The sequence below is a fragment of the Cytobacillus firmus DS1 genome (assembly GCF_000565285.1).
GTDB classification, from domain to species: domain Bacteria; phylum Bacillota; class Bacilli; order Bacillales; family Cytobacillaceae; genus Cytobacillus; species Cytobacillus firmus_A.
On record NZ_APVL01000008.1, the window covers coordinates 172,779 to 230,449 of the forward strand.

General features: G+C 41.5%; 58 protein-coding genes and 1 other RNA gene (1 of these 59 only partly in view). 51 read left to right on the forward strand and 8 right to left on the reverse strand.

Translation table 11 applies throughout. The annotated features are described in order from the left end of the window. Position 1 precedes the first annotated feature (1 nt). The 19 genes from hepT to PBF_RS12650 all read left to right on the forward strand — a co-directional run bounded on the left by hepT (position 2) and on the right by PBF_RS12650 (position 17,632). The gene (gene hepT / locus PBF_RS12560; RefSeq protein WP_035330142.1) at positions 2–964 is read left to right on the forward strand and encodes a heptaprenyl diphosphate synthase component II; all 963 of its coding nucleotides are present in this window, start codon (positions 2–4) and stop codon (positions 962–964) included. Between the two features lie 167 nt (positions 965–1,131). Next, positions 1,132–1,578 carry a nucleoside-diphosphate kinase gene (gene ndk / locus PBF_RS12565; protein WP_035330143.1) on the forward strand — a complete coding sequence of 149 codons (447 nt, stop codon included), beginning with the start codon at positions 1,132–1,134 and terminating at the stop codon, positions 1,576–1,578. 120 nt (positions 1,579–1,698) lie between these two features. Further along, entirely contained in the window at positions 1,699–2,472 is a 774-nt protein-coding gene (locus tag PBF_RS12570; protein WP_035330144.1) for a CheR family methyltransferase, read from the forward strand. A 199-nt stretch (positions 2,473–2,671) separates the two neighbouring features. Beyond that, the gene (gene aroC, locus PBF_RS12575; RefSeq protein WP_035330146.1) at positions 2,672–3,844 is read left to right on the forward strand and encodes a chorismate synthase; all 1,173 of its coding nucleotides are present in this window, start codon (positions 2,672–2,674) and stop codon (positions 3,842–3,844) included. Next, a complete protein-coding gene (aroB, locus tag PBF_RS12580) occupies positions 3,844–4,920 on the forward strand; it encodes a 3-dehydroquinate synthase (protein WP_035330147.1) in 1,077 nt (358 codons plus the stop codon). Before aroC ends, aroB begins: the two co-directional genes overlap by 1 nt. Before the next feature lie 64 nt (positions 4,921–4,984). After that, positions 4,985–5,359, forward strand: coding sequence for a chorismate mutase (aroH, locus tag PBF_RS12585; protein ID WP_035330148.1), 375 nt, complete (start codon positions 4,985–4,987; stop codon positions 5,357–5,359). An 86-nt stretch (positions 5,360–5,445) separates the two neighbouring features. Beyond that, positions 5,446–6,546, forward strand: coding sequence for a histidinol-phosphate transaminase (gene hisC / locus PBF_RS12590; protein WP_035330149.1), 1,101 nt, complete (start codon positions 5,446–5,448; stop codon positions 6,544–6,546). 96 nt (positions 6,547–6,642) lie between these two features. Continuing rightward, positions 6,643–7,749, forward strand: a complete 1,107-nt coding sequence (locus tag PBF_RS12595) for a prephenate dehydrogenase (RefSeq protein ID WP_035330150.1) — start codon at positions 6,643–6,645, stop codon at positions 7,747–7,749. 43 nt (positions 7,750–7,792) lie between these two features. Further along, positions 7,793–9,085, forward strand: a complete 1,293-nt coding sequence (aroA, locus tag PBF_RS12600) for a 3-phosphoshikimate 1-carboxyvinyltransferase (protein ID WP_035330151.1) — start codon at positions 7,793–7,795, stop codon at positions 9,083–9,085. A gap of 333 nt (positions 9,086–9,418) precedes the next feature. Further along, on the forward strand, positions 9,419–10,324 hold the full coding sequence (locus tag PBF_RS12605) for a hypothetical protein (RefSeq protein ID WP_035330152.1): 906 nt from the start codon (positions 9,419–9,421) through the stop codon (positions 10,322–10,324). A 19-nt stretch (positions 10,325–10,343) separates the two neighbouring features. Further along, on the forward strand, positions 10,344–11,606 hold the full coding sequence (locus tag PBF_RS12610; RefSeq protein ID WP_035330153.1) for a tetratricopeptide repeat protein: 1,263 nt from the start codon (positions 10,344–10,346) through the stop codon (positions 11,604–11,606). 75 nt (positions 11,607–11,681) lie between these two features. After that, on the forward strand, positions 11,682–12,227 hold the full coding sequence (locus PBF_RS12615; RefSeq protein WP_035330154.1) for a ReoY family proteolytic degradation factor: 546 nt from the start codon (positions 11,682–11,684) through the stop codon (positions 12,225–12,227). Between the two features lie 113 nt (positions 12,228–12,340). Next, positions 12,341–12,805, forward strand: coding sequence for a YpiF family protein (locus PBF_RS12620; RefSeq protein ID WP_035330155.1), 465 nt, complete (start codon positions 12,341–12,343; stop codon positions 12,803–12,805). Positions 12,806–12,954: 149 nt separating this feature from the next. Next, complete coding sequence (locus tag PBF_RS12625; protein WP_009332737.1) at positions 12,955–13,461, forward strand: ubiquinol-cytochrome c reductase iron-sulfur subunit; 507 nt, start codon at positions 12,955–12,957, stop codon at positions 13,459–13,461. A 3-nt stretch (positions 13,462–13,464) separates the two neighbouring features. Next, a complete protein-coding gene (gene qcrB / locus PBF_RS12630; protein WP_035330156.1) occupies positions 13,465–14,139 on the forward strand; it encodes a menaquinol-cytochrome c reductase cytochrome b subunit in 675 nt (224 codons plus the stop codon). Between the two features lie 43 nt (positions 14,140–14,182). After that, a complete protein-coding gene (locus tag PBF_RS12635) occupies positions 14,183–14,950 on the forward strand; it encodes a menaquinol-cytochrome c reductase cytochrome b/c subunit (protein ID WP_009332735.1) in 768 nt (255 codons plus the stop codon). 122 nt (positions 14,951–15,072) lie between these two features. Further along, positions 15,073–15,669 (forward strand): DUF1405 domain-containing protein, encoded by a 597-nt coding sequence (locus PBF_RS12640; RefSeq protein ID WP_035330158.1) that lies wholly within the window; start codon positions 15,073–15,075, stop codon positions 15,667–15,669. A gap of 149 nt (positions 15,670–15,818) precedes the next feature. After that, the gene (gene ypjB, locus PBF_RS12645; RefSeq protein WP_035330159.1) at positions 15,819–16,595 is read left to right on the forward strand and encodes a sporulation protein YpjB; all 777 of its coding nucleotides are present in this window, start codon (positions 15,819–15,821) and stop codon (positions 16,593–16,595) included. A gap of 356 nt (positions 16,596–16,951) precedes the next feature. Next, a complete protein-coding gene (locus PBF_RS12650) occupies positions 16,952–17,632 on the forward strand; it encodes a zinc metallopeptidase (protein WP_035330160.1) in 681 nt (226 codons plus the stop codon). A gap of 63 nt (positions 17,633–17,695) precedes the next feature. On the opposite strand, the gene PBF_RS12655 is transcribed toward PBF_RS12650, so the two are convergent. Further along, the gene (locus tag PBF_RS12655) at positions 17,696–18,568 is read right to left on the reverse strand and encodes a YitT family protein (protein WP_035330161.1); all 873 of its coding nucleotides are present in this window, start codon (positions 18,566–18,568) and stop codon (positions 17,696–17,698) included. A 215-nt stretch (positions 18,569–18,783) separates the two neighbouring features. Between PBF_RS12655 and PBF_RS12660 the strand changes: the two genes are divergently transcribed. The 19 genes from PBF_RS12660 (at position 18,784) to PBF_RS12745 (ending at position 36,480) form a co-directional block, all read left to right on the forward strand. Then, on the forward strand, positions 18,784–19,116 hold the full coding sequence (locus PBF_RS12660) for a nucleotide pyrophosphohydrolase (RefSeq protein ID WP_035330162.1): 333 nt from the start codon (positions 18,784–18,786) through the stop codon (positions 19,114–19,116). 14 nt (positions 19,117–19,130) lie between these two features. Continuing rightward, positions 19,131–19,934: a 4-hydroxy-tetrahydrodipicolinate reductase gene (gene dapB, locus PBF_RS12665; protein ID WP_035330163.1), complete on the forward strand. Its 804-nt coding sequence runs from the start codon at positions 19,131–19,133 to the stop codon at positions 19,932–19,934. Between the two features lie 14 nt (positions 19,935–19,948). After that, positions 19,949–20,371, forward strand: a complete 423-nt coding sequence (mgsA, locus tag PBF_RS12670) for a methylglyoxal synthase (RefSeq protein ID WP_035330164.1) — start codon at positions 19,949–19,951, stop codon at positions 20,369–20,371. Next, the gene (bshB1, locus tag PBF_RS12675; protein ID WP_035330166.1) at positions 20,358–21,074 is read left to right on the forward strand and encodes a bacillithiol biosynthesis deacetylase BshB1; all 717 of its coding nucleotides are present in this window, start codon (positions 20,358–20,360) and stop codon (positions 21,072–21,074) included. The genes mgsA and bshB1 overlap by 14 nt, the downstream gene beginning before the upstream one ends. Beyond that, positions 21,071–22,213 (forward strand): N-acetyl-alpha-D-glucosaminyl L-malate synthase BshA, encoded by a 1,143-nt coding sequence (gene bshA, locus PBF_RS12680; RefSeq protein WP_035330168.1) that lies wholly within the window; start codon positions 21,071–21,073, stop codon positions 22,211–22,213. The genes bshB1 and bshA overlap by 4 nt, the downstream gene beginning before the upstream one ends. After that, entirely contained in the window at positions 22,213–23,406 is a 1,194-nt protein-coding gene (locus tag PBF_RS12685; protein WP_035330170.1) for a CCA tRNA nucleotidyltransferase, read from the forward strand. Before bshA ends, PBF_RS12685 begins: the two co-directional genes overlap by 1 nt. Continuing rightward, on the forward strand, positions 23,394–24,377 hold the full coding sequence (locus PBF_RS12690; RefSeq protein ID WP_081757276.1) for a biotin--[acetyl-CoA-carboxylase] ligase: 984 nt from the start codon (positions 23,394–23,396) through the stop codon (positions 24,375–24,377). The genes PBF_RS12685 and PBF_RS12690 overlap by 13 nt, the downstream gene beginning before the upstream one ends. A gap of 268 nt (positions 24,378–24,645) precedes the next feature. Then, a complete protein-coding gene (gene panB, locus PBF_RS12695; RefSeq protein WP_035330172.1) occupies positions 24,646–25,482 on the forward strand; it encodes a 3-methyl-2-oxobutanoate hydroxymethyltransferase in 837 nt (278 codons plus the stop codon). Then, positions 25,479–26,336, forward strand: a complete 858-nt coding sequence (panC, locus tag PBF_RS12700; protein WP_035330174.1) for a pantoate--beta-alanine ligase — start codon at positions 25,479–25,481, stop codon at positions 26,334–26,336. The genes panB and panC overlap by 4 nt, the downstream gene beginning before the upstream one ends. A gap of 14 nt (positions 26,337–26,350) precedes the next feature. After that, on the forward strand, positions 26,351–26,734 hold the full coding sequence (gene panD / locus PBF_RS12705) for an aspartate 1-decarboxylase (protein ID WP_035330178.1): 384 nt from the start codon (positions 26,351–26,353) through the stop codon (positions 26,732–26,734). 168 nt (positions 26,735–26,902) lie between these two features. Next, positions 26,903–29,704 (forward strand): ATP-dependent DNA helicase DinG, encoded by a 2,802-nt coding sequence (dinG, locus tag PBF_RS12710; protein WP_035330180.1) that lies wholly within the window; start codon positions 26,903–26,905, stop codon positions 29,702–29,704. 149 nt (positions 29,705–29,853) lie between these two features. Continuing rightward, entirely contained in the window at positions 29,854–30,702 is an 849-nt protein-coding gene (locus tag PBF_RS12715; RefSeq protein WP_035330181.1) for an ATP-dependent DNA helicase, read from the forward strand. 303 nt (positions 30,703–31,005) lie between these two features. Further along, on the forward strand, positions 31,006–31,176 hold the full coding sequence (locus tag PBF_RS25185; protein ID WP_009332715.1) for a YpmA family protein: 171 nt from the start codon (positions 31,006–31,008) through the stop codon (positions 31,174–31,176). Positions 31,177–31,191: 15 nt separating this feature from the next. Then, the gene (locus tag PBF_RS12720) at positions 31,192–31,665 is read left to right on the forward strand and encodes a DUF5590 domain-containing protein (RefSeq protein ID WP_035330182.1); all 474 of its coding nucleotides are present in this window, start codon (positions 31,192–31,194) and stop codon (positions 31,663–31,665) included. 57 nt (positions 31,666–31,722) lie between these two features. After that, a complete protein-coding gene (locus PBF_RS12725) occupies positions 31,723–32,907 on the forward strand; it encodes a pyridoxal phosphate-dependent aminotransferase (protein ID WP_035330235.1) in 1,185 nt (394 codons plus the stop codon). A gap of 166 nt (positions 32,908–33,073) precedes the next feature. Further along, the gene (asnS, locus tag PBF_RS12730) at positions 33,074–34,366 is read left to right on the forward strand and encodes an asparagine--tRNA ligase (RefSeq protein WP_152539679.1); all 1,293 of its coding nucleotides are present in this window, start codon (positions 33,074–33,076) and stop codon (positions 34,364–34,366) included. Between the two features lie 178 nt (positions 34,367–34,544). Continuing rightward, the gene (locus PBF_RS12735) at positions 34,545–35,255 is read left to right on the forward strand and encodes a DnaD domain-containing protein (protein ID WP_035330184.1); all 711 of its coding nucleotides are present in this window, start codon (positions 34,545–34,547) and stop codon (positions 35,253–35,255) included. Positions 35,256–35,305: 50 nt separating this feature from the next. Beyond that, a complete protein-coding gene (gene nth / locus PBF_RS12740) occupies positions 35,306–35,962 on the forward strand; it encodes an endonuclease III (RefSeq protein WP_035330185.1) in 657 nt (218 codons plus the stop codon). After that, complete coding sequence (locus PBF_RS12745) at positions 35,959–36,480, forward strand: YpoC family protein (protein WP_035330187.1); 522 nt, start codon at positions 35,959–35,961, stop codon at positions 36,478–36,480. The genes nth and PBF_RS12745 overlap by 4 nt, the downstream gene beginning before the upstream one ends. Before the next feature lie 28 nt (positions 36,481–36,508). Here PBF_RS12745 and PBF_RS12750 read toward each other — a convergent pair whose 3' ends face one another. Further along, complete coding sequence (locus PBF_RS12750; RefSeq protein WP_035330189.1) at positions 36,509–39,166, reverse strand: penicillin-binding protein 1A; 2,658 nt, start codon at positions 39,164–39,166, stop codon at positions 36,509–36,511. Between the two features lie 40 nt (positions 39,167–39,206). After that, a complete protein-coding gene (gene recU, locus PBF_RS12755) occupies positions 39,207–39,818 on the reverse strand; it encodes a Holliday junction resolvase RecU (protein WP_035330190.1) in 612 nt (203 codons plus the stop codon). 178 nt (positions 39,819–39,996) lie between these two features. Between recU and PBF_RS12760 the strand changes: the two genes are divergently transcribed. From PBF_RS12760 to PBF_RS12770, 3 genes are all read left to right on the forward strand, one after another. Next, entirely contained in the window at positions 39,997–40,989 is a 993-nt protein-coding gene (locus tag PBF_RS12760) for a DUF2515 domain-containing protein (protein ID WP_035330192.1), read from the forward strand. 469 nt (positions 40,990–41,458) lie between these two features. Next, positions 41,459–41,722, forward strand: coding sequence for a hypothetical protein (locus PBF_RS12765; protein WP_035330193.1), 264 nt, complete (start codon positions 41,459–41,461; stop codon positions 41,720–41,722). Positions 41,723–41,793: 71 nt separating this feature from the next. Continuing rightward, the gene (locus PBF_RS12770; RefSeq protein ID WP_035330194.1) at positions 41,794–42,171 is read left to right on the forward strand and encodes a YppE family protein; all 378 of its coding nucleotides are present in this window, start codon (positions 41,794–41,796) and stop codon (positions 42,169–42,171) included. 554 nt (positions 42,172–42,725) lie between these two features. Here the strand turns inward: PBF_RS12770 and PBF_RS12780 are convergent. Continuing rightward, the gene (locus tag PBF_RS12780; protein ID WP_035330197.1) at positions 42,726–42,941 is read right to left on the reverse strand and encodes a YppF family protein; all 216 of its coding nucleotides are present in this window, start codon (positions 42,939–42,941) and stop codon (positions 42,726–42,728) included. A 317-nt stretch (positions 42,942–43,258) separates the two neighbouring features. On the opposite strand from PBF_RS12780, the gene PBF_RS12785 reads away from it, so the two are divergent. The 3 genes from PBF_RS12785 (at position 43,259) to PBF_RS12795 (ending at position 47,301) form a co-directional block, all read left to right on the forward strand. Continuing rightward, positions 43,259–43,828 carry a YppG family protein gene (locus tag PBF_RS12785; RefSeq protein WP_035330201.1) on the forward strand — a complete coding sequence of 190 codons (570 nt, stop codon included), beginning with the start codon at positions 43,259–43,261 and terminating at the stop codon, positions 43,826–43,828. A 208-nt stretch (positions 43,829–44,036) separates the two neighbouring features. Beyond that, positions 44,037–44,900, forward strand: a complete 864-nt coding sequence (locus PBF_RS12790; RefSeq protein ID WP_035330204.1) for an ABC transporter permease subunit — start codon at positions 44,037–44,039, stop codon at positions 44,898–44,900. Further along, the gene (locus tag PBF_RS12795; RefSeq protein ID WP_035330207.1) at positions 44,893–47,301 is read left to right on the forward strand and encodes an ABC transporter permease subunit; all 2,409 of its coding nucleotides are present in this window, start codon (positions 44,893–44,895) and stop codon (positions 47,299–47,301) included. The genes PBF_RS12790 and PBF_RS12795 overlap by 8 nt, the downstream gene beginning before the upstream one ends. Before the next feature lie 96 nt (positions 47,302–47,397). On the opposite strand, the gene PBF_RS12800 is transcribed toward PBF_RS12795, so the two are convergent. From PBF_RS12800 to PBF_RS12815, 4 genes are all read right to left on the reverse strand, one after another. Further along, on the reverse strand, positions 47,398–47,862 hold the full coding sequence (locus PBF_RS12800) for an Hsp20 family protein (RefSeq protein WP_035330209.1): 465 nt from the start codon (positions 47,860–47,862) through the stop codon (positions 47,398–47,400). Between the two features lie 109 nt (positions 47,863–47,971). Continuing rightward, positions 47,972–48,664, reverse strand: a complete 693-nt coding sequence (locus PBF_RS12805; RefSeq protein WP_035330211.1) for a Crp/Fnr family transcriptional regulator — start codon at positions 48,662–48,664, stop codon at positions 47,972–47,974. Positions 48,665–48,765: 101 nt separating this feature from the next. Continuing rightward, entirely contained in the window at positions 48,766–49,683 is a 918-nt protein-coding gene (locus tag PBF_RS12810; RefSeq protein WP_035330236.1) for a hypothetical protein, read from the reverse strand. Positions 49,684–49,688: 5 nt separating this feature from the next. Beyond that, a complete protein-coding gene (locus PBF_RS12815; RefSeq protein WP_035330213.1) occupies positions 49,689–50,582 on the reverse strand; it encodes an ABC transporter permease in 894 nt (297 codons plus the stop codon). Between the two features lie 204 nt (positions 50,583–50,786). Between PBF_RS12815 and PBF_RS12820 the strand changes: the two genes are divergently transcribed. The 7 genes from PBF_RS12820 to PBF_RS12845 all read left to right on the forward strand — a co-directional run. Beyond that, positions 50,787–53,087 carry a DEAD/DEAH box helicase gene (locus PBF_RS12820; protein WP_035330214.1) on the forward strand — a complete coding sequence of 767 codons (2,301 nt, stop codon included), beginning with the start codon at positions 50,787–50,789 and terminating at the stop codon, positions 53,085–53,087. Then, positions 53,077–54,342, forward strand: a complete 1,266-nt coding sequence (locus tag PBF_RS12825) for a ribonuclease H-like domain-containing protein (RefSeq protein ID WP_035330215.1) — start codon at positions 53,077–53,079, stop codon at positions 54,340–54,342. The genes PBF_RS12820 and PBF_RS12825 overlap by 11 nt, the downstream gene beginning before the upstream one ends. 318 nt (positions 54,343–54,660) lie before the next feature. Beyond that, positions 54,661–55,038 (forward strand): CotD family spore coat protein, encoded by a 378-nt coding sequence (locus PBF_RS12830; RefSeq protein WP_035330216.1) that lies wholly within the window; start codon positions 54,661–54,663, stop codon positions 55,036–55,038. 79 nt (positions 55,039–55,117) lie between these two features. Then, positions 55,118–55,687, forward strand: a complete 570-nt coding sequence (locus PBF_RS12835) for a DUF1273 domain-containing protein (RefSeq protein WP_035330217.1) — start codon at positions 55,118–55,120, stop codon at positions 55,685–55,687. An 80-nt stretch (positions 55,688–55,767) separates the two neighbouring features. After that, complete coding sequence (gpsB, locus tag PBF_RS12840; RefSeq protein ID WP_035330218.1) at positions 55,768–56,067, forward strand: cell division regulator GpsB; 300 nt, start codon at positions 55,768–55,770, stop codon at positions 56,065–56,067. An 81-nt stretch (positions 56,068–56,148) separates the two neighbouring features. Then, an RNA gene (rnpB, locus tag PBF_RS25190) (RNase P RNA component class B) lies at positions 56,149–56,537 on the forward strand. Between the two features lie 197 nt (positions 56,538–56,734). Further along, on the forward strand, positions 56,735–57,671 hold the 5' portion of the coding sequence (locus tag PBF_RS12845; RefSeq protein WP_035330219.1) for a THUMP domain-containing class I SAM-dependent RNA methyltransferase. It continues 203 nt past the right edge of the window; 937 of the gene's 1,140 nt are visible here — the first part of the coding sequence; the start codon lies at positions 56,735–56,737; its stop codon lies off the right edge, out of view.

Genomic DNA, 57,671 nt, shown 5'->3' on the forward strand with positions numbered 1-57,671 from the left:
AATGAAATTGAAAATGATGTATTCATTTTTAAATTCAGATTTAAATGTTATAGAGAACGAGCTGGAGGAGACTATAAAAGCTGAGTCTCCCCTATTGCATCAGGCTTCCCTGCATCTGCTGCAGGCCGGGGGGAAAAGAATCCGCCCAGTTTTCGTTTTGCTGGCTGCGAAGTTCGGAGAATACGATATTGATAAAATTAAAAACGTAGCTGTATCACTGGAGCTTATCCATATGGCGTCACTTGTCCATGATGATGTTATTGATGATGCAGAACTGCGCCGGGGACAGCCTACCATTAAAGCAAAATGGGATAATAAGATTGCCATGTATACCGGTGATTATATTTTTGCACGCGCGCTGGAATTGATAACAAATGTGAAAAATCCGCATGCCCATAAAATTCTCTCTCATACCCTTGTGGAACTTTGCATAGGTGAAATAGAGCAAATAAAAGATAAGTACAACTATGATCAGAATATAAGGACATATTTCCGGAGAATTAAAAGGAAAACAGCCATGCTTATTGCGGTGAGCTGTCAGCTTGGAGGCATTGCAGCTAATGTAGAGGAAGATATACATAAAAAGCTCTTTAAATTCGGCTATTTTGTTGGAATGTCCTATCAAATCATTGACGATGTCCTTGATTTTGTCGGTACTGAAAAAGAACTTGGCAAGCCGGCGGGAGGAGATCTCCATCAGGGAAATATTACGCTTCCTGCTTTATTTGCAATGGAGGACAGCATCATCTGCGATCAAATCAGCAGAGTCTGCGAAGGAACTGAAAGAAGGGATATAGAGAACATAATTGCCCTGGTGAAAGACTCCGGTGCAATTGAAAAATCTCTGCAAATTAGTGATAAATATCTGCAGAAAGCCTTAGGGGTACTCGAAGAGATGCCTCCTTCCAGGTCCAAAAAAGCTTTGCGGGATATTGCAAAATTTATAGGCAAAAGAAAGTTTTAATTTCTTGTACTAATTGCCAGCACTCTTTTCGGGTGCCGGCAATTTATGTTTTGTGGAAGTAAAAATTATAAGCGCTTTCAAATTCCTGTTGCTAAATTTTCAAAACAATGTTAATATTTTCGTGGATTAACATTATAACTATACATATGTTTTAGGAGTGGAATTGAATGGAAAGAACATTTTTAATGGTTAAGCCAGACGGTGTACAGCGCAATCTAATCGGGGAAATCGTTTCCCGTTTCGAAAAGAAAGGCTTTCAGCTAGTAGGCGGCAAGCTAATGAGCATAAGCCAGGAACTTGCGGAAGAGCATTATGGAGAGCATAAAGAGCGTCCGTTCTTTGGAGAGCTTGTTGACTTTATTACATCCGGACCAGTTTTCGCAATGGTGTGGGAAGGCGAAAATGTTATCGCAACAGCTCGTCAGATGATGGGATCAACAAATCCTAAAGATGCTGCTCCTGGAACAATCCGCGGAGATTTCGGCATTACAGTTGGAAAAAATGTAATCCATGGATCCGATTCACCTGTAAGTGCAGAACGTGAAATTGGCCTTTTCTTTAAAGAAGAAGAAAAAGTGGAATACAAAAAATTAATGAATGACTGGATTAACTAATATTCTTAAAAGTACTTGTCCATGACAAGTGCTTTTTTTGTAACCGAATTCATTACTTCAGCTGGATGGGCATAACGATAAAAGACAAAAGCTCACCGGTAATATCAGAGGGGAAATAGAATGGCAGACGATTATCAGGAATTTATTCAAAATATAAAAAGAAAAACAGGAATTGATCTCTCTCTGTACAAAGAAGCTCAAATGAAGAGAAGGCTTATATCCCTGTATGAGAAAAAAGGTTTTCAATCATTTGGAAGTTTTTTTAGCGCGATAGTCAAGGATAGAGAACTGCTGAATGATTTCTTGGATAGGATGACAATAAATGTTTCCGAATTTTACCGGAATGCACAAAGATGGGAGGTGCTCGAAAAAAACATCCTGCCTGGACTATTAGATCAAAATCGGAATCTGAAAATCTGGAGCGCAGCCTGCTCCACTGGTGAAGAGCCTTATACAATTGCCATGATTTTATCAAAAATGCTGCCAATATCCCAAATCAGGATTACTGCAACAGATATTGATGAAAATGCCCTGGCAAGGGCGCAGATGGGTATTTATCCTGAGCGTTCACTTAATGAAGTTCCTGACACGATGAGAACAAAGTTTTTTAAGCGAGAAGGAAGTTTCTATAAAATATCCGAGGATATTAAAAGGACAGTAGTTTTTAAAAAGCAAAATCTCCTTTCAGATGATTTTGGCGGTCCATTTGATCTAATTGTATGCAGGAATGTTCTCATATATTTTACAGAGGAAGCAAAGGATCAGCTTTATCATAAATTCAGCGGTGCATTAAGAAAAGATGGCATATTATTTGTTGGGAGCACTGAACAGATTTTCAACTCAAGCCGCTATCACCTGGCATCTGCTGAAACCTTCTTTTATAGAAAAGAATAATAACACAAGGGGATGATTTTCCGTCATCCTCTTTTCTTTGCATTTTTAGTTTGGTAGTAAATAACTATTCGTGTTAAAATGACTCCATTCATAAGAAGAAATAAAATATTATAGGAATTTTCAATTTTATCTATTCTTATATTTATCATTATGTTATATTGATACATAATCCTTTAATGAGTTGAAGGGGGAAAGAGTTTTGAGATATCTTACATCTGGTGAATCTCACGGACCGCAGCTGACCACTATAATAGAAGGGCTGCCAGCAGGAATGCCGCTCGTAGATTCAGATATAAATGAAGAGCTTGCCAGACGCCAGAAAGGATATGGCAGAGGCAGAAGGATGCAAATTGAAAAAGATACTGTTCAAATAACAGCGGGGATCAGGCATGGATACACACTGGGATCCCCGGTAGCACTTGTTGTTGAGAATAATGATTGGAAGCACTGGACAAAAATTATGGGCCAGGACCCTCTTAATCCTGAGGATGAGGCTGAAGTGAAAAGAAAAATCTCCCGTCCTCGCCCAGGCCATGCTGATTTAAATGGAGCCCTGAAATATGGGCACAGGGATATGAGAAATGTTTTAGAGCGATCTTCAGCCAGAGAAACCACAGTGAGAGTGGCTGCCGGTGCAGCTGCAAAAAAACTGCTTTCTCAGCTGGGGATTGAGGTTGCAGCACATGTTATTGAAATAGGCGGGGTTGTTTCAGGCCAAAGAGATTATTCTTCACTTAAGGAGCTAAAGGAAATTACTGAGGAATCGCCTGTTCGCTGTCTGGATCAGGCTGCTGCCCAAAAAATGATGCATGCCATTGATACCGCAAAGGAAAATGGCGATTCCATTGGTGGAATAGTGGAGGTTATTGTTGAAGGAATGCCTCCGGGAGTTGGAAGTTATGTACACTATGACCGAAAGCTTGATTCGAAGCTTGCAGGTGCAATGGTGAGCATCAATGCTTTTAAAGGTGTGGAGTTTGGCATAGGTTTTGAGGCCGCAAGGAAGCCTGGAAGTGAAGTTCATGATGAAATCGCATGGGAACCGGATAAAGGCTATTATCGGAAAACGAACCGCCTTGGCGGCTTAGAAGGGGGTATGTCAACGGGAATGCCTATCGTCATCAGAGGAGTAATGAAACCAATACCGACTCTCTATAAACCGCTGCAAAGTGTCGATATTGAAACAAAGGAACCCTTCTCAGCAAGCATAGAGCGTTCTGACAGCTGTGCAGTACCGGCAGCTGCAGTCGTTGCAGAAAATGTGATTGCCTGGGAACTGGCTTCAGCTATTGTGGATCAGTTCTATTCTGACCGGTTTGAAACTTTAAAAGCTTCGGTGGAACAGCAAAGGCAATTTGCGAGGGAGTTTTAATGAAAAGGATTTTAATCAAAACACCTGACAGGACCTATCCGGTTCATATAGGGACTGCAGCGATTGAGGGATTGGGATCATATATTAAAGATACTTTTCCCGCCTTGACGAATGTAATGATCATCACGGATGAAACGGTTCGTGACTTACATCTGCCAAAGCTGAAAGCAGCACTTGCGGGGATGGAGGCAAAAGTCTGTACAGTGCCGAGCGGCGAGAAAGCTAAAACCTTTGAAGTTTACTACCGATGCTTGTCATTTGCCCTTGAGCATAAACTTGACCGAAAATCTCTTATCCTGGCGTTTGGCGGGGGAGCTGTCGGAGATTTGGCAGGTTTTGCGGCTGCCACATTTATGAGGGGGATACCCTTCATTCAGATTCCTACTACCATATTGGCACATGATAGTGCTGTTGGAGGAAAGGTTGCCATCAACCATCCATCAGGAAAAAATATGGTGGGGTCTTTTTACCAGCCCCAGGCAGTATTTTATGACCTGGCATTTCTTGACTCCCTGCCTCAAAAAGAGATGCGCTCAGGGTTTGCAGAAGTCATTAAGCATAGCCTGATAGATGATATGAACTTTTATTTGAACCTTAAAAACAACATTCATACCTTTGAGGGCCTTCCCTCTGGTGAATTAAGTAAGATGCTTACAAAGGGAATAGAGATCAAAGGCAGGATCGTTGCAGAGGATGAAAAGGAAGCTGGCGTTCGGGCATTCCTGAATTTCGGCCATACCCTGGGCCATGCAATTGAAGCGGAGAAAGGCTATGGAGAGTGGACACATGGCGAATCTGTTGCAGTAGGAATGCTATTCGCACTTCAATTAAGTAAAACACTGCTGGATCTTTGCTTTGATGTTAATGAATTCAAGCGCTGGCTTGATCAGCTTGGCTACAAAACAGATCTCCCGGAAGATTTATCACATTCAAAACTGCTTGAGCGGATGAAGCAGGATAAAAAATCAGAAGGCCAGAATGTCCGCTTTGTTCTATTAGAGGAAGTGGGCAAGCCTGTCATATATCCAGTTTCTGATGACCTGATTTTGCGGGAGCTTGCTCTTTTTACAAAATAATTAGGCTTGACTATATGACTAAGAGATAAAGAGGCTGACAAATCAGCTTTGGGAGGTGCTGCAAGTGATTCGAGGAGTGAGGGGAGCCGTCACCGTAGATAAGAATTGTGAAGCTGAGATATTAGAAGCGACTGAGCTGCTGATCAGGCAAATGATTAAGGAGAATAAGATTGTATCTGATGATGTAGCTTCTGTCTTTATATCCGTTACTGAAGAATTAACAGCAGCCTTTCCCGCAAAGGCAATGCGTTCAATAGAAGGCTGGACTTATGTTCCAGTCATGTGCATGAGCGAAATACCTGTTGAAGGGTCACTCCCTAATTGTATCCGGGTTATGATGCATGTGAATACAGATGAACCTCAGCAGAATATCCGCCATATTTATTTGCGTGGAGCCATTAAGCTTCGGCCAGATCTAAACACCACGAACTCTCCTTAATGGAGAGTTTTGTGATAATATAGGAGCAGATCAAAAACGCTTTAATACGATAATTAGTGAAAGTGATAAAAAAGAGGTGGATTTGAATGAAATGGAAGGAACAGCTGTTGAATTTAACTCCTTACCAGCCGGGAAAATCAATTGATCAAGTAAAAAAGGAATACGGACTGGATAAAATAGTTAAGCTTGCTTCAAATGAAAATCCTTTTGGATGCTCTGAAAAAGTTCTTTTTACGATGAATCAATCGCCATCATTTTTTGCGATGTATCCCGATGGCTATGCTTCTGAGCTGAGGTCGGTTTTGGCTGGGCACTTAAGCATACAGGAAGATCAGCTGATTTTTGGCAACGGTTCGGATGAAATTATTCAAATGATTTCCAGAGCTTTATTAAGTCCGGAAACCAATACTGTTATGGCGGCGCCAACATTTCCGCAATATAGGCATAATGCTGTAATAGAAGGTGCGGAAATCAGGGAAATTCCATTAATTGAAGGGGAGCATGATCTTAATGGAATGCTGGCTGCCATCGATGAAAAAACAGCTGTGGTTTGGGTGTGCAGTCCAAACAATCCGACAGGGAACTATATAAATGAGTCTGCATTACACTCATTCCTGCAAAAGGTGCCTCAAGATGTATTGGTTGTCCTTGATGAAGCTTATTATGAATATGTCACAGCAGAGGATTACTGCAATACATTGGATTTAATCCGGAATTACGAAAATTTGATTGTCCTGCGTACATTCTCGAAAATTTATGGCTTAGCAAGCCTTCGGGTAGGCTATGGAATTGCAAATTCTCAAACGATCAAAGCCCTCGAACCGGTAAGAGAGCCATTTAATGTAAACAAGTTTGCTCAGGCCGCCGCTGCTGCAGCCATAGGGGATCAGAGTTTCATTGAAGAATGCAGACTGAAAAATCGCGAAGGGCTAGAACAATTCTATGCTTTCTGTGAAGAGCATGGACTGGAATATTACCCTTCACAGGGAAATTTCATATTAATCAATTTTAATGCCGATTCCGATGAAGTATTTCAATTTTTACTTGAAAAAGGGTATATCGTCCGGTCCGGCAAGGCACTTGGCTTCCAGGGCTATGTCCGTGTCACGGTAGGTTCAAAGGAACAGAATGATGGTGTGCTTGCCGCAATGGACCAATATCTTGCAAAGCAGGCTGCAGCATTGTAAGCAATTTTTTAGGTTAGCAGTATTAAATACTTTTTTGATATCCATTCAGAGGCATAATGATGCCTCTGAATTATTTTTAATAAAGGCGGTGAGAGGATGAGAGGGAAGATCTTTATTATTGGCCTTGGTTTGATCGGAGGTTCTTTGGCTTTATCAATAAAAAGAAAACATAGTGAAAGCATGATCATTGGCTTTGATGTAAATAAAGAGCAGGGGCGCCTTGCCCAAATGCTGGGGGTCGCAGATGAAATTTCTGCTACTATTAAAGATGGGGCAAGGGACGCAGATTTAATTTTAATTGCAGCACCTGTACAGGAAACTCAAAAAATTATACATATTTTAAAAGAATGTGAATTGAAAAGGAACGTCATCATTTCGGATGCAGGCAGCACGAAAAAAGAAATTGTCAGCTGTGCCAAGGTACTAAAGGAAAAAGGAATTACTTTTATCGGAGGGCATCCAATGGCTGGCTCCCATAAGAGCGGTGTCACTGCAGCAAAAGATTTGCTTTTTGAGAATGCCTTTTATCTGCTCACTCCTGAGGAACATATTTCTCCGGCAGAGATTGAAAGGTTAAAAGAATGGCTCTCAGGGACCAAAGCGAAATTTCTTACCATAGCTCCCGATGAACATGATTATATAACCGGGATCGTCAGCCATTTTCCGCATATGATAGCTGCTTCCCTTGTCCATCAGGCAGAAAAAACAAGCCGTTCGCACAAGCTGATTCCAAGACTGGCAGCTGGAGGTTTTAGGGATATTACCAGGATTGCCTCCAGCAGCCCTTCTATGTGGAGGGATATTCTTCTTCAGAATAAAGAAGTGCTGCTTAAGTTAATGGAGAATTGGCAGGAAGAAATGGAGATAGTAAAATCTATCCTCAAACAGGAAAACAGTGAGGGTATATTTGAATATTTTTCCCATGCAAAAATGTTCAGGGATGAACTGCCGCAAAAAGAAAAAGGGGCAATTCCTGCATTCTATGATCTGTTTGTGGATGTGCCGGACTACCCTGGTGTCATTTCAGAAATCACTGGATATTTGGCTAAGGAAGAAATCAGCATAACGAATATTCGAATCCTGGAGACAAGAGAAGAAATTTATGGAGTCCTGGTTATCAGCTTTCAGACTGAAGAGGACCGGGAACGGGCCATTAATTGCTTAGAACAATATACAAGCTATGAAACAACCATCGGTCTATAGTGCAGGAGGAAAGACCTTTATAAACCAGCAAAGGGTGATTAATATGATTCCGGCAAATTTAAGGACAAATCTTAAAGGATTAAGCGGAGAAATTGCGGTACCAGGTGATAAATCCATATCTCATCGATCTGTGATGTTTGGATCAATTGCAAAGGGAAAGACTGTTGTAACCAATTTCCTGCTTGGTGAGGACTGCTTAAGTACGATAGCCTGCTTTAGAAAGCTGGGGGTATCTATTGAACAGGAAGGCAATAAAGTTACAATTTTGGGGCAGGGAATGGATGGATTACAGGAACCTGCAGGTATTCTGGACGTTGGCAATTCCGGTACAACGATACGCCTTATGATGGGGATTCTGTCTGGCCGTCCGTTCCATTCAGTCCTTGTCGGTGATGAATCAATCGCAAAAAGGCCGATGACAAGAGTAACCGCGCCACTAAGTTTATTTGGTGCGAAGATTCATGGCAGGAAGAATGGAGAATTTACCCCTTTATCAGTCATTGGCGGCCCTTTGTCAGGAATAACATATGAGCTTCCTGTCGCCAGTGCACAGGTTAAATCAGCCCTGCTCTTTGCCGGCCTGCAGGCAAGCGGCGAAACAATCATTATTGAACCTGTGAAGACACGTGATCATACGGAAAGAATGATCACACAATTTGGCGGGCAAGTTGAAGTAGAAGAGCAAAGCATTCGGGTTAAAGGAGGCCAAACACTGACAGGGACAGAAATTCATGTTCCCGGTGACATATCTTCTGCTGCCTTCTTTCTGGCTGCAGGAGCCATAGTGCCTAATAGTGAAATTATATTAAAAAACGTTGGACTGAATCCTACAAGAACCGGCATCCTTGAAGTGCTGAAACAGATGGGTGCAGATTTCAGCATTGAGCCGTATGAAAATGGATCAGCTGAGCCTGCAGGGGATATTACCATCAGAACTTCAAATCTTAAAGGAACCGTTATAGAAGGGGCACTCATTCCCCGGCTGATCGATGAAATTCCTATTATTGCCCTTCTCGCAACACAAGCAGAGGGAGAAACAGTAATTAAGGATGCAGAGGAACTTAAAGTCAAGGAAACAAATCGTATTGATACGGTTGTCAATGAACTCTCAGAGCTTGGAGCCGTGATAACTGCTACAGAAGATGGAATGGTAATCAGGGGAAAATCATCTCTTTCAGGAGGAACTGTCTCAAGTCATGGAGACCATCGGATCGGCATGATGCTGGCAGTTGCTGCTGCCATTTCAAATGGCGAAGTTCAGCTTCATCAGAAAGAAGCTATTTCTGTATCCTATCCATCGTTTTTTGATCATTTAGATAGCCTTATTTCAGATTGAAATACCTTCATTGAAAAAAGGCTGTTTTAGCAAGGTACGGGACTTTTTTTATTTTATTTACTGAGTTGATTGGAGCGGAAGGTGCGAGACTCCTGCGGGAGTAGCGGGACAGGTGAGACCCCGCAGACGCGCAGCGTCGAGGAGGCTCACCGCCTGCCCCGCGGAAAGCGAGCATCCTGGAGCGGAAATCAACGGACCCCATTGTTGGCGAAAACCATAATTTATACGAAAAGAGCCTTGAGCTGTATTCCTGCAGCTCTTTTTCTGTTCAAGCAGTCATATTTATGTGAAAATTTCATAGCTTGTCATAAGACCGTTTAAGAGGGTGGTTTTATGACATATATTATTGAGAATGCAAATATTTTAAAGGAAGACAAGCTGTTAAAAACATCAATGCTGATTAGAAATAATGAGATTTCACTGATGCAGGCTGAAATGAAACGGTTTCGGTATACAAGAATGGATGCGGGTGCATTTATTATGGCTGCAGGATATGTGGTTCTGGACACATCTATCCCGCTGGAAAAGCCTTTTGCAGAGCTTAAGGAGTATTATATTCGGGAGTTCATATTAAAAGGATGTACAGCCTTCCTGACAGCTGCGCCTGTAAAGCATGAATATTCTTTGAAGAGTGATCTTAAATGCTTTAAAGCAAGTTTGTTAAGCAGCCCGATCGATTATATTATTGGTGTTAAAATCCCTGTCCGTCTCCTCACCCCTTCTTTTATGAGAAAATGCAAGAGAGAACGAGTTCCTGTTGTTTTTGTTGAAATACAGGATGCAAAGGAGCTTGAACAAGTTCCATGGGGATGGCTGCGGGAAGCAATGTTTCCTTATAATTGTCCGCTTGCTCCCATCTTTGCAGGCAGGAATGAAAAAGAGAAAAGCAGAATAAATACATTATGGACAAAATTGATGCAGGAAGAGAAAATTCCTTCGATGCCGAATGAGCTGATGGAACACGAGCCTATATCCCGGTCAGTGCTGTCCAAAGCGGGGATTTACCCTTTAAAAGGGAATATTCATCAGGGCGGGGAAGTCAGTTATAATTTATATGAAAAGTGTGAAGAAGGTCTTACCGTTGAAGAATCACAGCTGTTTCATTATCATAGAGATAAACTTGCGGTCACTGTCCTGAAAGGAAAAGTGATTAGAGCCGGACAAGAAGTGATTTTTCGTTCAGGTTCGGGAGAGTATGTTAAAATCAGCACACCAGCTTACTTTAAAATAGCCGATTAGCATTCGAAAGGAATTTAGTATGGATAAAGTAAATAAAATCATTACTCTATTAGAAAACGGTCATCATGAAGAAGCCTTGGAGAGCTATCAGCAAATACTGCTGGATGGTTCCCATGAAGAAAGGTTCCTGCTGGCAGAAGAACTGTTCCAGTATGGGTTCCTTGAGGAATCAAAAGCTTTATACGAACGGCTTCTGGAAGCATATCCGGAGGAAGGAGAACTGCTCGTTCTGTTGGCTGAAACACATATTGATCTTGGAAATGAAGAGGAAGCCATCCTTGTCCTTGAAAGAATAAATGAACAGGATCCGAGCTTTCCGCAGTCGCTTCTCTTATTAGCAGACCTCTATCAAATGGATGGTCTATTTGAGGTCAGCGAACAAAAGCTCCTGAAAGCAAAAAAAATATTGCCTGATGAGATAATTGTAGATTTTGCCCTGGGTGAACTTTATGCAGAGCAGGGAAGATTCCTGGAAGCAAAGCGGATATATGAAAATGTTCTCAGGAAAGAGGATATCATTGCAGGCATAAATGTAAATCAGAGATTGGCGGATATTCTCAGCGCAGGCGGAGCATTTGAAGAAGCCCTTCCATATTACGAAAAAGCGCTAGATGACAAGCTGGAGATTAATACCCTTTTCAGTTATGCTTTTACAGCGCTTCAAGCCGGCTTTAACCGCACAGCCATTGAAAAATTGACTGAGCTGAAGGAGCTGGACCCCGAGTATCATTCACTGTATTTATACCTTGCCCAGGCATACGAGCGGGAGGAAGAAGCGGACAACGGCCTGGAAGCGGTCAAGGAAGGCATAAAACAGGACGAATTTAACAAAGAACTATTCTTCTATGGCGGGAAGCTTGCCCTGAAAAATGGCAATGAAAAAGAAGCAGAAGATATGTTCAGGCAGGCTCTTGCACTGGATCCAGAATATGTCCAGGCGGCCATTCTTTTAAATAAACTTCTTCTCCAGCAGGAAAGATATGAAGATGTAATCGAAATCACCGAAATGCTGAACGAGCTTGAAGAGCCCCAGCTTATATGGGATTCAGCCGTTGCCTTTCAGCATTTAGAGGAATATTCAGAGGCATTAAACAAATATCAGCTTGCATATACTTTCTTTAAACAGCAGCCGGATTTCCTTTCGGATTACGGATATTTTTTAGCAGAGGAAGGAAAAAGGGAAGAGGCTGCCGAAATTTTTAATACATTAATCAAACTGGAGCCTGGCAATGAGGAATATCTGGATGTGCTGCAGCGACTCACGGAAGATTTTCTTGATTAAAAAAGGCAGTTTCTATCCTTTGAATGTAACTTCAGTAAAACCAAATTTGTCTGTAAGCAGAGGAGGGAATCAAAAATGGCGACCCCTGTATCTGTCAACGAGAAGAAAGATTTTATCCGCTGGTTTTTAAACCATTATCAGCTTAAAAGAAGAGAATGTGTTTGGATTCTCAATTATTTGATGAGTCATGACCAGCTTATGGAGAAGGTGCATTTTGTAGAGCAGGCACAGTATTGCCCAAGAGGCCTGATCATGTCGACCCATTGTGTGGATGAAGTTCCTTTCCGTTTTTACAAAGAGAATGTAATGACCACAGATGCGGAGAAGTCCTTCCATGATATCCGCTTAAACAGGGATGAAGAGATTTATATCCAGCTTAATTTCCATGCTTCAAATAAGGCCCATCAGTATGCAGCGGTCATGGAGGAAAATCCCTTTATGCCAAAGACACTCCAGATAAACGAAAAGGACCGGCTGATCGCCGAAAGGTTCCTGACAGAAAGCCTGGAAAAGTTCAGAAGAGAGAAACTCCTTGAGCTCATTGATGAAGCATTGGATAAGCAGGATAAAAAAGCTTTTAACGTTCTGACTCAGCAGCTGAATAAATTAGAAACTACTTAAGCCTTGCTTTTATAAAAGCAGGGCTCTTATTTTGCCTGCATTCTCTGATTTGAAGCAATCTAATCATTAATGATATATTTAGTAGGGCAAATATATGTAATGGAGTGAATGATATGAAATGGATATCACAGGATATCGACATGTTCCTTAAAGAAAAGCAATATGTAGACACTGCTGTTCTGCCGCTCCTTCCTGTATCATTTGGCGATGATATAAAACAGTCTGTAGCCATGACAGAATTTATATCGCTTCTAAGTGTGCAGCTTGAACGGCAATTCAGAGGACGTCTGATCATGCTTCCTGGCTATGCCTATCTGAAATCAGCAGGGGAGGACAGCCTTCTCAGCGGCTTGGGCAACTGGGAAGCAGAATTGAAGGCACAGGGATTTAAGCACATATTCCTTCTAACTTCTGACAGCATGTGGAAATCACTTGAAGACCGCTTGGAAGGAGGTTTGATTTGGCTGCCATCCCTGCCTCTTGAGCATATGGATGAAAACTATCGAAATTCCATTCTGGATGACCAGGTGAAGCAGCTGTTGAACTTATTCGTCCAAAAGTGGCAAAATGGTGAATAGTGTGAATGTTAAGACACTCTATTTACATGTTTCGCCAAAGGATTATATTGACCTTGCATAAAGATTGATATATCATTGTTATGTCCTAGTTTTATATTGTGTTGAATTTTGTCCGTTGGACTTAACTTCATAATAGAGGGGGGAAAAGTATGAGCAAAAATCGAGTTTCTAGACGTCAATTCCTAAACTATACACTTACTGGTGTAGGCGGTTTCATGGCAGCTGGCATGCTGATGCCGATGGTCCGTTTTGCGGTCGATCCTGTATTGCAGGCAGCTGGTGAGAGTGATTTTATCCCAACAAAGCAAAAAGTGGCTGAAATTACTGAAACGCCAACAAGGGTTGATTACACATTTGAACAGCAGGATGCTTGGTACACATCCGAAGTTACCGGCACTGCTTGGGTTTATAAGGATGAAAAAGGTGAAATTGTAGCATTGTCTCCAGTATGTAAGCATTTAGGGTGCGTAGTTGACTGGAATACTGACAAATCAAACCCTGATCATTTCTACTGCCCTTGCCATGGCGGCCTTTATACAAAGGATGGGACAAACGTTCCAGGTACACCGCCGGTTGCAGCGCTGGATGTATTTCCTTACACAGAAAAAGATGGCTTTTTGTATTTAGGCAAGGCTGAACCGCGAAAGGAGGCGTAATAATTGTTAAACAAAATTTATGATTGGGTAGATGAACGTTTAGATATTACGCCGATTTGGCGGGATATTGCTGACCACGAAGTTCCTGAACATGTAAACCCTGCACATCACTTCTCTGCATTCGTTTACTGTTTTGGCGGTCTTACGTTCTTTGTAACTGTAATTCAAATTTTATCCGGTATGTTCCTGACAATGTATTATGTTCCGGATATTAAAAATGCATGGGAATCCGTGTATTATCTACAGAACCATGTTGCATTTGGACAAATTGTCCGCGGTATGCACCACTGGGGAGCAAGTTTGGTAATCGTAATGATGTTTCTACATACGTTACGTGTTTTCTTCCAGGGAGCTTATAAGAAGCCCCGTGAATTAAACTGGGTTGTCGGAGTGCTTATTTTCTTCATTATGCTTGCACTTGGACTTACAGGTTACTTATTGCCTTGGGATATGAAAGCCCTGTTTGCTACAAAAGTAACAATCCAGATTGTAGAATCAACTCCGCTGATTGGAGAATATCTGAAAATACTTATTGCTGGACACTCTGATATTGTCGGTGCTCAGACTATCACCCGATTCTTTGCCATCCATGTATTCTTCTTACCGGCTGCACTATTCGGGTTAATGGCTGCCCACTTTATTATGATCCGTAAGCAGGGTATTTCAGGACCGTTGTAAGAAATAATTTTTTGATCATTGCAAAAGGAGGGGAAATCGCCCAATGCATCGTGGTAAAGGTATGAAATTCGTAGGTGACTCTCGTGTTCCTGCAGAACGCAAACCGAATATTCCGAAAGACTATTCGGAATATCCAGGAAAAACAGAAGCATTCTGGCCAAACTTCCTGTTAAAGGAATGGATGGTAGGGGCTGTATTCCTTATCGGTTTCCTATGCTTGACAATTGCGCATGAGCCGCCGTTAGAAAAAATTGCTGATCCAAGTGATACAGCTTATATTCCGCTGCCAGACTGGTACTTCCTGTTCTTATACCAGCTTCTGAAATACAGCTATGCATCCGGACCTTATAATGCAATCGGTGCTTTCATTATTCCGGGACTTGCATTCGGAGCATTGCTGCTTGCACCATTCATTGACCGCGGACCTGAACGCCGTCCGTCCAAGCGTCCTCTAGCAACTGGTTTCATGCTATTGGCTCTTGCCGGCATCACTTTCCTGACTTGGGAGTCTGTTGCACATCATGACTGGGAAGCTGCAGCACAGCAAGGTAAGATTGTGGCTGAAGTAGAGTTTGATAAAGAAGACGAAGGCTACAAGATTTTTGAAGCGAACGGCTGTATTTCCTGCCACGGAGGAGATCTTCAGGGTGGAGCAGGTTCACCTGCACTTGTTGACACTGGGTTAACACCTGAAGAAGTTGCTGACATCGCTAAAAACGGTAAAGGCGCCATGCCTCCAGGAATGTTCAAAGGCACTGATGAAGAACTTCAAAAGCTTGCTGAGTTTATTTCTGGCCTTGAAAGCAAATAATTTGTAAAGAAGCTGGCATTGCCGGCTTCTTTTTTATGCACATAAATGGTTCGTTTTTTTTACAGGCATTTGGTGTGGTAAAATAATGAAATAATCGTGTACATAGAAAAGGAGAACAAAATATGAAATGGATCTATCCTTTATTAGGCAGCAGGGCTATGCTGATACTGCTTCTGATCATTAACACGGCAGGCACAATTTATGGGTATATCTGGTATAAGTGGCAGCTTGTCGATACACCGCCAATTTTCCTGCCCTTTGTACCGGACAGTCCTACAGCGAGCCTGTTTTTTATGTTTGTGCTAATCGCCTTTCTATTGGGCAAAAATTGGCCAATGTTTGAAGCATTAGCTATTGTGACCCTTATTAAATACGGAATATGGGCTGTAGTAATGAATTTGCTGGTTTTTCAGGTGACAGGTGAATTGGATCCAGTTGCCCTCATGCTGATCTTCTCGCATGGTGCAATGGCAGTCCAGGGGGTTCTTTACGCACCTTTCTACCGCTTCAAAACATGGCATCTAGTCATTACGGGTATCTGGACCCTACACAATGATGTAATTGATTACGTCTTTTTCATGCTTCCCCGCTATCCGATTTTAAATCTTTACACACCGCAAATCGGCTATTTTACATTTTGGCTCAGCATTTTCTCATTAGGAACCGCTTATTACTTCGTCATAAGAAAGAATCGGTTTAGTCTGGATATAGTGAAATAGTGCTCCGATTCCCCTGATCCAAACCATTGAGTGTTTTGGGTCTTTTTTTGTTTATGAAAGAATTAACCTGGCTGGCGGAATTATTTCTGGTCTAACCTTGTCCCTCTTTTCATATTAATCTAATAGTAATTTGAGGGGGGACAAGTAGTATGAGGCGAAAAGTAATCGCAATCTTATTCATTATTATGTTATTGCCTGGAATGGTGTCTGCAGATAAGACATCAAAAATAGATAAATTAGATCAACTATCTAATGAAGCCTTACAGATGGTTAAGCTGCACAGGTATGAGGATGCCAAGAAGCTTTTGGAGTATTTTTCCGAGCAATTCGTTGCTGTAAACGGCAAGGAAAGGCCATTTACAATGGACGAACTGCGGATTATTACTGTCTCTCATGATGATGCTGTACAAGCTTCGGTGAATACATCTATGAGCCATGAAGAACGGCTGAATCATGCAACAAAATTCCGCCTGGTAATGGATGCGATTTCCTCAAAATATCAGCCTTTATGGACTGAAATGGAGAAGCCTATTATGTCGGTATTTGGTGAGGTAAAGGAAGCGGCGTACAGCGGGAATAACGAGAACTTCCATTCACGTTTGAATTCTTTTCTGTCTTTATATGAGGTTATTTATCCCAGTCTGAAGATTGATGTGGATGCAGAAAAGGTACAAAAACTGAACGCCCGCATAAATTTTATCGATCATTATCGGCCGCAGGTGCTTTCCCAGCAGGCTAGCCAGCAGGAACTTGCTGCATTGGAAAATGATCTGCAGACTATCTTTGATGAAATGACAGAGGATGAAACGGATCCATCCCTCTGGTGGGTGATCATCTCAACCGGGAGCATAATCATCATTACATTATCTTACGTAGGATGGAGAAAATATAAGGGAGACAGGGCAAGACAAAAAAATCGTTCTTAATAAGAAAAGCGGAAGTACCTTGCTCACCAAGGAACGCAGACTAAGAACGCCACATCCTGTGGCAACATCTGCATGACCCACATCCTGTGGGCTTCAAGACGAGCCTCATGGAAAGGCGTTATTTGCCTTTTTGGGGGGATGGCTTCTGACCTAGAGGTGGCAGGTGCTTGAGCTAGACAGGGCTAGAGGTTCAAAAATTTCTACACTCTTATCTTTGAACAAAAAGAATAATTAAACTTCTTCCAGTTTTGCAATAAAGGAAAATGGGAAAAAGATAGTTAGAAGGAATCGTATGCTGGAGATATGAAAGCCAGCGGTTAAAATTCACCATGACTAGCTAAATGGGAGGTAACAAAATGGGAGGATATCTCATTTATTTTGCAATAATTATTCTTGTTCCGCTTTGGGCACAAATGAAAGTAAAGGGAGCTTACAGCAAATATTCAAAAGTTCCTTCATCCACTCAAATGAGGGGTGCTGAAGTAGCCAGAAGAATTCTGGATGCAAATGGTTTATATAAAGTTGGAGTTGAAGAAACCAGGGGGCATCTAACGGATCACTATGATCCGCGATCCAAGACAGTCAGACTGTCAGCAACAAATTATCATGGCCATTCTGTGGCTGCTGCTGCAATTGCAGCCCATGAAGTTGGCCATGCCATCCAGGATAATCAGGATTACGCTTTTCTGCGTTTCCGCCATGCGCTCGTACCTGTTGCGAATCTTGGTTCAAACTTCTCCTGGATTCTGATCATGATCGGTTTTTTTGCTGGGTTGAGCGGTATGGTGCTGCTTGGGATTATCTTCATGGCAGCTGCAGTGGTTTTTCAAGTGATTACACTTCCGGTAGAGTTCAATGCTTCCAATCGTGCGATGGATCAGGTAGTATCCCTTGGAATTATCAGAAACGATGAAGAAAGAGAAACAAAAAAGGTATTGAATGCAGCTGCGTTGACATATGTGGCGGCAGCAGCCGTGGCTGTGCTGGAATTGCTGCGTTTAATTCTTATTTACACAGGTATGACCAGATCTGAGTAAAAGCCGGCAATGCCGGCTTTTTTAATAAAAAAAAGTGATGCCCTTGGGACATCACATTGATTTTTAGCGTTCAACCGGCTTTTTATTTTCATCCAGAGTAAAGCCTTCCCCCAGCACATCATGAACAGCTGTGACAGATACAAATGCATGGGGATCAACAGAAGTAATCGCATTTTTTAACCGCACAATTTCATTTCGGCCGACAACACAATACAATACTTCCCGCTCTTTTTTTGTGAAGGAACCATGGCCTTTTAGCACGGTAACCCCCCGATCCATTTCTTTCATGATTTTATCGGCAATTGCATCATTTTGTTCTGATATAATCATGGCTCCTCTAGCTGCATAAGCCCCTTCCTGCATGAAATCAATTACCTTTGCACCCACAAACACAGCAACCAAGGTATACATGGCTTCCCTGTAGTTTAAATATGTAATTAATGATAGGGCAATCACAAAAAAGTCAAAAATGAACATTGTCTTTCCCATGCTGACTCCAGCATATTTATGTACAAGTCTGGCAATTATATCAACCCCGCCTGTTGTGCCTCCAAACCTGAAAATAATGCCAAGACCGATCCCGATAAAAACACCCGCGAATAAAGAAGCAAGAGTCAAATCCTCTTTTAAAGGCATTTCAATCTGGTACCGCTGAAAAATCCATAGGAAAAGCGACACACCTACCGTTCCGATGATGGTATAAAGAAAAACATTCCTGCCCAGAAGTCTCCATCCAATAAAGAAAAGAGGTATATTTAGCAGAAGGTTAGTATAGGAAGGGTCCCACTTGAAAAGGAAGTATAAAAGCAGGGTAATACCGGTGAAACCGCCTTCAGCCAAGTTATTTTGCATATTAAAGTGAACAAGGCCCCATGAAAAAATGGCCGAGCCAAGCAATATGAAAAAAATATTCTTAAATTTTAATCCAGAAAACATATTATCCCTCCGCTGCCTGAATATCACAATACCAAAGCGTATCTAATTATATAAGATACAGATTATAAGAGCAATAATATCTAAGGACAAGAAGCGGCTGACTGTTCATCTTTAAGCAATGATAAAAAATATTTGTAAAATGGCTGAGCTATAGCTTAACATGAAAAGTGGAAATCCCGTATATAGAACATGTAATTAAAAGCTGAGGTGAAAGTATGGAGACTTCAAAAACAATGAAAGACATGCAAACAGACGTTGACAAATATATAAGCCAATTTAAAGAAGGTTATTTCAGCCCATTGGCGATGCTTGCAAGGATGACCGAAGAACTTGGGGAACTATCCAGGGAAGTGAACCATCACTATGGTGAAAAACCAAAAAAATCCACAGAGGATGAAAAGGCTATCGAGGAAGAGCTTGGAGATATGCTCTTTGTTCTAATATGCTTTGCTAATTCCTTAAATATTGACTTAGAAGAAGCACACGATCGTGTCATGAAAAAATTCAGCACACGTGATAAAGACAGATGGACAAGAATTGAAGATTAAAAGGAGAGAGGACAATGGATAAAGTTAAAGTTATTATAGCAGGACCGCGGGGAAGGATGGGAAGTGAAGCCGTTCAGCTCGTTAATCGAACAGAAAACTATGAATTAGCTGCTGTGATCGACCATAAAAATGGCGGTGGGTTTCTTAGCGATTTTGAAGGCTTCTCACAATTTGGGCAAGTTCCGGTATACACAGATCTTGCTCTAGCCTTTCAGGAGCTAAGTCCCGATGTACTGATCGATTTGACAACTCCGGAAGTAGGAATGTTCCACACAAAAACAGCCCTGGAGTATGGTGTAAGGCCTGTTGTTGGAACAACAGGCTTTTCGAAGGAAAACTTGAAAGAACTTGAAGAACTTTGCCAGGAAAAAGGAATCGGCTGTATTATTGCCCCTAACTTTGCACTTGGTGCTGTATTAATGATGAAATTCTCACAATTAGCAGGAAGATATTTTAACGATGTTGAAATTATAGAGCTGCACCATGATCAGAAATTGGATGCTCCATCTGGTACTGCAGTGAAAACAGCAGAAATGATTGCTGATGTAAGAGCGAAAAAAGAGCAGGGCCACTCACAGGAGAAGGAAACGATTCCTGGTGCAAGAGGCGCAAATTTTGATGGCATGCATATACACTCTGTACGTCTTCCTGGCCTGATTGCTCACCAGCAGGTTATGTTCGGGTCGGAGGGACAAACATTGACCATCCGTCATGACTCCTATAATAGAGCTTCCTTTATGTCTGGAGTAAAGCTTGCTGTTGATACAGTTTTAAAAATTGATGCGCTCGTCTACGGCCTCGAAAATATTATTGATTAGAAAGGGGTGCCGACATGAATATTGCCTTAATTGCCCATGATAAGAAAAAGGATGATATTGTTAGATTTGCGATCGCCTATAAATCAATTCTTGCTGATCATGCCCTTCATGCTACCGGAACAACCGGTTCACGCATCATGAAAGAAACAGGCCTTTCCATTCATCGTTTTCAATCAGGGCCACTTGGCGGGGACCAGGAAATTGGTGCTTTAATTGCCAACAATAAAATGGATGTTGTATTTTTCTTCAGAGACCCTCTGACTGTTCAGCCTCATGAGCCAGATGTTTCAGCTTTGGTGCGCCTCTGTGATGTATATGCCGTCCCATTGGCGACTAATATGGGCACTGCTGAAATTATTATTAAAGGACTGGAACGCAATGATTTATCATGGAGGAATATTGTAAGTGAAAAAGGTGACATGAATGAGCCTGGATAATATTGACATTCTGGCATTTGGTGCGCATGCTGATGATGTTGAAATTGGCATGGGCGGCACAATTGCCAAATTTGCCTCAATCGGAAAAAAGATTGGAATATGTGACTTGACCCGGGCTGAGCTTTCTTCTAATGGGACGGTTGAAATCCGTAAAGAGGAATCACTGAAGGCAGCTGATATTCTGGGGGTTAGTGTGCGGGAGAATCTTAATCTGCCTGACAGGGGCTTATTTTATAATCAGGAATACATAAAAAAGATTGCTGAAATGATCCGTAAATATAGGCCTGCTCTTGTGTTTGCGCCATATATGGAAGACAGGCATCCAGACCATGGGCATTGTGCCCGCCTGGTAGAAGAAGCAGTCTTTTCAGCAGGAATCAAGAAATATGAAACAGGCGGCAATTATGCCCCGCATAAGGTGAAAAGCCTGCACTTTTACATGATAAATGGCTTCCATAAGCCTGACTTCCTGATCGATATCTCCTCTTTTATGGATAAAAAAATTGCAGGTCTCGAGTCCTATCAAAGTCAATTTACAAGAAGCCAGGGTTCATTTGATACACCGCTAGTCAACGGTTATATTGAAACTGTTGCAGCGAGGGAAAGCCTATTTGGAAAACAGGCAGGGGTTCAGTATGCTGAAGCTTTTAAAGTTAATAATCCCTTACTGGTAAATATGGATATATTTGGTGGAGAAATATGAGAAAAAAGTTAAAAATAGGTATCACTTGCTATCCCACGGTGGGAGGGTCAGGTGTTGTTGCTACAGAACTGGGGAAAATGCTGGCTGAAAAAGGCCATGAAATACATTTTATATCATCAAGTCTCCCTTTTAGGCTGAAAAGGATGTACCCTAATATTTTTTATCATCAGGTGGATGTAAATCAATACTCCGTATTTCAATATGCTCCTTACGATATCGCGCTTGCAAGTAAAATGGCGGAAGTGATAAAACGTGAGGGCCTTGATCTCCTTCACGTGCATTATGCGATTCCCCATGCAGTTTGCGCGATTTTGGCAAAACAGATGAGCGGAACAGATATCAAGATTGTTACCACACTTCATGGAACTGATATTACAGTTCTCGGGTACGACCCATCGCTTACAGATGCGATCCGTTTTGGAATCGAAAAGTCTGATGGAGTCACAGCTGTTTCCAATGCGTTGATATCACAAACTTATGACCTGATCAAACCTGATAAGTCCATAAGAGCGGTTTATAACTTTATAGATGAAAGAATATACAGGAAAACTGATTCTCTTTACCTTAAAGATGAATATGGCATAACCCCTGGTGAAAAGGTGATCATCCATGTATCTAATTTTCGCAGTGTAAAGCGGGTGCCGGATGTTATTAAAGCCTTTGCAAAAATAACTGAAGAAGTTCCTTCAAAGCTGCTGCTAGTAGGAGACGGACCGGAAATGAGCGTTATATGCCGGCTGGTGAATGATCTGAAGCTTAAAGACAGGGTCTTGTTTTTGGGAAAGCAGGATAATGTGGAGGAGCTTTACAGCATCAGTGATTTAATGCTCTTATTATCGGAAAAGGAAAGCTTTGGACTGGTTGCTCTTGAGGCAATGGCATGCGGAGTGCCATGCATCGGCACAGATGTCGGTGGAATTCCCGAAGTAATCAGCGATGGTGAGACCGGATATATTTGCACTTTGGGTGATATAACTAATATCTCGCTAAAAGCAATTAAATTGCTTACTGATGAGAAACTGCTTGACAGGTTTTCTTCACAATCCATTTCGCATGCAAAAGACAGGTTCAGCGCAGCCCGCATTGTCATTCAATATGAAGAGCTTTATTATGAACTTCTGGAAAAAGGTGACCTTTGATGAATGAAGCTTTTGCAAAGGCAGTTCCTGTGCTCGAGAAGTTAGAAGCTGCAGGTTTTGAGGCCTATTTTGTAGGAGGCTCTGTCAGGGATTATATTCTTGGAAAAGAAATTGCAGACGTCGATATTGCTACTTCGGCTACCCCTGAAGAAGTAAAAACCATATTCTCAAGAACACTTGATGTGGGTATTGAGCATGGCACTGTGGTGGTTCTATATCATGGCATACCCTATGAAATTACAACCTTCCGAACAGAGGCTGAATACCTGGATTTTCGGCGGCCTTCAGAAGTGCAATTTATCAGATCACTGGAAGAGGATTTGAAAAGAAGAGATTTTACGATGAACGCGATTGCCATGGATAAAGAAGGGCTGCTTATCGATCCTTTTAATGGCAGGGGCGCTATAGAGGAAAAAAAAATTTGCACTGTAGGCAAGCCTGCTGAGAGATTTACTGAAGATGCCCTTCGAATGATGAGAGCAGTCCGCTTTTTCAGCCAGCTGGCATTTGAGATTGATAAAAACACTTATGATGCTTTGGCATCCCTGTCACATTTACTTGAAAACATAGCAGTGGAAAGAAAGCTGGCAGAGTTCGAAAAGCTATTAGCGGGAACGGGCAGGATGAAAGCTCTAAAGGTAATTGCGGAAACAGGATTGTCTAATTGTCTGCCAAAAATGTCAGGCTTCCAACAGGAATTAAAAGAAGCAGAAAATTATAATGGAGCAGATCTGACAGGAGATGAAATGTGGGCCTTTCTTGCGTGTATTTTTAAGTTGGACGAGTCACAGGCTGAAGCTTTTCTGAAGAACTGGAAACTGCCTGTAAAGAGAACAAAAAAGATAGTGTCGATTATCAGCTGGATCCGGTACAGGGCCAAAAACCACTGGGAGGCCTATTCCCTTTATCAGGCAGGGGACAAGTTCCTGAACGCGGAACGGGTGCGCAACGTAATCTTGCATGAGGACTCAAGCAGGGGAACAGATAGCCTGCTGAGTCAATATAATTCTCTGCCGATTAAAGAAAGAAGCGATCTTCAGCTTACTGGAGATCAGCTGATGGATTGGTTTGGCAAACCTCCTGGTCCCTGGATTAAAGCGGAGCTTGAAAAAACCGAAAAAGCAGTCTTGCGCGGCGAATTGAATAATAGCAATGAATCCATAAGGGAGTGGCTCATAAAGTGCAATCAGTAATCAGGAACAAATTGATTGATGCTTTTACGAAAAGCAATGAGGAATACCTTTCAGGCCAGTATTTAGCTGACCTGATTGGCTGTTCAAGAACGGCTGTGTGGAAGCATATTGAAGAGCTGAGGAGAGAAGGCTTTGAATTGGAAGCGGTCAGAAGAAAAGGTTATCGGATAACAAAAACACCTGAAAAAGTTACTCCTGATGAAATCAGGCTTGGTTTGCAGACTGAAACACTTGGACGCCAGATTCATCATGAAGAAAGTGTTGATTCAACTCAGAAGATTGCCCATCGCCTTGCATACGAGGGTGCGCAGGAAGGAACGGTCGTCATTGCGGAAGAACAGCTGTCAGGCAGGGGAAGAATGGACAGGAGATGGCATTCTCCAAAATCAACAGGCATATGGATGAGTGTAATTCTAAGGCCGAACATTCCACCTCCGAAAGCACCGCAGCTTACGCTGATTACAGCAGTGGCTGTTGTACAGGCAATTGAAGAGCTGACAGATTTAACACCGCAAATTAAATGGCCGAATGATATTTTGATGAACGGGAAAAAGGTTACAGGAATTCTGACAGAACTGCAGGCGGATGCCGATCGGATTATTTCGATTATCATTGGAATTGGCATCAACGTTAACCAGCAGCTTGATGATTATCCCGATGAGCTTAAAGAAATTGCCACTTCATTATCCATTGAAAAAGGCGAAAAGCTTTCAAGAGCTAAGCTGATTAAGATCCTGCTTGGCAAATTGGAAAACCTGTATAAACTTTATTTAGAGAAGGGCTTTTATCCGATTAAGCTTTTATGGGAAAGTTATGCGGTCAGCATTGGCAAAAATCTTACTGCAAGAACGATTACCGGAAGCATATATGGCAAGGCCCTTGGCATAACCGAGGATGGGGTCCTGATGATTGAAGACAGCAGCGGGAAAGTCCATCACGTATATTCTGCAGACATTGAGCTGGATGTATAGAATGCTGGCCTGAAAGTTTTTATAGCCAACTCATTTGCATTTTTGATATACTTTTTATGGGCAGTATCCTTAACAGAACTGCACCTATTTTAAGGAAACACAAAAATAATATATCTGCCTAGATCCAAAAAATGGACCGGGACAGAGGGATGAACTGATATATGAGCTATTGCAAAATCCTTCTGCCATCAGAAGGGTTTTTTTAATGTTCTGTTTTTTATAACTCATTATAGTTTTATTGCCTCTTCCTGCATAAGGAGGACGAATGATGAAGCAAACAACAGACTTTTCAAAAATGAAGGAAAATGATGAGAAAATTGTAATGCTGACCGCCTATGATTTTCCTGCCGCCAAACAGGCTGAAAAAGCCAATGTGGACATGATACTTGTGGGGGATTCGCTTGGTATGGTAGTGCTGGGCTATGATTCAACCGTTCCTGTTACGATGGAGGATATGATTCATCACGGAAAAGCTGTTAAACGGGGGGCACAACATACATTCATTGTGATTGACATGCCGTTTATGAGCTATCATTTGTCCGTGAAAGATACACTCTTAAATGGAGCAAGACTCATTCAGGAGACTGGTGCACATGCTGTTAAGCTTGAAGGCGGTGATGAAGTCGCACAACAAATCAGGGCGTTAACAAAAGCTGGCATTCCAGTTGTTGCCCACCTTGGCCTGACACCACAATCCGTTGGCGTCCTGGGAGGCTATAAGGTTCAGGGAAAAAACGCTGAAGCAGCCAGAAAGCTGATTGATGATGCCAGGGAATGTGAGAGAGCCGGAGCCTTTGCTCTTGTCCTTGAGTGTGTTCCAAAACAGCTGGCAAAGCAGATCACGGAGGAATTAATGATTCCAGTCATTGGCATCGGGGCAGGCAAGGATACAGATGGACAGGTCCTTGTGTACCATGATGTATTAGGATACGGTGTAGATCGTGTTCCAAAGTTCGTGAAACAGTATGAAAACCTGAACCCGATAATCGGCGACAGCCTTACTAAGTATACCGATGAAGTGAAGAATGGAGCATTCCCTGATGATTCCCATTCTTTCAGGATGAAAGAGGAAGAGCTGCTGTTTCTGTATGGAGGAAAAGCATGAGAACGATTACTGATATAAGAGAAATGCAAAGGATTGCTTTACAGCTTAAGAAGGAAGGAAAAGCAATCGGTTTTGTCCCGACAATGGGCTATTTGCATGAAGGTCATCTTTCGTTATTAAGGAATGCCAGGAAAGAAAATGATGTAACAGTGGTCAGTATCTTTGTCAATCCGCTGCAATTTGGCCCTGCAGAAGATTTGGCGACATACCCAAGGGATTTCGAGCGTGACAGCAGCCTTGCAGAGACAGAGGGCTGCGATTATATTTTCTTTCCTTCAGCAGATGATATGTATCCTGCAGCATTGTCGGTAACGGCTAAGGTACAGGAGCGGACAGATGTTTTATGCGGAAAATCACGTCCCGGACATTTTGATGGGGTTGCCACTGTCCTGATAAAACTGTTCAACATTGTTCAGCCGGATAAAGTGTATTTCGGGATGAAGGATGCCCAGCAGGTGGCCGTCGTGGACGGGCTTGTAAGAGATTTTAATATTCCAGTGGAGATTGTCCCTGTTCAGACGGTCAGGGAAGAAGATGGTCTTGCTAAGAGCTCACGGAACGTGCATCTTTTGCCGGAAGAACGCGATCAGGCCGCTGCTCTCCATCAAAGTCTTAAAATGGCGGAGGCTCTGATAGCTGAAGGGGAATACGATTCCGTGAGGGTTCTTAGCAGCATCAGGGAATTTATTGAAAAAAACACAAGCGGGGAAATAGATTATATTGAAATTCTATCTTATCCTGATCTTAAACAGCTCTCCCTTCTGGAAGAGAAGATCATTATCGCTATGGCCGTTAAATTCAATAAGGCCCGTTTAATAGATAACGCAATAATATCAGTGAAAAAAGAAAGCTAAGGGAGGAAGGCAGCATGTTTCGCACCATGATGAATGGCAAGATCCATCGTGCAACAGTAACAGAAGCCAATCTAAATTATGTTGGCAGCATCACTATTGATACGGACATTATTGAAGCTGTTGGAATGGCACCCAATGAAAAGGTTCAAATCGTCAATAATAACAATGGTGCAAGATTTGAAACCTATATTATTCCAGGAAAAAGAGGCAGCGGAGTAATCTGCGTGAATGGTGCAGCTGCACGTCTTGTTCAGGAAGGCGATATTGTCATTATCATTTCTTATGCTCTTGTTCCGGATGAAAAGGTCCCTTATCATGAACCGAAGGTAGCCATAATGGACAGCAGCAATCGGATCGCTGACATGATACATGCAGAGCCGGAAAGTACAGTGCTATAATGTATTTTAATTAGAGCGGAACTCTTATGGAGCTTCGGCTCTTTTTTATAATCGGCAGTGAATAAGGGACCTGAGCAGGTGGAAGAAAATAAAGAGGGAAAAGTATTTGCCTTTTTCTTTTTCCGTTTTTATGATACCTTTTGAATGACTGAATATGAGGTGTTAGCCATGGGTAATAAATATGTTGTAGTGGATTTGGAAACAACCGGAAACGCCCCGAAAAAAGGCGATAAAATAATACAATTCGCTGCTGTGGTGATCGAAAACGGAAAAATTACAGAGCAATACTCCTCCCTTATAAATCCGGAGCAATCTATTCCCCCTTTCATAGAAGAACTGACTGGCTTGTCAGATGAAATGGTCGAGGATGCTCCGCTATTTTCGGAGGTTGCCCCTAAAGTCCTGACATTGCTCGAGGGTGCCTATTTTGTCGCTCACAATGTTTTGTTTGATTTGTCCTTTTTACAGGAAGAATTGATTGAAGCGGGATATAACGGGTTTTACGGTCCAGTTCTTGATACAGTGGAGATGGCCCGAATTCTTTTTCCCACCGCAGATAGCTACAAATTATCGGACCTTGCTCTCCGGGAAGGCCTTAATCATGAACGCCCCCATCAGGCAGACAGCGATGCATATGTTACCGCTGAGCTCCTGTTAATATTATTAAACAAGCTTAAAAACCTTCCTCATACCACCATAGAACAGCTGCATAAGCTGTCTGGAGGATTAAAGAGTGATCTTGATATATTATTGGACGAGCACATTTTAATTAATGAAAGTAAGATTGAACAATTGGCTGATGATATTGAAGTTCACAGAGGAATTGCTTTAAAAAAAGGAACGGAACGACAGGAATCTGTAAGCCCCGGATTTTTGGGCTTTCCTTTCAGTGATGGGGAAAAACAGGCATTGTTCATTAAAGCTTTCCCTTCCTATGAAAAAAGGCAAGGCCAGTTTATCATGATGGATTCGGTTTATGAAGCCTTTAGAAATAAACAGCATGCATTAATAGAGGCAGGGACTGGTGTTGGGAAATCCCTGGCATACCTTGTTCCGGCGGCTTTACATGCAAAGGAGAGCGGCAGAACTGTCGTTATCAGTACATATACAACACAGCTGCAGGAGCAGCTGCTTTCTAAGGATGTTCCACTGCTGCAAAAAATGCTGTCATTCCCGCTCAGAACTGTTTTGCTCAAGGGGAGAAGCCACTATATCAGCCTTGCGAAGTTCGTTCAAACGCTTAGAGATGATGAAGATAATTATGATACAATCCTCAGCAAAATGCAGATTCTGGTATGGCTCCTGGAGACTGACGCTGGTGATATTGATGAATTAAACCTGTCAAGCGGCGGGATGATTTACTGGAGCAGAATAAAGAATGATGAAACAGCTTTTTTGCAGGATAAGTCGTGGATATCGAGAGATTTTTATCTGAGGGCAAGAAAGGAAGCACAAAAGGCAGATATCATAATTACAAATCATTCACTGCTTTTAACGGATCTTACTGCAAGTAATGCTATTTTGCCGGAATTCAGCCATGTGGTGATCGATGAGGGGCATCATTTTGTTAAGGCTTCCGGGAAACATTTCGGGAACAAGCTGGATTATTTATCAGTGCGGCTGATGCTTGGACAAATTGGAATGATGGAACAGAAACAGCTCTATTATAAGCTTGAGAAGCTGGTGGAAGAGAAAGCAGGGACACGGGATGATTTCATGCATTCTTTTGAAGTCAACCAATTAATAGCCGATATTCTCCATGAAATGGATGAATTGTTCAGAGTAATAGCGATTTATGCTAAAAAGTACAATAAAGCAAAAAAAAGCGTAAATCGAATTTCAGTAAGATTTAATAAAAGTGCTGCCAATAAGGAAACGAAGGCTGTATTAGCGAGTGCCGAACGTTTTGGATTTATGCTTAAAGATTTAATCCAGGCTATTGACAGTCGTGTATGCGCAGTTTCAGCAATTAAATCGGCCCTCTCTCTTGAGGAAAAAGCATTAATGGAGGAAGTGGCTTCTATTTTGGATGATTTGCGGGATATGAATGAAGACTTAAACCATATCTTTCATTTGCCGGCCGCGGAATTTGTTGTATGGGTAGAAATGGATACGCGCTCAGCACAAAATGCCACAACGGTTTATGCACAGCCTGTATCGGTTTCTGAATACCTTAATGATCAATTCTTCAGCCGAAAGGAAAGTACGGTCATTACATCTGCCACTTTATCTGTAAAAAATTCCTTCAGTTTTATCGTTAAGGAATTAGGGCTGGAGGAACAGCAATGCACTCTGAAGCAAATTCAATCTCCTTTTGATTATCAGAATCAGGTTAAGCTAGTGGTTTCTGATGATTTGCCTGAAGTTAATGCAGTACCGCTCGAGGAGTATGTGGCATCCATAACCGAGCATATTATTTCAATTGCGGAAGCAGCAAAGGGAAGAATGCTGATTCTTTTCACTTCGCATGAAATGTTAAGGAGAACCCATGAGCTTATCAAGGAATCAGGGTTCCTGGAGGACTATGCTATCATCGCACAGGGTGTAACAAGCGGGAGCAGATCAAGGCTAACGAGAAATTTCCAGCGTTTTGATAAAGCCATTCTCTTAGGGACAAGCAGCTTTTGGGAAGGTGTGGATATCCCGGGTGAGGATTTATCCTGTCTTGTAATCGTAAGATTGCCTTTTTCACCCCCTGATGAACCGATGGCACAGGCAAAAAATGAGCAAATTGCCAACAAAGGAAAAAACCCGTTTTCCGAATACTCATTGCCCGAGGCAATTATCCGCTTCAAGCAGGGTGTTGGGAGATTAATCAGAACAAGTACAGACAGGGGTGTAATCGTGATATTCGACCGGAGAATCATCACCGCAAGATATGGAAAAGCATTCCTGGATTCCATTCCGCCCATTCCTGTCGAGAAAAGCAATATTGATGAAATTGTCGATTTGATTAATAATTGGCTATAAACGTTCCGTGTATTTTCACTTTCATTCTTTTTTTGATGAACAAACGTCTGTTATAGCAGGATAAATTTAGATGATTAACACATTATAAATTTGTTGGGTTTTAATAAATCCTCAGTCTGCTTTTGTTTCAATGTAGGAGGAATGGAAAGATGAACGTGCTGTTCGCCTTTATGCTGCTGTTTGCGAATTGGTATTACATACCGAAAGATTCACCGGCAGTTCCAGTTAAAGTGGAAAGCATTGACCTAAAACTAAAAAGCGATGAACTGGCTTTTACGTTTTTTTCTCTATCTGATGGCGAGTCTGCCTTAATACATCATGGAAATGATGAAAAAGTCCTAATTAACACCGGTGGGCAAGGAACAGAGGGAGAATTAAAAAAGCTTCTTGATTTATATGGCGTAAACCAGATTTCAGCAGTCATCCTGACAGATGAGCAATTATATAATAAGGCAAACCTTAAATGGCTTATCAAAAACTTCGGGGTAAGGGAAATTATAGCGGATGAATCTGCAGTTTCAGAGCTGAAGTCGGAGAAAGGAATAAGTGATCTGGATTTTCATGTCTGGAATCAGAATACGAAGCAGCAGCTTTTTCCGGAATTACATGCAGAAGTTCTATACGAAGGCAGTGACCTGGGGGAAGGAATGGATATTTCCTTTACATTCGATAGACATCGGATATTGTTTATGAACTCCACAAGTCCGGAAGCTAAAGAGTTGCTTATGGGAAAAGTGTTATCGAATGTTAATATTGTTAAACTTCCTGCATTTGGAGGGAATGGCTCTATATCAGAAGAGATGATCAAACATCTGGATCCCCAGATCGCTATTCTTTTTTATAGACCATCCATAAAACCTGATACGGATCTGTTTCGACTGTTAAATGATGCCTGGGTTGATGTATATTTTACAAGAAAGCACGGAACCATCACCATCAAATTTACAGATGTTAACTATGAGTTATTCACGATTTTCCAGGGTGAGGAGTTCCAATAAACAGAAAATTAACCTTCACGAAAAATTCCCAGGGAAGATTTTGTGAAGGCAATTAATTTTTTGCGGCTAATTATTTGCACTCAGCTAATTCTTTCCCCTTGAAAAGGCAGGAAACGAAAAAGCTGCGCTCTTGGCGCAGCATGACGTGGTGGACCAGAAGAAAATTTGTTATTGTTTTAATACCAGTTAATCATTTCTGCTGTTATACTGTTACTGAGATTTATTTCTTTGTAGAATTAGTTTAACCCTAACGGTTGGGTATATAAGTTACAAATATTGTAGAGGCTGAGGAGGAATTCCAGAATGGAAAGCAAAATTGAGGTTTTATCTACCGTGAAGATCCAGCAAAGCCCGGATCTGTATAAAATTGTTGATGCACTGAACAGAACGTTAAAAGAAAAAGACTTGATGTTCGGTTTGGCGCTTGATCAGGAAGATCAAAATAAAGCGATTTTTACGATTTATCGTACATAAAAGAGTGATTGAGACATGAAAAAAGTATTATGGGGTATCATTATTCTGCTTGTCATAAGCATTGGAGCAGGCTCTTTCATATATTTAAACAGCATGAAGCCGGTGAGGGCAGCAGAATCAAAGGCAGTTGAGCTGGCGAAACAGGAAACCGATCTTGCTGAAGCTGAAGATTTCAATTTATATCATGGGACTGAGACCTTCTATGTGATCGAAGGCAAAGATCATGATGATACAAGCATATATGTGTGGGTTCCGGAAAAAAAGGGGAAAATCATCTCACTGAAGCAATCTGATGGAATTTCCCAAAATGAAGCCATTAACAGACTTAAGCAGGAGAAAAATTCTGCTGAGATCATGTCTGTCCGGCTGGGCATGGAGAAAAATATTCCATTATGGGAAATTCATTACCGTTCCGGCAATAATTTAATAAATTATTATTATATAGATTTTAAAACAGGAGAATGGCTTAAAAAAATTGAAAACCTGTAGCCTTAGGCAATCACCGCCACAGTGCAGGAGGAAATCGGGAGGAAGCAAGCAATGGAGATTCAATTGGCAAGAAGAGTAAAAGCATTAACACCATCAACAACTCTGGCAATCACTGCTAAAGCAAAAGAGCTAAAGGCCCAGGGACATGATGTGATCGGATTGGGAGCAGGCGAGCCGGATTTTAATACGCCACAGCATATCATTGATGCTGCCGTGAAATCCATGAATGAGGGACATACAAAATATACACCATCGGCAGGTCTTCCAGCATTAAAGAAAGAAATCGCAAACAAGTTTAAAAAAGATCAGGGACTTGAATATGATGCTTCACAAATCATCGTAACCAACGGGGCAAAGCACGGCTTATATACACTGTTCCAGGTGTTGCTGAATGAAGGGGATGAAGTCATAATCCCGATCCCATATTGGGTCAGCTATCCTGAACAGGTTAAACTTGCAGGCGGTGTTCCTGTTTATGCAGAGGGAAGAGAAGAAAATGATTTTAAAATCACTCCGGAACAGCTGGCCAAAAGCATAACGGATAAAACCAAGGCTGTTATTATTAACTCCCCTAGCAACCCGACTGGCATGCTTTATTCTGCGGAAGAATTAAAGGAGCTTGGAGAAGTATGTTTAAAGCATAATGTACTGATCATTTCTGATGAAATTTATGAAAAACTGGTATATGGCGGCAATCAGCATACTTCGATAGCTGAGCTTTCACCTGAGCTTAAGGAACAAACCATTATAATTAACGGAGTGTCCAAATCCCATTCTATGACAGGCTGGAGAATTGGATATGCTGCAGGCAATAAGAGTATTATTAAAGCCATGACCAACCTTGCCAGCCACAGTACATCCAACCCGACAACAACAGCACAATATGGCTCGATCGCCGCATATGCCGGGCCGCAGGATACACTGGAAGAAATGAGAGAAGCATTCGAACATCGATTAAACGTTATCTATGATAAATTAATCAGTATTCCAGGCTTTACCTGTGTAAAGCCTCAAGGAGCATTTTACCTGTTTCCTAATGTAAAAAAGGCAGCAGAAATGACCGGATTTACGAGTGTCGATGAATTTGTGGAGGCACTTCTGGAGGAAGCGATGGTTGCAGTCATTCCTGGATCTGGTTTTGGCGCTCCGGATAATATCCGTTTATCCTATGCAACTTCTCTTGAATTATTAGAAAAGGCAGTGGAACGGATGCACGGATTTGTTGAAAAGAACTTAAAATAATAGTAAAACGGGAAAGCCGGATCGTATCCGGCTTCCTTCCATGTTTTCAGGCCAATTAGAGCGTGTAATATTTTACTGTTATTGCTTGTCAATGTGCTTGAAGGTATAATATATAGCGATACATAAGAAGTGATTGTTTAGATTTTTTTGGAGGGAACATAAATTGATAAAAACAACAATTTCTCAAGTTCATAAATATGTTGATCAGGAAGTTACCATCGGTGCCTGGATTGCCAACAAGCGTTCAAGCGGAAAGATTGCGTTTTTGCAGCTGCGCGATGGTACTGGATTTATTCAAGGTGTTGTAGTAAAAGCGGAAGTGCCGGAGGAAATCTTCCAAGGTGCAAAATCAGTTACTCAGGAATCCTCCGTATATGTGACGGGCAGGATTCAAAAGGACGAGCGTTCTCCTTTCGGATTTGAAATGCTTGTAACAGGCCTTGAAGTTATTCATCAGGCTATCGATTACCCTATTACGCCAAAAGAACATGGAACTGAATTCCTGATGGACAATCGTCATTTATGGCTGCGCTCCCGCCGGCAGCATGCAGTCATGAAGATCAGAAATGAAATTATCCGGTCAACTTATGAGTTTTTCAATGAGCAAGGTTTTTCCAAGGTTGACCCGCCAATTCTTACGGGAAGCGCACCGGAAGGCACGTCTGAACTTTTTGCAACAAAGTATTTTGATGAAGATGCTTATTTATCACAAAGCGGTCAGCTTTATATGGAAGCAGCTGCAATGGCTCTTGGGAAAGTATTTTCATTCGGGCCGACCTTCCGTGCTGAAAAATCCAAAACTCGCCGGCATTTAATCGAATTTTGGATGATTGAGCCAGAAATGGCTTTTTGTGAATTTGATGAAAACTTGAAGGTTCAGGAAGAATATGTTGCTCATATTGTTCAGTCCGTACTTAAGAATTGTTCAATTGAACTTAAAACACTTGGCCGTGATACAGAGAAGCTTGAGAAAATTACGGCTCCATTCCCGCGCATAACGTATGATGAAGCAATTAAGTTTCTTCAGGAAAAAGGCTTTGAAGACATTCAGTGGGGAGACGACTTTGGAGCACCCCATGAGACAGCTATTGCAGAAAGCTATGATAAGCCAGTCTTTATCACGCACTATCCAACTTCACTGAAGCCTTTCTATATGCAGCCGGATCCTTCAAGAGAAGATGTTGTACTATGTGCCGACTTGATTGCACCTGAAGGATATGGAGAAATCATCGGCGGCTCTGAGCGGATACATGATTATGACCTGCTTAAGCAGCGCATTGATGAACATAAATTAGATCTGGATGCTTACAAGTGGTACCTGGAGCTTCGCCAATATGGTTCAGTGCCTCATTCCGGATTTGGTCTTGGGCTTGAAAGAACAGTTGCATGGATCAGCGGCGTCGAGCATGTACGTGAAACGATTCCTTTCCCTCGATTATTAAACCGTCTATATCCATAATGAAAAATGAATTATTAACCAAAGCAAAAATCCGCCTTCCGCGGATTTTTTGCTTCTTCCGGTTTCGTTAGAACATTCAGAAGAAGGAAGTCAAGCTGAATCTTCATGGAAAAGTTACCGTTTTTTCAACTCACTTTGGTCACTATGTTCATGATATACTGAGAAGGAGGTGTCCCGAATGTCTAAAAATAGTTTATTGAAATGGCTTCAGGAAGGAAATATTTCAATACCTGGAGTCCTGCTGTCACAATATAAAGAAATGAATTTGAATGAGCATGAACTCGTCCTGATACTTCATGTAATTTCCTATATTGAACATGGGAACGAATTTCCCACCCCTGTAGAATTATCTTCCCGCATGACCATTTCTATGGCTGAATGTACGGAAATGCTCAGAAAACTAATCCAAAAAGGCTTTATTGATATTAAAGACAGCTACTCTGCCGATGGAATCAGATATGAAAGTTACCATCTTGATCCGCTTTGGGAGAAGCTCATTGATCAGTTTCTGCTCAGCGGTAAAAAAGGGGAAGCTGCTAAGATGCAGCAGGAGGAAACAGATCTATATACCTGCTTTGAAAGGGAGTTTGGCAGGCCGCTTTCACCTTTTGAATGTGAAACGCTTGCGCTCTGGATGGATGATGATCACCATGATCCCCATATTATAAAAGCTGCTTTAAGAGAATCTGTCCTGTCCGGTAAACTGAATTTCAGATATATAGACAGGATTCTTTTTGAATGGAAAAAGAACGGCATAAAAACGATTGAACAGGCTAAAAGCTATGGAAAAAAATTCAGGCAGAACCAAGCACAGCAAAGGACGAAGAGGGAGGATGCTCCGTCTCAGACAGCGAAATCCGTTCCCTTTTATAATTGGCTTGAACAGTAAGCAGGCACTGCTGCGCGAAAAATAATGAAGATAGTAAGTTGGTGATTTCTTTGTTAAATAAAACACAAATTAGACACTGCCTTGATGCAATGGGAGAAATGTTCCCGGAAGCACATTGCGAATTGAATCATTCCAATCCGTTTGAACTGGTCATAGCAGTGGCACTGTCTGCACAATGTACTGATGCACTGGTTAACAAAGTGACAAGGAACCTGTTTCAAAAGTATAAAACCCCCCAGGATTACCTGAATGTTTCCATAGAGGAACTGCAGGAGGATATCCGCTCCATTGGTCTTTATCGTAACAAAGCCAAAAATATCCAAAAGCTATGCAGATTGCTTCTCGATGAATATGAAGGGGAAGTGCCTCGCGACAGAGACGAGCTGACAAAGCTTCCAGGAGTAGGACGTAAAACTGCTAATGTCGTTGTCTCAGTTGCTTTTGGAGTGCCTGCCATTGCAGTTGATACTCATGTTGAACGAGTCAGCAAAAGGCTTGGTTTCTGCCGCTGGAAGGACTCTGTACTGGAAGTTGAAAAGGCATTGATGAAGAAAGTGCCGATGGATGAATGGTCAATTACACATCATCGTATGATTTTTTTTGGAAGATATCACTGTAAGGCACAGAATCCACAATGTGAGATCTGCCCGCTGCTTGATTTATGCCGGGAAGGCAAAAAACGAATGAAGGTGAAGCAGGCAAAATGACCGGAGAAATCGTCATTCCTGTTAAAGAACAATTATGCCATTCCCTGTTTTATAAAAGGGGTGATTCATTAGCAGTAATAGAAGAATCCCTTTTCGCTTATCAGCCGCTGCCGCCCTTTTTATATGAAGCTGCTTTTTATGCAGGGATCCCTGCAGTAAGACCATGGGAAAACAATGCTGAATATATTCCATTTTTGTTTAATGAGTGGGCAGGACAGAAAGATCTTCTTGGTATGCACTTCACAAACCGGGACCAGAAAGCTGCTCTAGATCCGATGAAAGTATCTTTGGGAGTATTTTTACAGTTGCTGTATTGGACAAACAGCAAGCCGGTAAACCTTCAGGAAGATCCCGGGGAATTGACAATTAAGCCAGTAAACCTAAAAGAGCGGCTGGATTTCATTGCTGCACGACCGGCTTTTTATCATTCATATATACAGCTGTCTGAGCTAATGACTGAAATGGAAAAGCAATATATGAAGATGTTTACATTGGAACAAATGAAGAAAAAGCGCTGATTCAACTGAATCAGCGCTTTTTCTTCATTTAATTCCGGCCTCCACTAGATTCAGACCCGTTACCGGAAGTTCCTCCGGTGTCACCGCCAGTTCCAGCTCCTGCTCCGGTACCAGTATCACCATCACCTGAACCTTCGCCATTACCTTCACCGTTTCCGGCTCCTTCACCATCACCTTCACCATCTCCGGATCCGTCGCCATCACCATTTCCAGACCCGTCGTCATCTTGGTTTCCGTCCTGGCCGTCTTCACCATTTTGTTCTTCTTGACCTTCCTGTTCTTCTTCGCCAGTTCCATCCTGCCCCTCATTTTCTGTTTCATCTTCTTCGATGATGCTTGGGTCCGGGATTTCTACTTTTATAGAAGCAGGATCACTTTGCTGGTCACCGTTAAATGCAGTTACTTTAAAGGTATAAACAGCACCTGGCTGAGGGTTTGCAATTTTTAAGCCTTTTTCTGAAGTAACGCTAAGCTGCTGATCTCCGCCTTCATTTACGGATACAGTCACTTCAAATTGAGTGCCTTCTGCATCTTCCGGGTAATCCCATGATAATGTGATCTCATTTGCCTCCTGGTCAAAGTTCGCTGACAGGCCAGAAGGAGAGTCCAGTTTATCAAACTTCTCTGACACCTGTGTCGGAGCATTGCCTTTTACAGCATACTCATAAATGATTTGTTCCTTAGGTGTGTATTGGCTCGCCAATTTGGCAGGATTGCTGCCTTTTTCAATGGCTACCTTCTCTACAGAGTTAGGGGCCTTGAAGTCTTCTGTTTCTTTGCCTTCTGATACATGTGCCATTATGCTGCTGAAAAGTTTTTGGGCAATTTTTTGCTCATCGCCGGCCGGGATATAGTTTTTTCTATCCTGATAGCCGGTCCAGACAGCCGCGGTATAGTTAGTTGTATAGCCTGCAAACCAGGCATCAGGCACGGCACCTCTAGGTATTCCAAATTCCTGTTCCTGTTCATCCGTGTAGTTTGTAGTCCCTGTTTTTCCTGCTACAGGCAATCCTGGAACATCAGCCAGACGGCCGGTCCCGTAAGATGATTTAACTGCACTTTTCAGCATGTCACTGATCATAAATGCTGTATAATCTTTCATCACTACTTCAGATTCAGGTTTCAAATCAAGCTTCGTGCCGTCACGCATTTCAATTTGCTTGATGGCGTGTGGCTCAGTGTAGAAGCCATTGTTTCCAAATGCACTGTATGCACCTGCTACCTGAAGAGAAGAAACCTCATAAGCGCCGATAGAATAGGACTCATACATCTCTTCTATTGGAATTCCTAATTTATTGGTGAATTCCAATGCTTTATCAGTCCCGACTTCCTGAAGTGTTTTCAGAGCCGGAATGTTGCGGGAGCGGGCAAGGGCCTCACGCATTGACATAGGACCCATGTGCTTTCCATCCCAGTTATTGATTTTCGTACCACCGGAATAGGTGTGAGGTTCATCAACAATCGTCTGGTAAGTTCCCCATTTTAGATATTCGATTGCTGGTCCATAATCGACAATTGGTTTAAAGGTTGAACCGGCATGTCTTTTTTGATCCACGGCAAAGTTAAAGCCGCGTTTTACTTCCTGGTTGCGTCCTCCGCCGATTGCTCTGATTTCACCCGTTTTAGTATCGAGCAACGTTATTCCAGCCTGAAACTCGTCATCAGGGTATGTCACAGCTGCATCAGTATTCAAGATATTTTCCACGTGATTCTGTGCATTTGGATCAAGTGTCGTATAAATTTTCAGTCCATCAGAATACGGATTTAAATCTGGATATTTTTCTTCCACCTCATCCAAGACGACGTCAACGAAAGAATCATATTCAGATTCATTGGTTTCGCGTTTTTCTTCAGCAACAAGTGTAGATTCCACAGGAACCTTTTGGGCTGCTTCCATCTGTTCTTTTGTGATAAAACCATGCTGATTCATCAGTGAAAGGACAATATTTCTCCTTTTCTCTGCTTTGTCAGGATGATCAAAAGGATTATAATTGTTCGGGCTCTGCGGCATGCCGGCTAAAAGGGCGGCTTCATGAAGCTCCAGTTCATCCAATTCTTTATCGAAGAAAATTTTCGATGCCGTTAAAACACCATGTCCTTCAGACATATAAATCTTGTTCACATACATTTCAAAGATTTCCTGTTTTGTATACTTGCGTTCAAGCTGGAAGGCAAGCCAGGCTTCCTGTGCTTTCCTGCTAAGCGTTTTTTCATTATTTAAGAAGGAGTTCTTTACCACCTGCTGTGTAATCGTACTTGCCCCTTCAGAGCCAAATCCGCGAGTTACGTTGGCTATTACTGCACCGCCTAAACGGATTAAGTCCATTCCATTATGTTTATAAAAGCGGACATCCTCCGTTGCCAAAAAGGCGTCTTCCACAAGTTTTGGGATGTCTTCATAAGCGACATAATCCCGGTTTTCCGAGCCTACATCTGTAATGAATTCACCTTCCATATCGTAAATCTGTGAAGAAATGGGATCCTTCAGCAATTTTTCATCAAGCTTTGGTGCGTCTTTCACCATAAAAGCAAAAGCGCCTGCTCCTAAGAGCATTCCAGCAATGCCCAGGGCAATCAAAATAAGGAAAATACGTTTAAAAGTGCCTGTGCCTTTTTTCTTGCCCTTCTTTTTAGGCTTGGATTGCTGTTTTCGGCGCTCCTCCCTTGATTGATATTTTTCTGTCATATCTATGTTCATCCTTTCTGACAATGGAACTGTAAATTAATTATTTAAGGGTATAAAGATAATCTATTATCTTAATATAGTCAATCCTGGGCTGAAATCCAAGCGGAATGTAATGGCCATTCATTTCAATTTCACCCTTGGTGATTGACTTTCTCCCCCCATCCTTCATCCTCTCCCAGTATGAGAGTAAATGATGTGCCTCTAACAGGAAAACTTCTTCGGTAGCCGAGAAGCGGAGGAGGACAAAACAAATCCCTTGCTGGGCTAAAACTTTTTCCATGTGCTTTACCTGGTGCTCATGGAAATTCTTTAAAGGGAAGGAGGTCGTGTTCTGGGTTTCTTTTGCTTCAAAATCAATATACCTGCCTTTGTAGACACCATTATAATCAGTTGTTGATGCTTGTTTGAAATAAGCTTCTTTAATAACAGCTGCACTTCTCTTTGGATAATCGACCTGTACGATTTGAACAGGCGTGGGCTTTTTATGAATAGTGGCTATTCCATGTTCCAAATAGAATTCATTAGTTTCATTTATATCTTCCTCCAGTGTCATTCCACGATTGCTGTATGTCCATTTCTTCTCCGGAGTCAGTTTTTTAGCGCTATTAGCAGGCGGGGTATATCTCCTGCCATTTGGATAGTGGAAATTCATGCATTCACCTCGTTTTCAGCTACTCCCTATGATAACAAAAGTAAGCATGATTTGGTTGAATAAAAAGTTCTAAATAACAAAGGATATAGGAAACTCCAGTTTAGTATTTTTATCCGGTTTTACCCGTAAGCTGCCTGCCGGCTAAATATAGAACATTCATTTTCTGAGGTGAATTGCGGTGTTTCTTTCTGGGAAATTCCTGAACAGACATGAAAAAAAGGAACAGGCAATAATGGATTATATTTCGAAAATGACAGCGAAATGTAACCTGGACAATATCTCGAGAACGGAAGCTTATTTTCAGTTTTATAAAAAGCATCCTGAAATACGCTGGGCGTTCCTGGCCTCCATGGTGTCCCGAAATGCCGGCTGGAATATGTGCGATCTTGAAGGAAGCTGTTTTCCTAAATTGATAGGAAAGAAATTCAGGGATATGCTTTATATTACATATGAAAGGGCCAATTGGCTGATTTTTCAGGATGCATTTCCCCAGCTTCTCCTCTATCATTATTCGACGAAACTAAATAGGCCAATGTTTCATTTATTAAAAACTTTTCATGTATCGTCGTTTATGGAACAGGAGTGGCTTTATTTCTGGAAAAATAGAAATAAAAAGAGGTTAATGATTTCACTGATTATCAACGAACAAAATGTTATTCAAGAGCCTGTAATGGAGCATTCTATTTATAAAAATAAAGTTTTTCATACATTGCTTTTTTCCTTTCAGGATTATCTTCATTTTAGTTCTGTTATATTCCCTACTTGTAAAGGGGAATTATACGGGGCGAGTGTTAATGGTTTCCGCTCGGTGTCCAAAAGAATTGATCTTGGAAAACGGCTGGCAGAAATATTATTTGACACAAGTTATTATGACGACGTGTATGAATTTGCTTCACGCACGATTCATACAGGTTCAAGGCATGATTATGAGAAATACTTTAAGGTAAGAAAACGGAGAACCACCCCTTTCTTACGCTGTACATACCCGATAATCATTCATCACATACATCAATTTACTGATTGGTCTTTCAAAAAACGCATAAAGAGTAAATGGGCATCAGAATCGGTTGTCCTAAAACATCCAGTCCATATTACAAAATGGTATTTGCATAAGCAGGACCAGCTTCACACTGCTGCCAAGCTGGGAAAAATATTTCGCTCAATTTGCTAACAAAATAAAACTGCAAACAAAAAAGCAAGGGGCCCCTTGCTTTTTTAGTGTCTGCATCCAGCTTCAGCACCTGCCCCATCGAGGTCAGAAGCCAATCCGTTTTCGCTTTTGTTCTGTTAAGTTGAAGGGCGGTCAGGACCTTCAAGTTTCTTATTGCCATAGCCTGTTTTTGTTTCTTCCAGCTTTTTTGGCTGTACTTTATTTTGTTTTTCTTTTTTTGCCATATCATAACACCTCCGTTCATTAGTTTGTTCAATGATGTTATTTTCATTCTTCGGAGGCTGTCGAAACCTTGCCGCTGCCATGCAAATAAGTACTTTCTTTGGCGAATCACTTCTAGTTTTGTCATGCATGGAGGAAAGCTTCAGGGAAGATAGAATCTATGTAGACACAAAGCAAATTTTCACTGTATCCTTCATTGTATTTATGGCAGATGGCAAGGAGAAAAAGAAATCGGGAGGTTTTTTGAATGCAGGGAAAAATGGTAGAAAAAGAAGAATTGCTGGCCATGCTTTCAGAAATATACGATCAGCTTGAAGAGCTTGAAAATGTACTGGAGTCTAATTTGTCGGGACTTCGGCAGGATTGGTATTATGAACATTCAGAAAAAATAGAGGCTTGTGAAAGCAGGCTCGAAGTGATTGAAGAAGATATGACGGCAATCAGGTCTGAGGCAGACAGTACTGAAACCGCAAAAAGATCAGCAAGAATGAAGCTTGAACTCGGCTTCTAAGTGGAATAGAATAGCAGTATCCTTCAGTAGCTAAAATTGACTAGCTACTTTTATTTTTGGAGATGAAGCCCATGGTAAATGAAAATTCCCTGCTGCAAATGACAGAACTGCTGCTTGAATATGTGGAAATTTCAGACAGCAGGTATAAGAAGGCTAAGGAATTAGGTGAAAAGGGTGATTTTTATAATGAAGTCAAACCTTTTGCTGATGATGTTAAATCCATAAATGACAGATGGAAAGAAGAAGCCCGGGAATGGATTAGCATTCATAAACCACGAAATCTTTATTCTCAGCAGATTGAATCTGCTGCTGAACATATTGAGATGGTTTCCATTCAGGCATTTTTTCCTGAAACAAGCAGGACCAGATTCATTAATTATGTTAATTCGGCCGTGTATGTCTTGAAGCAGTTGATGATATTATTAAGCGAAGAAAAAAAGGGAACCTGAACCAGGTTCCCTTTTTCAAAAGATAAGAAAGTATATAATTTTTGAACGTAGATAACTGTCTAGCGCAAGCAGCCTACCCCCTCGAGGTCACAAGCCTGTCTAGTTGCGGCTCCTAGGGACTCGGGGTCATAAGCCGTTTCCTTTCAGAAGGAAAAACACCTTCTTACAGGAACAGTCTTATGCCTGAGGCCCTCAGGACAAGGAAGGCTTCGTCAGCATAATCATCGCACGACCAAAAGCGAAAGCTTTTGGGAGGATGGGGGTCATGCAGACGTTGCCACAGGACGTGGCGTTCTTGGTCTGCGTTCCTTGAAAGGGCAGTAGCCTCCACATTTCGGGCAATCCTCCCAAAAAGGCAAAGAACGCCTTTCCGGGAGGCTCGTCTTGTGCTTGAGGCCCCCAGGACAAGGAAGGCTTCGTCAGCATAATCATCGCACGACCAAAAGCGAAAGCTTTTGGGAGGATGGGGGTCATGCAGACGTTGCCACAGGACGTGGCGTTCTTAGTCTGCGTTCATTCGTGGGCAAGGCGCTTGCGCTTTTCTTATTGAATCCCTATGCTTTTACTGAATCCTGGAGGGTGTTATCTTTGTAGCTTTCCGGAACGGCCGCTCCTTGAGCTTCAAGCTCACGAACGAGATTTCGATAATCTGTACTGGAAATTTCATTATGGATATAGGCCTTTTTAGCAAAATCCAATAATTCATTTACATTTTCAGGAGTATACTCCCGCAGCTGATGAAACTTCATTTGTAGTTCGTGAACATTCATGATATTGCCTCCTCTAAAATAGATTCGCGGAGAAATTTCCTCCCCGCATCCTGGTAAATGAAAAAGCGGACAAGAAACAATTTGTTTTTTATATCCTAACATAAAAATTTATTTTTCATCGTTTTTAAAAAAATCAAACTTCCGACATCATTCTTCATGGTTAGACAAAAGCGGAAAGCGCTTCTTTTTTACTCATATTTTACTTCTTTCACGTTCTGGGCAAATCATTCATATATTGTATTGGTGATAATTAGAAGGATATTACCTGGTATTATCGCTAATATACTTATCTTTTTGACTGGGGAGGATGTTTGCCCATGTTTGGCCGAGTAATGAATAGAACGAGCCATATACAGCCATACGGCCATTTAAATCAAAATGTATACTTTGATCCATTTTATATGGGGACCAATGGCCAATATTATATGAGGCAGCAGCCATTGCAGAATTATAACCAGGCTGCCGGACCGTATAATCCTTATTATTCGCCTTTTAATATGGAATACCAGCAGCCGCAGCAAATGGCAGGAATGCAGCAAAGTTTTCCGCATCAGCCCTATCCGCAGCAAAATTTTGATTCCGGATATTACTCACATACAGGTTCAAAAAATGCAGGGATATTTCAAAACCCATTAGAATCTGAGGAATACTATGGAAAACAGCCAAGTAAGCCAGCTGCTCAACAAATGCCATACATGAATCCATATCCAAAGCAATCCTTCATCCCAAAACAGCCATCCGGCGTGCAAAGCATTATGAATTCGTTTAAAGCCCAGGATGGATCACTGGATCTTAATAAAATGGTGGACACAGCAGGCCAGATGATGTCTGCAGTCACACAGGTATCATCCATGGTTAAAGGAATTGGCGGAATATTTAAAGCATAAAGGATCATGGCCGCACCGGCCTTTTTTTTATGTTTTAAAAAATCAGACTTGAAAAAAGATTAAATATATTTAAAAATAGAATAGCCGGTCTATTTAAAATATTTATAGGAAATATTATCTATGAATATTTAATTGTATGATTGACAAAATTTAGATAAAAGTGAAAAAATAGAAAAATGACTTCTTGTCATAATAAAGGGGGGTTACTATGGTTCGTGCTGTGCAGCAAATTTTTATTATATTTGTATTAATTTTATTTCTAGCAGCTCTGCCAAAAATTATATCTGTTGATCCATTGAGCGGGAGTCTAAATTGGAGCTTCGAAAGTCTGCCGCAAATTTATGGAGAGTTTATTTCTGAAATAAGCGGGGGCAGTCTTGGTACCTATCAGCTTGGGATGCAGACCCGTCCTATAGCAGGGGACATTGCTGACAATTTTTTTACCAGCCTGCTGATAGTAATAATTGCTGTAAATGCTTCTTTAATTATTAGTCTGATTTTCGGGGTATTTATCAGCCGCTTCAGGCTTACTAAGCTTTTTGGGGCATTCTTGAATATTCTTGCGGCTATACCTGACTTTATCATCATTGTGATGTCTATGATTATTGCCGTTAAAATATATAAAATGACCGGAATCAGGGTGATTTCACTCAGGCCGGATGGAGGAGCCCTCAACACCTGGTTTCCCACAGTGCTTGCAGCAATTGCCCCGACGCTATATTTATTTAAACTTGTCTCGGTTAAATATTATCAGACAAGCGGGGAGGACTATATTAAGACTGCAGTTGCTAAAGGAATGGGCTTGAATTACATAAATTTTCAGCATGTCTTCAAAAATTTAGAGCCATTTATCAAATCTGAACTGGTTAAAGTGATTTCGCTGGCTATTGGCAATCTCTTTATTATCGAACATATTATGAATGTCTCCGGCATAACAAAATTTATTTTTCAGAGCAGCGGGGTTCAGCCGATTGCAATCGGCTTGTTTGCGATGCTTCTTATTTCTTTAATTGTCTATATTTCTAATAGACTCATATTCTATCTGTTTAAACGGGGTTTTATCTATGAATAAGCTGCTAAAAATAAATTACTCCTTAATTATCGGAACTGTTATGGTTTCCGGCTTGCTTTTTTTCAGCATTTTCGGGCCTATTCTTGCTCCGCATTCATTAACTTCGGTTTTAGAAACACAATATACAAACGGGAAGGTTCTGGCACCGCCATTGGAACCTTTTGAATCATCCTCCTATCCGCTGGGCACAGATAAATGGGGCTATGATATTTTATCCATGATTTTATATGGATTAAGATACACTGTTTTTATTGCAGCTGCTGTAACTGGTATAAAAATGGCATTCGGAACAATCCTCGGTTTGTATGCGGGCACCTTGAAAAAGACGCCAGGCTGGCTGATTGCTTTCGAAAATGCATGGAGCTATGTACCGCTTTTTCTGATTCTGTATTTTTTCCTTGCGCCAATAAGCTTCAACAGTAATCTTGAGCAAAATGTATTAATTTTGTATTTTATAGTAATTGCTTCAGTCATCAGTATTCCAAGCATTGTGTCTTCTGTAAGGCTGAAAACCGCTCAGTTATATAAGTCTGTTTATATTGAAGCTGCAAAAGCCCTGGGGGCTGGAAAACACCGTCTGATCTGGAAGCATATTTTTCCTCAGTTAAAGGAAACGTTCCTTGTAATGTTTATACTTGAAATTGTGTACGTAATCGCCCTTATGGGCCAGTTGGCGCTTTTAAATATCTTTGTCGGCGGAACCATTATGAGATATGATCCCATCATCTACCTGTCAGCAACAAAGGAGCTGGCGGGATTGGTTGGTCAGGCCAGGTTAAATATTTATGGCAGCACCCATATATTAATTGCGCCATTAGCGGTTCTTTTACTTACAACTGTGTCTTTCAGTCTGCTTGCAAATGGGCTGAAGAACCGCTTTCAATCAAACTATCAGCGTACTCCATGGATTAAGACTGGGCATGAGCCATTAATACAGCCTTCGAGAAAACAATATGGCCGAAAAAAGAAAGTCTGGTCATTCTCTGGCCCTAAAGCAGCCTTTGCTGCATTAGTCATTGCTTTTGCCGGTGCAGGTGTCTATGTTGTGGCTGCAAAGGATTCAAATGTAGGCGTCAAAAGCGGCAGCAAGGCTGATTATAAAATTGATCTGGAAATGAATGGCGAAGGCTATTTCACTGCTAATGCAAATATCCAAATGAAAAACCAATCAGATAAAGACTGGAATGAGCTTGTCTTTTATTTCATCCCGAACGTTTTTAAAGATGGACATACATTTGATTCTGTTGAAGGAACGTCTGAAGCAGAGATCGAAAAGCTGACAGTGAATGGGCAAAAAGCTTCTTATAAGCTGGATGGTGATACGCTGACAATAAATTTAATACCTGAAATGAAAGATAAAAGCAGACATAAGGTAGAAATTCAATATAGATTTACAGTCCCGGACAGCGGCAGCCGTTTTTCAAAAGCAGGCACAAACTATTATCTTGCTCAATGGTACCCAATGGCTGCAGTTTATCAAAAAGGCAAATGGAACAAAGAGCCTTATATGGAGGGGCTGGAAACATTTCATACAGGCTTCTCTGATTTCAAAGTTTCCTATAAGCTGCCTGAAGGGTATTCCCTGGCTTCCACAGCAGAAAAAGATCCGGCAAAAGGAAAGACTGAAGGGACAGTTAAAGCCAAAAAGGTCAGGGATTTCTTCATTGCTGTCATGAAGGATATGAAAGTTTATGAAAAGGAAGCGCAAGACGGTGTAAAGGTCAGACTATTTTCAAAGAGCGATCATGATAAAAACCCGGAAGCATCATTAACGCTGGCCAAAAAAGCATTATCTTTTTATCAGGAGAACATTGGAGAATACCCGCATAAGCAGCTTGACATTGTTTTGGATGAAGGGCAGTTTATGGAATATCCCGGTATTGTAACCATAAACCCTTATATTGATGATAAGAGGTTTTATGATATTTCTATTGTCCATGAAATTGCTCATCAGTATTTTTATGGAGCAGTGGCTAATGACCCATACAACAATGCGTGGATTGATGAAGGAATCACAGAATTTGCCACCTCAATGTACTTCTATGCAGGTCAAAATCAGGCTGAACAGCAGGCATTCGGCATCTCCCATTTTCGGATGGAGGCAATCGAGGAAGCTGAACTGGGCAGGCAATATTCAAATGTGCCGGTGAATGAGGTAAAGCATACCGGATATATTTATGGACAGCCTGCTCTGGAGATTTTACAAATGATCCAGGAAAAGTATACCCTGAAAGGGGAATCCCCTAAAGAAGTGGGGATGCAGTTCCTGTCCGATTATTATCAAAAGTTTCGCTATAAAGAGGTCGATACGAGGGAGTTTATATTCTTCACAAAGGATTACTTCAGTGTTCCGACCGGCTATTTCAATAATTGGATTGATACATCTAAACTGAACAGTTAATAAGCCCGGCTTATTTAACCCAAACAAAAACAAGCAGGCGTGATACTGCTTGTTTTTGTTTAACCAGACTCTATAAAACTGGAATCGCAGTCAGGATCAGCTCTCATCGATCAGGATTCTTTTTCCCTGCTGCTTAGGAACTTTGATTTGCAAGAGGCCATTTTGGTAAACTGCTTTTACTTTCTTTTCATTAACTGGCTGTGGAAGCGGAATGGTCCGGCTGGAACGCTGCATGCTTTGCTGTCTGCGGAAAATTTTATTTTTTTCATCTTCTTCTGTTATTATCTCAGCGGATTTTACTGAAATGGTTATATAATTGTCCAGGATATCAATCTGTATTTGCTCTTTATTTATTCCCGGAAGTTCCGCACTAATGATATGTTCTTTTTCAGTTTCAGCAACATCAACATGGAAGGAAGAAGAAGCTGGGAAGGGATTTTTAAAGAAATCATCCATTGTCTGCAGAAATCCTCTGCCAGGTTTTTCATGGAAAAGCTGATTCATTGATCTCATCAAGTCCCCAAATGGTTCATTTCGATCCTTTTTCTTTGGATCCTCCATATCCATCCATCCCCTCTCAAACAGGATTTTTCAACATATCGTATGCCGCCCATTGGGTGGATGTTCCTGATGAGTCATCAGGAAAAGAAAAAACCGCATAGTGCGGTCTTTAAAATATTGTCTCTAATAGCTGATCAGGGTTTATGATTAAATGTCCATCCTGGTCAGTTTCGATTAACATTTCTTTTTTCATCTTGGTTAATGTCCTGCTGACCGTTTCTCTTGTGGTGCCAATCATATTGGCAAGGTCTTTATTGGTAAAGTCCCCTTTTAAAACAAAGGTGCCGTTTTCAAGCTTTTTCCCATGCATTTTGGCAAGGCGGATAAGCAATTTAATGATTTGCTCATAAGTATTGTTTAAAATTTGCGATTCAAGCCGCTCCTGCAGATCGACAATCTTCTCGCCAAGGACTTTAAACACCTTAATGCATAACTCCGGATTCTCAATAAGCACCTTTTCAAATTGCGAAATAGGCACAACAACGAGCTGAGCGTTTTCCAGCACCTCGGAAAAAGCCGGGTACCCGCCTTTTCTGAAGAATCCCACATGAGGGAACATCTCGCCTTTTGCTAAGATGGCAACAATCTGTTCTTTGCCATTAATATCACTTCTATAAATCTTAACTCTGCCGTTGTTAATGAAATAAACATTATCCAGCGGGTCGTCCTGCAGAAAAACATGACTTCCTTTTTTCCATTCGCGTGATATGGATATCTCAACTACCTTATCCAGTTCTTCGCTGTTCAGCTCTTTAAAAAGAGAGAACTGGGATAGAACTGCCTTAATTTCCTCTGTTTTCATAATCCACCTCTTGCTTCTGTCCTATTAAGCTTATTGTAACAAAAAACATTAATAACGTTTATATTAAGAGAAGCTCATTCTAATAATCCCGGCTGGGACATCTAAATATATCGGATCTTCCTGGTGAAAAATGATTTTAATCCATCGGCGAATATATTAAAGGTTAAAATGGCATAGGTCATGGCAAATGCCGAGAAAAAAGGAATCCAAATGGGGCCTCTTATATCCTCAAACGCTTTAATCATCATCATTGGCCAAGAAATCGATTTATTGACCAATTGCCAATCTCCTGACATGGATTGAACAAAATCCTGCGAAATAAAAATTCCGGCAAACCCTAATTGACCAAGAAGAAACATGACTTTTCCAAGATCAGTAACCATATTTACAAGAAGCTTACTATAAAGAAATGGAAGATAATATATTCTGAAAAGCCTGTATGGTGAAGCTCCGCCAGCAATCCCTCCATATATGTACTCTTTAGATGAAATCTGATCAAATTCCAGTTTTATCATGTCGGCAGCACGGGGCATTTCTGCCAAAGCAATAATAAGGAGCAGGAAAAAGGGGCGGTAATCACTCAGCAAAAACGGCGGAAGCATGGCAAGAAGCATGACGATTATGATAGTTGGAATATATGACAGCAGTCCATTCAGCCATTTAAGGAAGAGGTGTGTACCCATCCATTTTTTGTGTGCAAGATAGGAGAGCGGAATGGCCAGTGCATATCGAAGGACAGTTATACAGGCAACCAGCAAAATAGTTTCTTTTGCCCCCAGGATGATTAGGCTGAGCAAATCCCTTCCGCTTTTGTCAGTGCCGAATATGTATTCCTCTGATGGCGGATAAGGCGGTATAACAGGCTTTTTATCCTCATTTAGGATGTATGTAATCGTTGTCAGCTCGCGGTCAACAAAAGGAAGATATGGTCCGGCAAATGTGATTGCCAGCAATAGCAGCAGCAAAAAGGTACCCAAGCAAAATAAAGCATGTTTTTTGATCCATGTTAAAAGCCGCATCTGCATCACACCCTTTCCTTTTGGACGAGCCATAACTTTGCTGTCTGTGAAAGGATAATAGTTATAAACATGATAAAGAGGAAGGGAAGCATAAGGGACAGTGCCTTCAATTCATCATTAGATGATATGCTGAATAAAAGCTCCTTGCCTGCCCCGTTATAGCCTGCCAGCTTTTCAATGATTGGCAGACTGGATAGGATATAGAGCATCACCAGCTGCGCCTGGTTCATGATGGGGGACCAGCAATTCCAGAGCATGTGAAGAAGTGCTTTAAAGTCGCCAAGTCCTTTTGAATAAGCTGTGCGCACATACTCTTCGCCCATTTCATTTTCAAGAGCAGCCGATGTAAAACGGGACATGTGCAGAAATGGAAACAGGGATAATGAAATGAGCGGCAATAAAAAGCTATACCAATTTTCATGTCCATACAGCTTAAAGTGCGGCAGCCCATGCTGCATCATCAGAATGAAAAGATACTGAATGGCAATAAACAGAAAAAAATCGGGTATGGAAGAAAACATCCAGGAAAGAAAATTCTGCAGCTTCCCGGTGAATTTTATTCTCCTGTAAAATTGAACAGCACCCATCAATGTGCCAAGCAGCATACTGACCATGAAAGCAGGAAGAACAATTTTTAAGCTGCGGGCCACGAATTTTCCTGCTTCTTCACTAACGGGGCGTCCGGTACGCGCTTCCCCAAAGCCTCTTTCAGTCAAAATATGGTCTGTGAAATTCTCTATTCTTGCCAGATATAATTCAAAGCTGAAGGGATAATCTGCTTCAATATGAAAGCCCGAAAAAACGGTTACTTCCTTTTCTCTTGGAAGAAAAAGAATCAGGATAAATCCAATGACAATTAACACAAACACACTTGCAGTTTTCAAAATAATGTGCAGCACGTCTTCACCTCATTTGAGAAAAAATGGATATATCATATTCTCTTATATTTAGAACTTTCAGTCAATTATTCCGTGAATCTGATTTAGTAAAAATTAAGTTTAAAGCTTAATAGAAAATTTCCCATAAAAAGTTAATAGAAATTAAGAGTTTGCTCTGTTAGAACGAACGTTTATTCGATAGAATAGGAATATGAGGTGAAATAGATGAAAGTGCGAAAAAATTTGCCTGAAATCATGAAACAGCTTATATCTGAACAGCAATATAAAGAGAATATTGTCCATTGGCATACAATAGAAGAAAAAGAGGCTAAGACTGCCAGCCTTCCGGATAACATTCATCCATCCTTAAAGGATGCACTGCAAAAAAGAGGCATTTCTAGGCTATATACACATCAGAAAACATCTTATCGGACAGCCATGAATGGGGACAGTCTGGTAGCTGTTACTCCAACGGCCTCTGGAAAAACGCTTTGCTACAACCTTCCAGTCCTTCAGACGATCGTAAATGATCCGGATGCAAGGGCGCTTTATATGTTTCCGACAAAAGCATTGGCTCAGGACCAAAAAAGCGAAATCAATGAAATCATCCAGGAGTCCGGATTGGATATCAATTCCTATACATATGACGGAGATACACCGGCAAACATCCGGCAAAAGGTACGCAGAGCCGGGCATGTGGTTATTACAAATCCGGACATGCTTCACTCGGCAATTTTGCCTCATCATACCAAGTGGGTATCTTTGTTTGAAAATTTAAAGTATGTGATCATAGATGAACTTCATATATACAGAGGGGTATTTGGCAGTCATGTAGCAAATGTCATTCGCCGTCTTAGACGCATCTGCCGTTTTTATGGCAGCGACCCCATTTTTATCTGTACATCTGCAACAATAGCCAATCCTCTGGAACTGGCAGAAAAGCTTACAGAAAAGCCGATGAAACTCGTCGATAATAATGGAGCCCCAAGCGGGAAAAAACATTTTGTATTTTATAATCCTCCTATTGTCAATAAACCGCTGAATATCAGAAGAAGTGCAACTCTCGAAGCGAGAAAGCTCGCAGGTGAACTTCTGAAAAATAAAATCCAGACCATTGTATTTGCAAGAAGCAGGGTCAGAGTCGAAATCCTGCTGACGTACCTCCAGGAGCTTGTCAAACATAAACTGGGGCCAAAAGCAATTCGGGGTTATAGAGGCGGTTATTTGCCAACCCAGAGACGGGAAATTGAAAAAGGACTGCGTTCAGGGGAGATCTATGGAGTTGTCAGCACAAATGCCCTTGAATTGGGCGTGGATATCGGACAGCTTCAGGTTTGTGTCATGACCGGATACCCCGGCACCATTGCCAGCTCATGGCAGCAGGCTGGACGCGCAGGCAGAAGGCATGATGAATCGCTTGTCATAATGGTGGCAAGCTCCAGTCCGCTGGATCAATATGTTATTCAAAATCCTGATTACTTTTTTAATAAAAGTCCTGAAACAGCCAGAATTAATCCGGATAACCTTATTATTCTGGTTGATCATATCAAGTGTGCTGCCTATGAGCTTCCTTTTAATGCCGGGGAACGTTTTGGCACTTTTGAAACTGAAGAGGTATTGGAATACCTGGCGGAAGAAAGGGTCCTTCATCAGAACGGAGACAAATTTTATTGGATGAAAGACTCATTTCCTGCCCATAACATCAGTCTCCGTTCAGCATCACAGGAAAATGTTATCATAATTGATCAATCAGATATTGCGAATGTAAAAGTAATTGGTGAAATGGATCGCTTTTCCGCTATGACCCTTCTGCACGATGAGGCAATCTATCTTCATCAGGGAACCCAGTTTCAGGTGGAAATGCTTGATTGGGAAGAGAAGAAGGCGTTTGTCCGTGAAGTGGATGTAGACTATTTTACCGATGCTAATCTGGCAGTAGAGCTCAAAGTGCTTGAGCAGGATAAAATCAGAGCGTCATCCATTGGAGAGATTGGCTTTGGGGATGTCAGTGTTGTAGCAATGGCAACAATATTTAAAAAAATTAAGTTTGAAACACATGAAAATATCGGATCCGGTCCAATAACACTTCCTGAAGAAGAACTCCATACAAGCTCAACCTGGCTTTCGTTTAACAGGGAATCCTTGAATTATAAACAGGACAGGCTTGAACAGGGACTCATTGGGACTGCACATGCACTTAAGCATATTGTACCGCTATTTGTGATGTGCGATCCTCAGGACGTTCATGTTATCCCGCAAGTGAAAGCTGCCCATAATGAAAAGCCCACGATCTTTTTCTATGACAGGTATCCGGGCGGTGTAGGGTTAAGTGAGAAAATTTTCGGGGGAATAGAACATATCATGCATGAAACGATGGAAATGGTCAGCAGATGTGCGTGTGACCATGGCTGTCCTTCCTGTATCGGAACAGATACCTCTTCAGAAATGGCCAAAAAAGACGTACTTCTGATTCTCGGCTCTTTTAAAAAGGACGTTAATAGTGCAGGTGATAGAATTGTCCATTAAAAACAAGCTGAACAGGCTTAAGGGACATCTTGGAACAGATAACGATAACCAGCCTACATCCGTCCAAAAACATGAGAATATAGCCGATGTCCCTTTTAAAGAAGTATGGGCTAATGAAGGTGTTTATCCGTATTATTTTGAAGACTCTTACTGTCTTGTAAGGGAAAAAGAATACAGCCTTGACTATAGGCATGGAATCTATTCTTTTGGGCAATTTACAGCAGCGGTGGATGCCTGGAATTCTTCCAGCCTAAAGCATCCGCTGTCTGCTTCCGGTCACGGGCCGGAAAACCTTTTCTTTTTTGATACAGAAACAACCGGCTTGGGCGGAGGCACTGGCAATACTATATTCCTGCTTGGCCAAGCCAGTCTGCATGGAAGCAAAATAAAACTGAAACAGCATATTCTCCCTCACCCGGGTGCTGAGATACCTTTATATAAAAGTTTTCTGGAAAGCATTGATTATTCAACAATGGTCACGTACAACGGGAAAGCTTTCGACTGGCCGCAGGTAAAAACGAGACATACACTGCTAAGGGAACATGTCCCAAAACTGCCTCCATTTGGACATTTTGATTTATATCATGCTGCCAGGAGAATGTGGAAGCACAAACTTGAAAGAATAAAGCTTGCTGCAGTTGAAAAAGATGTTCTGGGGATTGAAAGAAAAGACGATATTCCAGGGTTTCTGGCACCAATGATTTATTTTGATTTTATTGAAAGAAAAGATCCTGAAGGGATGATTGGAATCATAAAGCATAATGAAATTGATATCCTATCCCTGATCAGCCTGTATACACATCTTTCTTTCCAGATACTTCAGCTGGATGAAAGACAGACCTCCCGTGAAGTTTATGAAGTGGGAAGGTGGCTTTCAACACTGGGTGAATCTTCACAGGCAGTAAGTGCCTTCAATAAAATATCTGATGGAGAGTCTTCTGAAGCCTTGGATGCCAGGTTTGCGCTGGCTTTTGAGCATAAAAAACATAAAAATTGGGATGAAGCCGCAAAATTATGGAAGGATATTGCTGAAAAAGGGCTGATTAATATGAAGGTAATATCCTGCATTGAACTGGCCAAGATCTACGAGCATCGAATAAAGGATATTGGCCAGGCTATAATCTATTCGAAAAAAGCGTTAAACCTGCTGGAAGCGGATAACGGAACAGAAAAGGTGAAAATAAAACAGGAAGATTTGCACCGGCGGATTGTACGGCTCGAACGAAAAATTAATCGAGCTAAAACCTCCCTGTAATATAATTTTAATATACCAGACAAAAAAAACCACTATTTCCTAGTTGTATGTACTACTTCTAACAGTTAAAATTATAACTTGTGTGGTACTTTTTTAGGAATTTTATATAGCGAGGCTGGTAAATAATGTATAAAGCAATCTTATTTTTATTCTTCCTTGTAATTTTCACTACTGCAATCGTTTTCTCCAATTTAAAAGACAGTTTCTACAGTATGCTCTAAGGCCAGTACCTATAAAATAGGTGTTTTCATTAGTACAAGATTGCTCTTTCTTACATAGGTTGTTAATGTAAAAACAATTTCGAAAGGGGATCTTTACATGTATTGCAGACCAAGACCTTCGCAGGTGATGCCTGCTGTTGTCCATCCGACAAAATGCTGTGTAACTCATTCGTTCCAGAACATTGTGGTTCCGCACATTCATCCTACACATCATACTCATGTAAACCACATTAACTATGAGAATCAGCACTCTTACCCGCAAACGCAGTCAAATGTTAACCAGGTGACACAATCGAATGTGAATATGGGACCAAGACCTGGCGTGGCAGGTGCATATAGCCCAGGAATGGGTCCAGGAATGGGAATGGGCCCTGGCATGGGGATGGGTCCAGGATATGGCGGACCTGGAACTGGCGTAGCTGGAGCATCAACCGGTATGGGTCCAAAACAAGGGCCAAGTTTTTCCGGCAGATAATAAACAAGGGCTTTATGCCCTTGTTTTATTTATATAAATGGCAGCTTTCTCAGCCATATTTCTTTAAGGAGTTTTGCAATTGACAAAAGTAGCAGTTATTTCAGGGTACAAGCCTTTTGAAGTAGGGATATTTAAAAACGATGAACCAGCTGTCAGCTACATCAAAACCGCAATCAGAAAAAGCCTGCTTTCTTTGCTGGATGACGGACTTGAGTGGGTAATCATCAGCGGGCAGCTTGGTGCAGAACTCTGGGCAGCTGAAGTTGTTTATGATCTTCAGCTAGAAGGTTACGAATCCCTGAAGCTTGCAGTCATTACTCCCTTTTTAGAGCAGGAAGGTTCCTGGAAGGATGTCAACAAAGAATGGTATGAATCTATATTGGCTCAGGCAGATTTTGTTGAGTCAGTAACAAAAAAACCTTATGAAAGCCCGCAGCAATTCAGATTAAAAAATCATTTTTTGGTCAGTAAAAGTGATGTGCTGCTTCTATTCTATGATATGGAAAAAGAGGGAAGCCCTAAGTATCTGTATGAAACCGCCAAAAAATATCAGGAAGAAAATGAATATGAAATTAGACTAATCACCTTTTATGATTTACAATTGATTGTAGAAGAAGAACAATTCTCTCAGAGAGATACATTTGAATAATGCTCAGATAAATTGACAAATGTACATATCTCTGGAAAAATAGTATTAATTATGATTGCCGATATACTGAGGTGAGTGTCATGCTATCCGATAAAATTAAATTAACTGCAAAAGATATTTTGGAAAAAGAATTTAAGACAGCCATGAGAGGCTACAAGCCTGAAGATGTCGATAAGTTTTTAGATTTGGTCATTAAAGATTACGAAGCATTCCATCAGGAAATTGAAGATCTTCAGCTGGAAAATGTGAAGCTGAAAAAACAGGTTGAGGAAGCTTCACGAAGACCGGCAGCACAAACTGCAGGAACAACCAATTTTGACATCCTAAAAAGATTATCAAATCTTGAAAAACACGTTTTTGGCAGTAAATTGTATGATTGACAGGATTTATCGGACTTTCCAGTTTAAAACCATTGCTATTCCATCACAGATTACATATAATATTCTTTGTGATCATTAATAGCGTTCAGGTAATCGCTGCAATATATCTTATATTGTAGAGGAAAGTCCATGCTCGCACAGGCTGAGATGCCTGTAGTGTTCGTGCCTAGCGAATTCATAAGCTAGGGCAGTCGGAGCTGGCTCCGGCTGACGGCAGGGAAAATGCCTAAGTCCTTCGGGATATGGCATGAATACCTTGAAAGTGCCACAGTGACGTAGTCTTTTCAGAAATGAAAAGGGTGGAACGAGGTAAACCCCGCGAGCGAGAAACCCAAATGATGGTAGGGGCACTTTCCCTGAGGAAATGAACAACGGGAAGGACAGGCTGATGCCTGTAGATAGATGATTACCACCTGAGTACGAGACATTTGTCGCTTGCAGTACTACGGTACAAAACATGGCTTACAGAACGTTATTAGTGAGACAGTATGAGTGTTATTAATTCAAGCTCTCCTTTATGGGAGAGCTTTTTTACTTTGCTGCAGGCTGGTATATAATAAAGATAACTAACGCATTCATTGCGGGTAATCATGTAAACAGATATACTTTATGTGTTGATCCAGTTAGATATACATAGTAGAAATAAGAATTAGGTTAGGGTGAAAATATGTCTAAATACGATTTAATCGCCACTACGGCCATGGGCCTTGAGGCACTCGCTGCCAAAGAAGTGCGCGATCTGGGATATGAATGTGAAGTTGAAAATGGCCGAATAACGTTTAAAGGCGATGAAGCTGCAATCGTCCGGTCTAATTTATGGCTGAGAACAGCAGATCGGGTTCGCATAAAAGTGGGAGAATTCAAAGCAACAAGCTTTGATGAGCTTTTTGAAAAAACCAAAGCGCTGCCCTGGGAAAGGTATATGCCTGAAAACGCCGAATTCCCAGTATCAGGGAAGTCTGTGAAGTCAAAGCTTTTTTCTGTTTCCGATTGTCAGGCGATTGTCAAGAAAGCAATCGTGGAACGCATGCAAACAAAGTATAATAAGACAGGCTGGCTTGAAGAAAATGGGCCCTTATTTAAAATAGAAGTCGCTCTCCATAAGGATGTAGCCCTTCTGACCATCGATGCCAGCGGTAGCGGCCTCCATAAACGGGGATATCGTGCAGGGCAGGGGGAAGCTCCACTGAAGGAAACACTTGCAGCTGCATTGGTTATGCTGACAAATTGGAACCCTGATAAGCCTTTTGCTGATCCCTTCTGCGGATCCGGCACTATCCCGATAGAAGCAGCATTAATTGGCCAGAATATTGCACCCGGTTTCAATCGTGAATTCATTTCGGAAGGGTGGTCCTGGATTCCTGAAAAAGTCTGGGAAGATGCAAGGGATGAAGCTGAAGACCTGGCAAACTATGATCAGCCACTCGATATAACAGGTGCTGACATTGATCACAGGATGGTTAAGATAGCCGAAGAAAATGCTTTCGAAGCTGGATTGGGTGATCTGATCAACTTTAAACAAATGCAAGTGCGTGATTTTACGACTCCTAAGGAATATGGTGTTATTGTCGGGAATCCTCCATATGGGGAACGCCTTGGCGAGA

What these genes read in the sequence shown, in the direction of transcription:
- hepT (WP_035330142.1), top strand. Translation starts at nt 2, where the DNA reads ATGAAATTGAAAATGATGTATTCATTTTTAAATTCAGATTTAAATGTT.
- ndk (WP_035330143.1), top strand. Translation starts at nt 1,132, where the DNA reads ATGGAAAGAACATTTTTAATGGTTAAGCCAGACGGTGTACAGCGCAAT.
- PBF_RS12570 (WP_035330144.1), top strand. Translation starts at nt 1,699, where the DNA reads ATGGCAGACGATTATCAGGAATTTATTCAAAATATAAAAAGAAAAACA.
- aroB (WP_035330147.1), top strand. Translation starts at nt 3,844, where the DNA reads ATGAAAAGGATTTTAATCAAAACACCTGACAGGACCTATCCGGTTCAT.
- hisC (WP_035330149.1), top strand. Translation starts at nt 5,446, where the DNA reads ATGAAATGGAAGGAACAGCTGTTGAATTTAACTCCTTACCAGCCGGGA.
- PBF_RS12595 (WP_035330150.1), top strand. Translation starts at nt 6,643, where the DNA reads ATGAGAGGGAAGATCTTTATTATTGGCCTTGGTTTGATCGGAGGTTCT.
- aroA (WP_035330151.1), top strand. Translation starts at nt 7,793, where the DNA reads ATGATTCCGGCAAATTTAAGGACAAATCTTAAAGGATTAAGCGGAGAA.
- PBF_RS12605 (WP_035330152.1), top strand. Translation starts at nt 9,419, where the DNA reads ATGACATATATTATTGAGAATGCAAATATTTTAAAGGAAGACAAGCTG.
- PBF_RS12610 (WP_035330153.1), top strand. Translation starts at nt 10,344, where the DNA reads ATGGATAAAGTAAATAAAATCATTACTCTATTAGAAAACGGTCATCAT.
- PBF_RS12615 (WP_035330154.1), top strand. Translation starts at nt 11,682, where the DNA reads ATGGCGACCCCTGTATCTGTCAACGAGAAGAAAGATTTTATCCGCTGG.
- PBF_RS12620 (WP_035330155.1), top strand. Translation starts at nt 12,341, where the DNA reads ATGAAATGGATATCACAGGATATCGACATGTTCCTTAAAGAAAAGCAA.
- PBF_RS12625 (WP_009332737.1), top strand. Translation starts at nt 12,955, where the DNA reads ATGAGCAAAAATCGAGTTTCTAGACGTCAATTCCTAAACTATACACTT.
- PBF_RS12635 (WP_009332735.1), top strand. Translation starts at nt 14,183, where the DNA reads ATGCATCGTGGTAAAGGTATGAAATTCGTAGGTGACTCTCGTGTTCCT.
- PBF_RS12640 (WP_035330158.1), top strand. Translation starts at nt 15,073, where the DNA reads ATGAAATGGATCTATCCTTTATTAGGCAGCAGGGCTATGCTGATACTG.
- ypjB (WP_035330159.1), top strand. Translation starts at nt 15,819, where the DNA reads ATGAGGCGAAAAGTAATCGCAATCTTATTCATTATTATGTTATTGCCT.
- PBF_RS12650 (WP_035330160.1), top strand. Translation starts at nt 16,952, where the DNA reads ATGGGAGGATATCTCATTTATTTTGCAATAATTATTCTTGTTCCGCTT.
- PBF_RS12655 (WP_035330161.1), bottom strand. Translation starts at nt 18,568, where the DNA reads ATGTTTTCTGGATTAAAATTTAAGAATATTTTTTTCATATTGCTTGGC.
- PBF_RS12660 (WP_035330162.1), top strand. Translation starts at nt 18,784, where the DNA reads ATGGAGACTTCAAAAACAATGAAAGACATGCAAACAGACGTTGACAAA.
- dapB (WP_035330163.1), top strand. Translation starts at nt 19,131, where the DNA reads ATGGATAAAGTTAAAGTTATTATAGCAGGACCGCGGGGAAGGATGGGA.
- mgsA (WP_035330164.1), top strand. Translation starts at nt 19,949, where the DNA reads ATGAATATTGCCTTAATTGCCCATGATAAGAAAAAGGATGATATTGTT.
- bshB1 (WP_035330166.1), top strand. Translation starts at nt 20,358, where the DNA reads ATGAGCCTGGATAATATTGACATTCTGGCATTTGGTGCGCATGCTGAT.
- bshA (WP_035330168.1), top strand. Translation starts at nt 21,071, where the DNA reads ATGAGAAAAAAGTTAAAAATAGGTATCACTTGCTATCCCACGGTGGGA.
- PBF_RS12685 (WP_035330170.1), top strand. Translation starts at nt 22,213, where the DNA reads ATGAATGAAGCTTTTGCAAAGGCAGTTCCTGTGCTCGAGAAGTTAGAA.
- panB (WP_035330172.1), top strand. Translation starts at nt 24,646, where the DNA reads ATGAAGCAAACAACAGACTTTTCAAAAATGAAGGAAAATGATGAGAAA.
- panC (WP_035330174.1), top strand. Translation starts at nt 25,479, where the DNA reads ATGAGAACGATTACTGATATAAGAGAAATGCAAAGGATTGCTTTACAG.
- panD (WP_035330178.1), top strand. Translation starts at nt 26,351, where the DNA reads ATGTTTCGCACCATGATGAATGGCAAGATCCATCGTGCAACAGTAACA.
- dinG (WP_035330180.1), top strand. Translation starts at nt 26,903, where the DNA reads ATGGGTAATAAATATGTTGTAGTGGATTTGGAAACAACCGGAAACGCC.
- PBF_RS12715 (WP_035330181.1), top strand. Translation starts at nt 29,854, where the DNA reads ATGAACGTGCTGTTCGCCTTTATGCTGCTGTTTGCGAATTGGTATTAC.
- PBF_RS25185 (WP_009332715.1), top strand. Translation starts at nt 31,006, where the DNA reads ATGGAAAGCAAAATTGAGGTTTTATCTACCGTGAAGATCCAGCAAAGC.
- PBF_RS12720 (WP_035330182.1), top strand. Translation starts at nt 31,192, where the DNA reads ATGAAAAAAGTATTATGGGGTATCATTATTCTGCTTGTCATAAGCATT.
- PBF_RS12735 (WP_035330184.1), top strand. Translation starts at nt 34,545, where the DNA reads ATGTCTAAAAATAGTTTATTGAAATGGCTTCAGGAAGGAAATATTTCA.
- PBF_RS12745 (WP_035330187.1), top strand. Translation starts at nt 35,959, where the DNA reads ATGACCGGAGAAATCGTCATTCCTGTTAAAGAACAATTATGCCATTCC.
- PBF_RS12750 (WP_035330189.1), bottom strand. Translation starts at nt 39,166, where the DNA reads ATGACAGAAAAATATCAATCAAGGGAGGAGCGCCGAAAACAGCAATCC.
- recU (WP_035330190.1), bottom strand. Translation starts at nt 39,818, where the DNA reads ATGAATTTCCACTATCCAAATGGCAGGAGATATACCCCGCCTGCTAAT.
- PBF_RS12765 (WP_035330193.1), top strand. Translation starts at nt 41,459, where the DNA reads ATGCAGGGAAAAATGGTAGAAAAAGAAGAATTGCTGGCCATGCTTTCA.
- PBF_RS12770 (WP_035330194.1), top strand. Translation starts at nt 41,794, where the DNA reads ATGGTAAATGAAAATTCCCTGCTGCAAATGACAGAACTGCTGCTTGAA.
- PBF_RS12780 (WP_035330197.1), bottom strand. Translation starts at nt 42,941, where the DNA reads ATGAATGTTCACGAACTACAAATGAAGTTTCATCAGCTGCGGGAGTAT.
- PBF_RS12785 (WP_035330201.1), top strand. Translation starts at nt 43,259, where the DNA reads ATGTTTGGCCGAGTAATGAATAGAACGAGCCATATACAGCCATACGGC.
- PBF_RS12790 (WP_035330204.1), top strand. Translation starts at nt 44,037, where the DNA reads ATGGTTCGTGCTGTGCAGCAAATTTTTATTATATTTGTATTAATTTTA.
- PBF_RS12795 (WP_035330207.1), top strand. Translation starts at nt 44,893, where the DNA reads ATGAATAAGCTGCTAAAAATAAATTACTCCTTAATTATCGGAACTGTT.
- PBF_RS12800 (WP_035330209.1), bottom strand. Translation starts at nt 47,862, where the DNA reads ATGGAGGATCCAAAGAAAAAGGATCGAAATGAACCATTTGGGGACTTG.
- PBF_RS12805 (WP_035330211.1), bottom strand. Translation starts at nt 48,664, where the DNA reads ATGAAAACAGAGGAAATTAAGGCAGTTCTATCCCAGTTCTCTCTTTTT.
- PBF_RS12810 (WP_035330236.1), bottom strand. Translation starts at nt 49,683, where the DNA reads ATGCGGCTTTTAACATGGATCAAAAAACATGCTTTATTTTGCTTGGGT.
- PBF_RS12820 (WP_035330214.1), top strand. Translation starts at nt 50,787, where the DNA reads ATGAAAGTGCGAAAAAATTTGCCTGAAATCATGAAACAGCTTATATCT.
- PBF_RS12830 (WP_035330216.1), top strand. Translation starts at nt 54,661, where the DNA reads ATGTATTGCAGACCAAGACCTTCGCAGGTGATGCCTGCTGTTGTCCAT.
- gpsB (WP_035330218.1), top strand. Translation starts at nt 55,768, where the DNA reads ATGCTATCCGATAAAATTAAATTAACTGCAAAAGATATTTTGGAAAAA.